Annotated in this window: 57 protein-coding genes and 6 tRNA genes (1 of these 63 running past the window's edge); 13 read left to right on the plus strand and 50 right to left on the minus strand. The window is 39.3% G+C overall.

The annotated features are described in order from the left end of the window. Positions 1-273 precede the first annotated feature (273 nt). Genes CVS81_RS07910 through mqnE form a run of 5 tightly spaced genes read right to left on the minus strand, consistent with a single transcriptional unit; the run spans position 274 to position 5,021 of the window. On the minus strand, positions 274-969 hold the full coding sequence (locus CVS81_RS07910) for a Tfp pilus assembly protein FimT/FimU (protein WP_107965625.1): 696 nt from the start codon (positions 967-969) through the stop codon (positions 274-276). A 3-nt stretch (positions 970-972) separates the two neighbouring features. Continuing rightward, complete coding sequence (locus CVS81_RS07915) at positions 973-2,190, minus strand: ArnT family glycosyltransferase (RefSeq protein ID WP_107965626.1); 1,218 nt, start codon at positions 2,188-2,190, stop codon at positions 973-975. A gap of 9 nt (positions 2,191-2,199) precedes the next feature. Further along, complete coding sequence (locus tag CVS81_RS07920) at positions 2,200-2,640, minus strand: phosphoribosyltransferase (RefSeq protein ID WP_021084219.1); 441 nt, start codon at positions 2,638-2,640, stop codon at positions 2,200-2,202. A gap of 12 nt (positions 2,641-2,652) precedes the next feature. Beyond that, a complete protein-coding gene (locus tag CVS81_RS07925) occupies positions 2,653-3,945 on the minus strand; it encodes an NCS2 family permease (protein WP_107965627.1) in 1,293 nt (430 codons plus the stop codon). An 11-nt stretch (positions 3,946-3,956) separates the two neighbouring features. Then, on the minus strand, positions 3,957-5,021 hold the full coding sequence (gene mqnE / locus CVS81_RS07930; RefSeq protein WP_107965628.1) for an aminofutalosine synthase MqnE: 1,065 nt from the start codon (positions 5,019-5,021) through the stop codon (positions 3,957-3,959). Between the two features lie 110 nt (positions 5,022-5,131). Between mqnE and CVS81_RS07935 the strand changes: the two genes are divergently transcribed. The 6 genes from CVS81_RS07935 to CVS81_RS07960 all read left to right on the plus strand — a co-directional run bounded on the left by CVS81_RS07935 (position 5,132) and on the right by CVS81_RS07960 (position 11,616). Beyond that, entirely contained in the window at positions 5,132-7,630 is a 2,499-nt protein-coding gene (locus CVS81_RS07935) for an HD domain-containing protein (protein ID WP_107965629.1), read from the plus strand. A 3-nt stretch (positions 7,631-7,633) separates the two neighbouring features. Further along, on the plus strand, positions 7,634-9,445 hold the full coding sequence (gene glmS, locus CVS81_RS07940; protein WP_107965630.1) for a glutamine--fructose-6-phosphate transaminase (isomerizing): 1,812 nt from the start codon (positions 7,634-7,636) through the stop codon (positions 9,443-9,445). 128 nt (positions 9,446-9,573) lie between these two features. Continuing rightward, a complete protein-coding gene (locus tag CVS81_RS07945) occupies positions 9,574-10,368 on the plus strand; it encodes a CsgG/HfaB family protein (RefSeq protein WP_107965631.1) in 795 nt (264 codons plus the stop codon). A gap of 1 nt (position 10,369) precedes the next feature. Then, positions 10,370-10,795 (plus strand): hypothetical protein, encoded by a 426-nt coding sequence (locus CVS81_RS07950; RefSeq protein WP_012001528.1) that lies wholly within the window; start codon positions 10,370-10,372, stop codon positions 10,793-10,795. Positions 10,796-10,826: 31 nt separating this feature from the next. Beyond that, positions 10,827-11,444 carry a DUF4172 domain-containing protein gene (locus CVS81_RS07955; RefSeq protein WP_107965632.1) on the plus strand — a complete coding sequence of 206 codons (618 nt, stop codon included), beginning with the start codon at positions 10,827-10,829 and terminating at the stop codon, positions 11,442-11,444. Positions 11,445-11,472: 28 nt separating this feature from the next. Continuing rightward, positions 11,473-11,616: a hypothetical protein gene (locus CVS81_RS07960; RefSeq protein WP_234399542.1), complete on the plus strand. Its 144-nt coding sequence runs from the start codon at positions 11,473-11,475 to the stop codon at positions 11,614-11,616. 96 nt (positions 11,617-11,712) lie between these two features. Here the strand turns inward: CVS81_RS07960 and CVS81_RS07965 are convergent, their stop codons facing one another. Continuing rightward, on the minus strand, positions 11,713-12,207 hold the full coding sequence (locus CVS81_RS07965; protein WP_002939504.1) for a hypothetical protein: 495 nt from the start codon (positions 12,205-12,207) through the stop codon (positions 11,713-11,715). Positions 12,208-12,218: 11 nt separating this feature from the next. Further along, positions 12,219-13,418 (minus strand): tetrahydrodipicolinate N-succinyltransferase N-terminal domain-containing protein, encoded by a 1,200-nt coding sequence (locus CVS81_RS07970; protein ID WP_107965634.1) that lies wholly within the window; start codon positions 13,416-13,418, stop codon positions 12,219-12,221. Positions 13,419-13,578: 160 nt separating this feature from the next. On the opposite strand from CVS81_RS07970, the gene CVS81_RS10060 reads away from it, so the two are divergent. Then, positions 13,579-13,779 carry a hypothetical protein gene (locus tag CVS81_RS10060; protein ID WP_234399543.1) on the plus strand — a complete coding sequence of 67 codons (201 nt, stop codon included), beginning with the start codon at positions 13,579-13,581 and terminating at the stop codon, positions 13,777-13,779. Continuing rightward, complete coding sequence (locus CVS81_RS07975) at positions 13,719-14,174, plus strand: DUF1440 domain-containing protein (protein ID WP_234399544.1); 456 nt, start codon at positions 13,719-13,721, stop codon at positions 14,172-14,174. Before CVS81_RS10060 ends, CVS81_RS07975 begins: the two co-directional genes overlap by 61 nt. Positions 14,175-14,346: 172 nt before the next feature. On the opposite strand, the gene CVS81_RS07980 is transcribed toward CVS81_RS07975, so the two are convergent. The 7 genes from CVS81_RS07980 to thiC all read right to left on the minus strand — a co-directional run bounded on the left by CVS81_RS07980 (position 14,347) and on the right by thiC (position 20,302). Next, positions 14,347-14,799: a hypothetical protein gene (locus CVS81_RS07980; protein WP_107965635.1), complete on the minus strand. Its 453-nt coding sequence runs from the start codon at positions 14,797-14,799 to the stop codon at positions 14,347-14,349. A 157-nt stretch (positions 14,800-14,956) separates the two neighbouring features. After that, positions 14,957-15,646 (minus strand): cytochrome-c oxidase, encoded by a 690-nt coding sequence (locus tag CVS81_RS07985; RefSeq protein WP_107965636.1) that lies wholly within the window; start codon positions 15,644-15,646, stop codon positions 14,957-14,959. A 77-nt stretch (positions 15,647-15,723) separates the two neighbouring features. Next, positions 15,724-16,131 carry a hypothetical protein gene (locus CVS81_RS07990; protein ID WP_087583712.1) on the minus strand — a complete coding sequence of 136 codons (408 nt, stop codon included), beginning with the start codon at positions 16,129-16,131 and terminating at the stop codon, positions 15,724-15,726. 25 nt (positions 16,132-16,156) lie between these two features. Beyond that, positions 16,157-17,494 carry a PFL family protein gene (locus tag CVS81_RS07995; RefSeq protein ID WP_107965637.1) on the minus strand — a complete coding sequence of 446 codons (1,338 nt, stop codon included), beginning with the start codon at positions 17,492-17,494 and terminating at the stop codon, positions 16,157-16,159. A 9-nt stretch (positions 17,495-17,503) separates the two neighbouring features. After that, positions 17,504-17,770 carry an ACT domain-containing protein gene (locus tag CVS81_RS08000; protein WP_002939508.1) on the minus strand — a complete coding sequence of 89 codons (267 nt, stop codon included), beginning with the start codon at positions 17,768-17,770 and terminating at the stop codon, positions 17,504-17,506. A 142-nt stretch (positions 17,771-17,912) separates the two neighbouring features. Next, positions 17,913-19,013 carry an Mrp/NBP35 family ATP-binding protein gene (locus CVS81_RS08005; protein ID WP_107965638.1) on the minus strand — a complete coding sequence of 367 codons (1,101 nt, stop codon included), beginning with the start codon at positions 19,011-19,013 and terminating at the stop codon, positions 17,913-17,915. After that, entirely contained in the window at positions 19,007-20,302 is a 1,296-nt protein-coding gene (gene thiC / locus CVS81_RS08010; RefSeq protein ID WP_107965639.1) for a phosphomethylpyrimidine synthase ThiC, read from the minus strand. The genes CVS81_RS08005 and thiC overlap by 7 nt, the downstream gene beginning before the upstream one ends. A 146-nt stretch (positions 20,303-20,448) precedes the next feature. On the opposite strand from thiC, the gene CVS81_RS08015 reads away from it, so the two are divergent. Genes CVS81_RS08015 through CVS81_RS08030 form a run of 4 tightly spaced genes read left to right on the plus strand, consistent with a single transcriptional unit; the run spans position 20,449 to position 24,089 of the window. Next, positions 20,449-21,567 carry a bifunctional 2-C-methyl-D-erythritol 4-phosphate cytidylyltransferase/2-C-methyl-D-erythritol 2,4-cyclodiphosphate synthase gene (locus tag CVS81_RS08015; RefSeq protein WP_107965640.1) on the plus strand — a complete coding sequence of 373 codons (1,119 nt, stop codon included), beginning with the start codon at positions 20,449-20,451 and terminating at the stop codon, positions 21,565-21,567. Then, the gene (locus CVS81_RS08020; protein WP_107965641.1) at positions 21,564-22,454 is read left to right on the plus strand and encodes a response regulator; all 891 of its coding nucleotides are present in this window, start codon (positions 21,564-21,566) and stop codon (positions 22,452-22,454) included. The genes CVS81_RS08015 and CVS81_RS08020 overlap by 4 nt, the downstream gene beginning before the upstream one ends. Then, on the plus strand, positions 22,432-23,613 hold the full coding sequence (locus CVS81_RS08025; RefSeq protein ID WP_107965642.1) for a sulfate adenylyltransferase: 1,182 nt from the start codon (positions 22,432-22,434) through the stop codon (positions 23,611-23,613). Before CVS81_RS08020 ends, CVS81_RS08025 begins: the two co-directional genes overlap by 23 nt. A gap of 8 nt (positions 23,614-23,621) precedes the next feature. Then, positions 23,622-24,089: a phosphatidylglycerophosphatase A gene (locus tag CVS81_RS08030; RefSeq protein ID WP_107965643.1), complete on the plus strand. Its 468-nt coding sequence runs from the start codon at positions 23,622-23,624 to the stop codon at positions 24,087-24,089. A 68-nt stretch (positions 24,090-24,157) separates the two neighbouring features. Here the strand turns inward: CVS81_RS08030 and CVS81_RS08035 are convergent, their stop codons facing one another. The 31 genes from CVS81_RS08035 to CVS81_RS08185 form a co-directional block, all read right to left on the minus strand. Further along, the gene (locus CVS81_RS08035; protein ID WP_107965644.1) at positions 24,158-24,712 is read right to left on the minus strand and encodes a hypothetical protein; all 555 of its coding nucleotides are present in this window, start codon (positions 24,710-24,712) and stop codon (positions 24,158-24,160) included. A gap of 81 nt (positions 24,713-24,793) precedes the next feature. Beyond that, entirely contained in the window at positions 24,794-25,228 is a 435-nt protein-coding gene (locus CVS81_RS08040) for a fatty-acid--CoA ligase (protein ID WP_107965645.1), read from the minus strand. Then, the gene (gene ccsA / locus CVS81_RS08045) at positions 25,229-28,324 is read right to left on the minus strand and encodes a cytochrome c biogenesis protein CcsA (protein ID WP_107965646.1); all 3,096 of its coding nucleotides are present in this window, start codon (positions 28,322-28,324) and stop codon (positions 25,229-25,231) included. Positions 28,325-28,369: 45 nt separating this feature from the next. Next, a complete protein-coding gene (locus CVS81_RS08050; protein ID WP_002941036.1) occupies positions 28,370-28,927 on the minus strand; it encodes a c-type cytochrome in 558 nt (185 codons plus the stop codon). Between the two features lie 92 nt (positions 28,928-29,019). After that, entirely contained in the window at positions 29,020-30,303 is a 1,284-nt protein-coding gene (locus CVS81_RS08055) for a major outer membrane protein (protein ID WP_107965647.1), read from the minus strand. 268 nt (positions 30,304-30,571) lie between these two features. Continuing rightward, entirely contained in the window at positions 30,572-31,009 is a 438-nt protein-coding gene (locus CVS81_RS08060; protein ID WP_107965648.1) for a hypothetical protein, read from the minus strand. Positions 31,010-31,132: 123 nt separating this feature from the next. After that, complete coding sequence (locus CVS81_RS08065; protein WP_107965649.1) at positions 31,133-31,720, minus strand: hydrogenase-4 component G; 588 nt, start codon at positions 31,718-31,720, stop codon at positions 31,133-31,135. A gap of 83 nt (positions 31,721-31,803) precedes the next feature. Further along, complete coding sequence (locus tag CVS81_RS08070; protein ID WP_002941158.1) at positions 31,804-32,238, minus strand: Dps family protein; 435 nt, start codon at positions 32,236-32,238, stop codon at positions 31,804-31,806. Between the two features lie 152 nt (positions 32,239-32,390). Beyond that, complete coding sequence (locus CVS81_RS08075) at positions 32,391-32,768, minus strand: rhodanese-like domain-containing protein (RefSeq protein WP_087582022.1); 378 nt, start codon at positions 32,766-32,768, stop codon at positions 32,391-32,393. Between the two features lie 230 nt (positions 32,769-32,998). Beyond that, a tRNA-Arg gene (locus CVS81_RS08080) sits at positions 32,999-33,075 on the minus strand. Between the two features lie 78 nt (positions 33,076-33,153). After that, the gene (fusA, locus tag CVS81_RS08085; RefSeq protein ID WP_021084241.1) at positions 33,154-35,232 is read right to left on the minus strand and encodes an elongation factor G; all 2,079 of its coding nucleotides are present in this window, start codon (positions 35,230-35,232) and stop codon (positions 33,154-33,156) included. Positions 35,233-35,244: 12 nt separating this feature from the next. Beyond that, a complete protein-coding gene (gene rpsG / locus CVS81_RS08090) occupies positions 35,245-35,715 on the minus strand; it encodes a 30S ribosomal protein S7 (RefSeq protein WP_002941142.1) in 471 nt (156 codons plus the stop codon). Positions 35,716-35,793: 78 nt separating this feature from the next. Further along, entirely contained in the window at positions 35,794-36,189 is a 396-nt protein-coding gene (rpsL, locus tag CVS81_RS08095; protein WP_002941121.1) for a 30S ribosomal protein S12, read from the minus strand. An 80-nt stretch (positions 36,190-36,269) separates the two neighbouring features. Then, positions 36,270-37,403, minus strand: coding sequence for a beta-aspartyl-peptidase (gene iadA, locus CVS81_RS08100; protein WP_107965650.1), 1,134 nt, complete (start codon positions 37,401-37,403; stop codon positions 36,270-36,272). After that, positions 37,400-38,812, minus strand: coding sequence for a Na+/H+ antiporter NhaC (gene nhaC / locus CVS81_RS08105; RefSeq protein WP_048809784.1), 1,413 nt, complete (start codon positions 38,810-38,812; stop codon positions 37,400-37,402). Before nhaC ends, iadA begins: the two co-directional genes overlap by 4 nt. Positions 38,813-38,947: 135 nt before the next feature. After that, positions 38,948-39,337 (minus strand): DoxX family protein, encoded by a 390-nt coding sequence (locus CVS81_RS08110; RefSeq protein WP_012001506.1) that lies wholly within the window; start codon positions 39,335-39,337, stop codon positions 38,948-38,950. A gap of 133 nt (positions 39,338-39,470) precedes the next feature. Further along, positions 39,471-43,985, minus strand: coding sequence for a DNA-directed RNA polymerase subunit beta' (gene rpoC / locus CVS81_RS08115; protein ID WP_103567745.1), 4,515 nt, complete (start codon positions 43,983-43,985; stop codon positions 39,471-39,473). After that, positions 43,972-48,117, minus strand: a complete 4,146-nt coding sequence (gene rpoB, locus CVS81_RS08120; protein ID WP_107965651.1) for a DNA-directed RNA polymerase subunit beta — start codon at positions 48,115-48,117, stop codon at positions 43,972-43,974. The genes rpoC and rpoB overlap by 14 nt, the downstream gene beginning before the upstream one ends. Positions 48,118-48,234: 117 nt before the next feature. Further along, positions 48,235-48,612, minus strand: a complete 378-nt coding sequence (gene rplL, locus CVS81_RS08125) for a 50S ribosomal protein L7/L12 (RefSeq protein ID WP_012001504.1) — start codon at positions 48,610-48,612, stop codon at positions 48,235-48,237. A gap of 29 nt (positions 48,613-48,641) precedes the next feature. Beyond that, positions 48,642-49,127: a 50S ribosomal protein L10 gene (gene rplJ, locus CVS81_RS08130; RefSeq protein WP_009294520.1), complete on the minus strand. Its 486-nt coding sequence runs from the start codon at positions 49,125-49,127 to the stop codon at positions 48,642-48,644. A gap of 103 nt (positions 49,128-49,230) precedes the next feature. Next, the gene (gene rplA / locus CVS81_RS08135) at positions 49,231-49,932 is read right to left on the minus strand and encodes a 50S ribosomal protein L1 (protein ID WP_002941167.1); all 702 of its coding nucleotides are present in this window, start codon (positions 49,930-49,932) and stop codon (positions 49,231-49,233) included. A gap of 59 nt (positions 49,933-49,991) precedes the next feature. Further along, entirely contained in the window at positions 49,992-50,417 is a 426-nt protein-coding gene (gene rplK / locus CVS81_RS08140; protein WP_021092996.1) for a 50S ribosomal protein L11, read from the minus strand. Between the two features lie 10 nt (positions 50,418-50,427). Further along, positions 50,428-50,961, minus strand: coding sequence for a transcription termination/antitermination protein NusG (gene nusG, locus CVS81_RS08145; protein WP_180385147.1), 534 nt, complete (start codon positions 50,959-50,961; stop codon positions 50,428-50,430). A gap of 11 nt (positions 50,962-50,972) precedes the next feature. Continuing rightward, positions 50,973-51,152 (minus strand): preprotein translocase subunit SecE, encoded by a 180-nt coding sequence (gene secE / locus CVS81_RS08150; protein ID WP_002941070.1) that lies wholly within the window; start codon positions 51,150-51,152, stop codon positions 50,973-50,975. 17 nt (positions 51,153-51,169) lie between these two features. Beyond that, positions 51,170-51,245 (minus strand) — tRNA-Trp (locus tag CVS81_RS08155). Positions 51,246-51,264: 19 nt separating this feature from the next. After that, entirely contained in the window at positions 51,265-51,423 is a 159-nt protein-coding gene (gene rpmG, locus CVS81_RS08160) for a 50S ribosomal protein L33 (protein WP_002941157.1), read from the minus strand. A 53-nt stretch (positions 51,424-51,476) separates the two neighbouring features. Continuing rightward, complete coding sequence (tuf, locus tag CVS81_RS08165; protein ID WP_002941132.1) at positions 51,477-52,676, minus strand: elongation factor Tu; 1,200 nt, start codon at positions 52,674-52,676, stop codon at positions 51,477-51,479. A gap of 72 nt (positions 52,677-52,748) precedes the next feature. Beyond that, positions 52,749-52,823: transfer RNA gene (locus tag CVS81_RS08170), tRNA-Thr, on the minus strand. A gap of 124 nt (positions 52,824-52,947) precedes the next feature. Continuing rightward, positions 52,948-53,024 (minus strand) — tRNA-Gly (locus CVS81_RS08175). A gap of 7 nt (positions 53,025-53,031) precedes the next feature. After that, positions 53,032-53,116: transfer RNA gene (locus CVS81_RS08180), tRNA-Tyr, on the minus strand. Between the two features lie 52 nt (positions 53,117-53,168). Then, positions 53,169-53,244, minus strand: a tRNA-Thr gene (locus tag CVS81_RS08185). A gap of 257 nt (positions 53,245-53,501) precedes the next feature. On the opposite strand from CVS81_RS08185, the gene CVS81_RS08190 reads away from it, so the two are divergent. Next, complete coding sequence (locus CVS81_RS08190) at positions 53,502-53,750, plus strand: hypothetical protein (protein ID WP_002941090.1); 249 nt, start codon at positions 53,502-53,504, stop codon at positions 53,748-53,750. Here CVS81_RS08190 and CVS81_RS08195 read toward each other — a convergent pair. The 5 genes from CVS81_RS08195 to CVS81_RS08215 all read right to left on the minus strand — a co-directional run. After that, entirely contained in the window at positions 53,747-54,241 is a 495-nt protein-coding gene (locus CVS81_RS08195) for a transglutaminase-like cysteine peptidase (RefSeq protein WP_223227820.1), read from the minus strand. The two genes, CVS81_RS08190 and CVS81_RS08195, sit on opposite strands and share 4 nt — an antisense overlap. 124 nt (positions 54,242-54,365) lie before the next feature. Continuing rightward, a complete protein-coding gene (locus tag CVS81_RS08200; protein WP_107965653.1) occupies positions 54,366-55,001 on the minus strand; it encodes a response regulator transcription factor in 636 nt (211 codons plus the stop codon). Positions 55,002-55,018: 17 nt separating this feature from the next. Then, positions 55,019-55,516 carry a DUF5416 family protein gene (locus CVS81_RS08205; protein WP_107965654.1) on the minus strand — a complete coding sequence of 166 codons (498 nt, stop codon included), beginning with the start codon at positions 55,514-55,516 and terminating at the stop codon, positions 55,019-55,021. Then, on the minus strand, positions 55,516-56,982 hold the full coding sequence (locus CVS81_RS08210) for an HlyD family type I secretion periplasmic adaptor subunit (protein ID WP_107965655.1): 1,467 nt from the start codon (positions 56,980-56,982) through the stop codon (positions 55,516-55,518). Before CVS81_RS08210 ends, CVS81_RS08205 begins: the two co-directional genes overlap by 1 nt. Positions 56,983-56,984: 2 nt before the next feature. Then, positions 56,985-57,671 carry the final stretch of a type I secretion system permease/ATPase gene (locus CVS81_RS08215; protein ID WP_021085509.1) on the minus strand. Its footprint extends 1,452 nt past the window's final position, so only the last 687 of its 2,139 coding nucleotides appear in the window; its start codon lies off the right edge, out of view; it ends in the stop codon at positions 56,985-56,987.

Raw genomic sequence — 57,671 nt, forward strand, 5'->3', positions numbered from 1 at the left:
AAAAAACTTTTAGTTTTTATATTAGTTTGTCTAATCTATTATTTAATCATAATAGACTGGCTCAATCGATCACTTGTTTAGATTTCAAAGATTGACTAATAGTTTAACAATTGTAAGTTAAAAGAACAACGATAAGAAAAAGGCTTTATTAACGTTGAAGTTAAAGGTGGTTTCTCGTTTCGTGAGCTGGAATTATATATGAGGGATGCTTAAATGCAGATTAAAAAATAGCAGCTTTTTGAAAAAAATCAAAAGCTCAAAATTTGATCAAATTTAACTATTTTCTTTTATATATGCAAAGCCACTTTCTTTTTCTATAGTAATGGTTGTTTGATTGCCGCGTTTATCAGTTATTGTTATACTGCAATCTTTTTTAAGAAGTCTATCATAAGGACGCTTTGCTCCACCAGAAGTAGTACTTGCTACTCTCATAGGGCGACCCATTTCATCAAAAATTATAGTTTGCATTCCATTGCAACCGTCTTTAAAATCAACTGATGTTATGCCAAACCTTTTTCCCAAATTTAATTCTTTATTCCACTTTTTGCAAGTAGCTTCTGTTACTATTCCGCTACTCCAGCCTCCACTAAGGAGTTTCCCGCTTTTATAGATATCGTTTGCAACTTCACTTTCTGAATTTATATTTCCATTTAAACTTTTGTCAAAAAAGACACTATATTTCCAAGTAACAACTCCCGGCTCATCTATAGAGCATTTTTGCAAACTAGTATTATTAAAAGCTACTCCCCATCTCATTCTAAACCATCTCACAGGATTATCACTGACAAAATTTACATACTTATCATCCTGCATAGCGAGGTGCTGAGTGTATCTTATATGAGTTAGGATCTGATTTGCAGCTTCTCTTGAGGCATTTCTGTTTAGTTTTGGGATCATAATGGCAGCTAAAATTCCAACAACAACAATAACAAAAACAAGCTCTATCATCGTAAAAGCTCTTTTTTTCATAGCTTATCGTTCCTTGATATTGAAATTTGCAACTACTTTTCCCATTTTTTCTATACTAAATTTTGACTTCTCATCTAAATCGGCACTTGCTAATAAATTTTTAGAGTAGCTTTTTGTTTTTATCCCATAAAATTTAAGCCTTAGTGCAAGCCTTGTATCTTCAGTCGTTATGTCCTGCACTCCAGCCTCTTTTAGCTTATCTGCCAGCTCTTTTGCTATATCAAATTTATAAGTGAGATGTTTTGTAGGATCGCTTAAAAAGAGGTAAAAAATTTGATTAAAGATGATCGCTGACCAGTTAAATATCAAAAAGAGCATCACTAAGCTAGTGCAAATTTTATGACCTTTTCTAAATTTTGGCAGCCTCACGCGATATGAGTTGAAAAAAACTCTCACCATAAGTGGCGTTGCGATCACACAAAATGGCAAGAACTGCTCAAGCTCTAGCCTTTGGCGCACAGAGACTATCATACAAAAGCAAAATGAGCAAATGGCAATAAACCACAAAAGATCCTTCTTCTCCTTAACCCAAATTCTATAAATCGTATATACAAAAAAGATAAAGACAAATGGCGAAAATACAGCGGCAAATATGCCAAAGGTATCGATAAAATGCCCGCTTGGTCTGCCATTTGTTTCAAAGCCAAAAAAGTAAAGTGTCAGCAAAAATAAAATGGCGCTTAGCCAAGCAAGTGGCGGCTTTCTTTTGTAAAGTGCAAATATAAAAAATCCTGCATAAAATATCAAAAAGTCACCATCTATAAAAAAGGCTAGGCAGAAAAAGATGCCAAATAAAATTTTCTTTTTAATATGAAAAAGATATATACACAAAAGCGCTAGAGTGATGCAAATTCCAGCGTTATTTATGATAAGGGCTGAAGCTAGCGTACCAGGAAGCAGCACAAAAAGTAGGACCGCTATGATCCTGTCAAACTCAAGTTTGATGTAAAATTTACTAACCTTATACATCAAAACCACGCTTGCGATGTGAAAAAAGATCATCACGCCTCGCACAGCAAGATCATTTTGACCAAAAAAATGGGTGCTTAGTTTTAAGATGTAGCTTAAAAGGCTGTGCTTTTGAAAAAAAATTTCAGCCTCATTGTAGCTTATGCTAAGAGAATTTGCCGCATAAAGTAGAAAAACAAAATCAATCAAACATATCAAAAATACGCTAAAAGCGATGTGTCTGCTAGCAAATTCTCTAACTCTTTCTAACAAATTTAGCCCTTAAATATGTATATCCCAGAAAAACTCAACCCAGTCATGAGCCTCTTTTACCTTAAATTCAGGCAAAAGCAGAGCCTTTTCTTTATAAAATACAGTAGCTATTTTTATATCTAAATTTGGATAGCGTTTAAGCAGCTCTCTTTTTATCTCGACCATGCTCTCGCCGCTATCGATGATATCATCAACAAGCAAAATTTTAGTGTATTTGCTAAGATCTGGCACGTTAAAAATTTGTATCGTATCAAGCTTGTTTGTATCCTCGTAGTGGATAGAATTTAAAGTAAATAAATTTCTATTTTCAAGCGCAACAGCTAGTGAGTGACCAAGCGTTAGACCGCCCCTTGCCACAGCTAGTATCACCTCTGGATCAAATTCATCTTTTATCTGTTTTGCCATCTTTTTGGCATCAATGGCAAATTCATCGTAACTATAAAATATCATCTTTAATCCTTATCAATGCACTAAAAATACGATAAAACTAATGAGCGCTAGCACGACTACACCTAAATTTATATCGCTAAATTCTCTCTTTATGAGCTTAACTATGACGTATGACATAAAGCCAAATGCAAGGCCGTTTGTGATCGAGTAAGTAAGCGGGATGAGCACAACTATGAAAAATGTCGCAACAGCTATGGCTGGATCTTTGAAATTTATGCTAGCGAGCTCGGCAAACATAAGCACGCCGACCATTACGAGGATCGGATAGATAGCATTGCCAGGGATAGCTTTAAAAAGTGGCAACATAAATAGTGTAAGTATAAACAAAAGTCCGCAAAATACAGCCGTTAGACCAGTCCTACCGCCCTCTTCTACGCCGCTTGCGCTCTCTACAAACGATGTGGTCGTACTTACACCTACAAGCGAGCCAGCTGCCGTAGCAATGGCGTCAGCTTCAAGAGTTTTTTCAAGTTTTACGACGCCATCTTTTTTGTTTTCGTCAAATATCCCAGCCCTTGTGCCAACGCCAGCTAGTGTGCCTATCGAGTCAAAAAGATCGGTCACAAAAAATGTGATAATAACCGGTAGCAAGGCTAGGCTAAAGGCACCTTTTATGTCAAGCTCTAAAAATATCGGTGAGATAGAGGCTGGAGTTGAGAAAATTTCTGTTGGATGAGGAGCGATGCCAAGCACCCAAGCTATCACTGAAGTGACAAGCACTGCCAGGATAAACGCGCCCTTTATCTTCCACGCCCAAAAGCAAATAACCAAAAATAATCCCAAAACGCCAAGAAGCACGTTTGGATCTCTGAAATTTCCTATGCCGACTAAAACTGCGTCGTTATTTACGATAAAGCCCATTTGCTGAAACGCGACAAAGCTGATAAATGTGCCTATGCCAGCGCTTATCGCTCTTCTTAGATCAAGTGGGATGGATCTTATTATCCACATTCTAAAATTCGTAAAAGATAAGACGACAAATATCACGCCACTTAGAAAAACAACGCCAAGAGCCGTTTGCCAAGGCACTTTCATACCGATGCAAAGACCAAATGTAAAATAAGCATTAAGCCCCATGCCAACGCTCATCGCAACTGGCGTGTTCGCCCAAAGACCATTTAATACAGTAGAAAATATGGTAATTAGTGCAGTTGCAGTGATTAATGCCTCATAAGGCATGCCAGTTTTGCTCATAATGATCGCATTTACCGGCACGATATACATCATCGCTAAAAATGTCGTAAGTCCCGCTCCAAATTCCTGCTTCACACTCGTTTTGTTTTGTGCTAAGTAAAAAAATTTCACCCCAAGCTCCTTTAGTAAATTTTAAGTTCGTTATATAAGCTATCACGCTCAACCGGCGTAAAACCAGATGTTTTTATGAGATCGCAAAATGTCTTTAGTGTGACGCCATTTGCGCTGTTTGCGCCGGCTGCACTTTGTATGCTCTCTTTTTCTATCGTGCCATCAAGATCATCAGCGCCAAATTCCTGAGCGATCATGGCTAAATTTAGCGTCGAAGTAGCCCAGTACGCCTTTATGTGCGGGACATTATCAAGCACCAAGCGAGATATCGCCATAGTCTTTAAAATTTCAGCTGATCCTAGAAATTTAACATCTTTTAAGTAGTTATTTTCTCTTTGATAGACAAGTGGGATAAATGCATTAAATCCGCCAGTTTCATCCTGCAAGTCCCTGATCCTTAGCATGTGATCGATCCTATTTTCGCGGCTTTCTATGTGTCCAAAAAGCATTGTTGCGTTACTTTGCTTGCCTTTATCGTGCCACATTTTGTGGATCTTTAGCCAGTTTTCGCTACTAACCTTGCCTTTGCAAATTTTAGCCCTGACCTCTTCGTCAAAAATTTCAGCCCCACCCCCTGGCATGCTATCGACGCCGTATTCGAGCATCTTGTCTATCACCTCATCGTAGCTTAAGCCGTAATGCCTTGATAAAAAATCAATCTCAGCCGCAGTCATCGCCTTTACGTGAAGCTCTGGATGAGCTGCCTTTATCTTTTTAAAAATTTCTAAATACCACTGCCAACCGCTAGTTGCGTTGTGGGCGGAGACTATGTGTATCTCTTTTACGCCGTGGCTCACGCTCTCATCAACGATCTTTAAAATTTCTTCGTGGCTCATTAGGTATGGATTTGGATTTTTTCTGTGGGCTGAAAATGCGCAAAATTTACAGATGTCAGCACAGATGTTTGTTGGATTGATATGGCGATTTACATTAAAAAAGACCTTGTTGCCATGCAGCTTTCTGCGCTTTTTGTCGGCAAATTTAGCCAAGGTAAAAAGATCAAGCTCATAAAGCGAAAAAGCCTCTTGTTTGCTTAATCTCTCGCCACTTTCTAGTTTTTGTAATAGATTCATTATTTATATCGTCCTAAAGCTGAACTTAAGGCTTTATTATAAGCAAATAAAGCTTTGTTTTTGCAAAAATTATGTAACATTTGCCAAGATATTTTTAACAATGGAAACACTAAATGCTAGCTGATAAAAGTGCCAAAAATAGCGATAATTATTCAAAGATCAAAGAGAAATTTCTTGATTTTAAGGCAAATTTGCCAAAACATTTTCAAAAAAACCAAGGCAGAAATTTCACAAATTTCTTAGCCAAAGAGTATGATGATTTTATAAAATCTTATTTAAATGAAACTATGCGAGAATTTTTTGATGAGTTTGTGCCACAAAATGACAGCTTTGCTTTTAGCGTTCTAGCCACTGGCAAATACGCTCAAACGCTGCTTAGCGCAAATAGCGAGCTTGAAATTTTACTAGTTTATAAAAATTTAAAGGGCTATAATATAAAAAATTTCTTAAAAGAATTTTCTGAAATTTTAGATAGCTCTGGCATGAAATTTGTGATAAAAATTGCCGAAGTGGATGAAATTTTTATAAATTTCAAAGATGACCTTAAATTTAAAAGCGAAACCTCGCAACTTCGCTACATCTGCGGCTCAAAAAGCCTCTACCGCCTAGTAAAAAGCGAGATCATAAAGATAAAAGAATTTGATAAAAAAGCCTTTTTAAACTACCATTTAAAGGCATTTTTGCCATTTTCTAGCATAAGCTACTTGGCACAAGAGCCAAATTTGAAAAGTGGCTTTGGCGGGATCGATGAAATTTACCGCTTAAACTGCATACTAAACTGCCTTGATAGCGACGTTTCAGTTAGATCACAAGCCCTTAAAGTAATGAATGAAAAAGAGATTGCTAGCTTTAACCTAAACGTGGATTTTTTACTAAGCTTGCTAAGTGCTTTAAATTTAACTCAAAACACCGATACTTTCAGTGCTTCAAGTGTCGAGATCACAACAAATTTCATGCAAACAAAGTCCAAAAAACTGCAAGACAACGAAAGCGTCATCAGCCAAAAGATGCTAAGCTCGATGAATAACGTAGCCATTTATTCAAGATTTATCGCAGCTTCGCTTTGTAGGCCATTTTTCAAAAGCGAACTAAGCTTCGTTCAAAGAAAATTTGCTAGGCTGAAAAATGGCTTTTATGAGATAAATGGCGTCATCTACGTGCCACTTCACAAAAAGCCAGCGCTCATCGAGGATCTCATAAATGAGCTTTTAGAGCTAAAAGATGTGGATTATAAATTTGATATAAGCGCGATCTTTTATATCAAGCGAGCCATCATCACAAAAGATGGCCTAGAGCGCGCTATAAGCGAGTTTAAGAAGATATTTTTAAGAGAAAATTCCTACGCTATCTTAAAATCCTTGCTCGATGCACAGATGATACAAATTTTGATAAAACCGATGGAGCACATCTCCCAGCTAGCAGAATATGACGGCTATCACGAATTTACGGTTGATGAGCATAGCATCTTAAGTGTCAAATTTCTTGAAAATATAAAAGATAAATTTATAAAAAATCTCTACACTGAGCTTTGCTTAGAGGGCAAAACGATGCTAAAGATCGTGACGCTCATGCATGACGTTGGCAAAGGACTTGGCGGAAAAGATCACGCAAATATCGGTGCAAACATCTTTAGAGCCTATGCCAACAAGCTAAATTTTAGCCAAAAAGCTATCAACATCGGCGTCATCTTGATAAAATACCACACCCTAATGAGCAACGTCTCAAACAGAGAGGACATCTACTCACAGCGCGTCATCTTCGCTTTCATATCAAAGCTTGGCGACAAGCAGGTTTTAAAGCTACTTTACATCCTTAGCTACTGCGTGATAAACGCGACAAACGAGAAGCTTTACAACGCCTACACAGCAAAGCTTTTAAGAGAGCTTTATGAAATTTCTCTTAGCGCATTTAGCGATGAAAATTTACTTGATGAAGCGACAAGGCGAGTAAAAAAAGAGCAGTCTATAAAACGAAATAGCGAGTTTTTAGCGCTTGAGCCAAAGCTGCAAGAGAAAATTTTTAAGATCACATCAAATTTGGTCTTTACAAAATATAGCGCGAGCGAGATCATAAATTTAAGCAAAGTGGCTGATAGCTTAAACGAAACCGAAATATTCATAAACAATAGTAAAAATTTAAGCATTCAAATTTATACAAACAAAAGCCTAAATTTAAGCGCCCTGCTCTATGAATTTGCCAAATTTGACCTTGCGTATATGGAGATATTTGAGCTATTTGAGAAGAAATTTTATATCAGGCTTGACTTTAACCAAAATGTAAAAAATCATGAGCTTGAAAACACTAAAATTTTAGCCCTAAAATCCCTAAATAGCGAGGTTTTAAGAGAGCCTTTGAAACCAAATATTAACAAAGATGAGATAAACTTCGAGCTAAATCACTCAAAAGATTACGCCAAACTTAGCATCAACGCAAAAGATCAGCGTGGGCTAATGGCTTATGTGATGAGTGTTTTTGACAGGCTTCATTTTCAAGTCACGAGTGCTAGAATTCAGACGGTTAAAAATAGAACGAGAAATCTCTTTTTGATCGAGAAAAACGAGCGACTTGAGAGTAAAGGCGAAGAGATATTAAATTTATTAATAAGCGAGTAAAACATGTGTGGAATCGTAGGATACATCGGAGATAAAGAGAAAAAAGAGGTCATTTTAAGCGGTCTAAAAGAGCTTGAGTATCGCGGATACGACAGCGCTGGCATGGCTGTGATGAGTGATGGCAAGATCGACTTTTTCAAAGCTGTTGGCAAGCTTGAAAATTTAGCCCTAAAGACAAAGGACTTTACATCAGAGGGTTTTGGCGTGGCGATAGGTCACACACGCTGGGCAACTCACGGCAAACCAACTGAGATAAACGCTCACCCGCACCTTGGCGAGCACTCATTTGTCGTTCACAACGGCATCATCGAAAACTACAAAGAGCTTAAAGATGAGCTTGAGGCAAAGGGTGTGAAATTTGTCAGCCAAACCGACACCGAAGTGATCGTGCACCTTTTTGAAGAAATTTTAAAAGAGAAAAAAGACCCATTTAAAGCTTATGAGGCGACTATCGCAAAGCTTAGAGGCGCTTATGCGACGCTGCTTATCACCAAAACTGCACCTGATAAGATATTTTTCGCAAAAGATGCCGCTCCTATGGCGATAGGCAAAAGCGACAAAAAAGAGCTATATTTTGCCTCATCAGATGCCCCACTTATCGGCAACGCAACCGAAGTGGCATATCTTGATGATAACAACTACGGCTATGTAAGCTTAGACGAGATAGCTGTTTTTAAACACGGCAAAAAAGCTAGCATAACATTTAATGCTTTGCCAAAAGATAAGAGCTATGCCCAAAAAGAGGGTTATACATTTTTTATGGAGAAAGAAATTTACGAGCAAGGTGCGGTCGTATCTGAAACCATCATGGGCAGAGTTAAAAACCACAAAGTCACCCTTGAAAATTTAGACGATGAATACCTAAAAGGCATCGATGATATCGTGCTTTGTGCGTGCGGTACGAGCTACCATGCAGCGCTTGTTGCAAGCTATCTTTTTGAAAGGCTTGCCAAAGTTAGAACAAAGGTCGAAGTGGCAAGCGAATTTAGATATAGAAAGCCTTATCTAAACAAAAACTCGCTCTTCATCGTTATCTCGCAAAGTGGCGAGACAGCTGACACTCTTGAGGCACTTAGGATAGCAAAAGAGGCTGGGCTAAGGACACTTGCGATTTGCAACGTCGATAACTCATCTATCGTTAGACTAGCTGATAATACGCTTCTAACTCGCGCTGGCATCGAAAAAGGTGTGGCAAGCACAAAGGCCTTTGCTACGCAAATCATCGTGCTTTGGATGCTTGTGCTTCAAATGGCATCTGCAAAAGGATCTATCAGCAAAAAAGAGCTTGATCACGAGATCAAAACGCTTCTTCACATTCCACAAATTTTAAATATAGATAACTCTTTGCAAGAGAAGCTTCACCGCCTAAGCAAGCACTATTTGCACGGTCATGGCTTCTTCTTTATCGGTAGAGATATCTTCTATCCGCTAGCACTTGAAGGTGCGTTAAAACTTAAAGAAATTTCATATCTTCACGCCGAGGGCTATCCATCAGGCGAAATGAAGCACGGACCTATCGCGCTTGCAGATGAGAAGCTATTTACGATCGCTTTAATGCCTCAAAACCTACTATATGAAAAGACAAAAAGCAACGTCGAAGAGCTTGCTGCAAGAGATGCATATATCCTAGCGATCAGCCCACTTGAGTTTGAACTAAGCGATGACTACGTAAAAACAAGCGTTCAAGATCACTATATGAGCGAATTTTTCGAGATGATGCTAGTGCTTCAGCTACTTGCACTTGAAATTTCCGTTAGACTTGGCAACAATGTCGATATGCCAAGAAACCTCGCAAAAAGCGTAACTGTCGAATAACTTATGTGGCTGGCATCTTGCTGGCCGCTTAAATTTTACTTTTATATTTTTCTTTTAAAATTTAAGTTTTCACAAAATATTATTTTCTTATAATATTTGCACTTCTAATTACATTAAAAAGGATCTTCATGAAAAAGAGATTTTTAGCATCTAAGGTCTTTAGCAGCGTTGCCGCTCTTTGTTTATTTGTTGGATGCGCTAGCAGCAATAGCGGTGTAACTGGTGCCGCAGCAGGAGATACAGCCAAAAATGCCAACACGAAAATCGAGCGTTGCAGCCAAACGCTAGGAACATTGTCTTTTTACGAGGATCAAAGTAGCTCATGGTACTCATATCTAACTAGAGATTATCAGCTTGGCTCAACAGTGCCGGTGCTAAGGATCTTAGCTCAGCAAACAGGCTGCTTCGTCATCGTCGAGCGTGGCAGAAGTATGGATAATATGATGCAAGAGCGCGCACTTGAAGCTAGTGGCGAGCTAAGAAAAGGCTCTAAATTTCACAAAGGTCAAGTCGTAGCGGCTGATTATACCATGCAGCCAGAGATCACATTTAGCAAAGAGGATACTGGCGGTATCAGCGGACTTGTAGGCGCTGTCTTTGGTAATGTTGCTGGCAAAGTAAGCGGAGGCTTTTCAAAGAGCGAAACACAAACATCTTTGCTTCTCATAGACAACCGCTCAGGCGTACAGATCGCTGGTGCAGTCGGCAGTGATAGCAACTTTGACTTCTTTGGCATGGGATCAAATTCATTTTCACGTGTGAGCGCTGGACTTGGTGGCTACACAAAGACACCAGAGGGCAGAATGATCGTAAATGCCTTTATGGACGCGATGAACCAACTTATAGTCGCGCTAAAAGACTATAAAGTCCAAAATGTAAAAGGTGGTCTTGGCAAAGGCGGAAATATAAAAATAGGAGACTAAGATGAAATTTATAGCCATTTTGTTTTGTACATTTACGATGCTGCTAGCTGCAAACTATACTAAAAAGATAGAGATCGGGCTTTGCAAACTTATAAACGAAAGAGAAATGGCTAAATTTTATGGCGACACGAGAAACTATGACGCCCTTAGTAAAAAGATAGACGGATATAAATTTCGTTTTGGCTTGAAAGATTTTGACGAGGATAGTTGCCGCATGAGTGGCTACTATCCTGTTGATCCAAACTATGCGCCATATCCACCTAACTACCGCCCATACTATCAAAATGAGTACGAAAGATTTGATAGATTTCAGCGTGGTTACCGTGGAGGCTACTACGATGGTGACGACTACGACGATGGTTTTGAGCGTGGATATAGACGTGGCTACAATGACGCTAGAAGAGAGTATAGAAGACCTTATAGATAGGCACAAAAGCCGTAATCTTTAAAGAAATTTGATGCAAAACTTGTGGATATGGCAACATCCTAACTACCCAAATTTTTATTTCGATAAAAGTGCAATAGACACCCTTGCAAATAAACTAGAGCAAGATCACGAAATTTTAAAAGAGATAACAAGCAATATTAGTAGAAACGATCTTTTAAAGGCGCAAATTAACGCCATAAAAGATGAGATATTTTACTCATCTCTCATAGAGGGCGAGAGACTAAAAAGATCAAGCCTTCGCTCATCGGTAAAAAAGAGACTAGATGAAAATTTTGACTGGCTAGCCGACACTCATGCGACTAGACACAGTGATAATCTAGTCTCGCTAATGCTTGAAGCAAATTTAAACAAAGCTCCTATGAACTTCGAGCGGCTACATGGCTGGCACAATGCCTTGTTTGAATATAGCCATAGCAAAATTTACAAGATAAAAAGAGCTAAATTTAGAGATGATGAGATGAGCGTCGTCTCAGGTCCTTCAAAACATGTACAAATCGACTACGAAGCCTTGCCAGCAGAGCGCGTAGAGGATGAGAAATTTTTTAAATTTTATCAACAAAAATCACGAAAACACCTATGTAAAAAGTGCCTTAGCACACCTTTAGTTTGCGATCATCCATCCTTATGACGATGGCAATGGCCGCATAGCAAGGGCTTTGGCGCACTACTGCTTGGCCGGTGAGGGCATTGAGCCATTTTCTACCTCCAGCGTTATTTATGCAAATAAAAAAGATTATTATGAAATTTTAGAGCAGACAACAAAGCTTGAAAATAATTTAAACTTTGACTTCACAGCGTGAATAAAGTGGCATCTAAAGGCGGTAAATAGCACCATAAAACAAGCTATAAGCTCATTAAAAAGATAAAATTTCTATCAAATTTAAGAGCGAGAGCCCTTAAATTTTATCTTTACTTAGAATTTTTGCGAGCTGCTCTTTGATCTCGTCATCAAATTCGCTAACACTTATCACGCCCCTGCTCTCGCACATCTTAGCGTCATTTACCTCGCAGTAGCCACTCAGCGCGTTTTTATATCCGCCCCTTATGCAAGCCTCTCTGTCCTCTAAAAATCCAGCGCCACCAAGGATGAGCACGCCAAGGTCAAAGCCGATCTTAAATTTCGCGCTCGCTGAGCTTTTTATCCAGCTTAAAAATATCTCATCATACCTTAGCCCAAGCGCTCCAACGCCATCTGGCACGACCAAGATATCCACGCCGTAAAGGCTCTCAGCGTAAATTTCAGGATGAAGCCTGACGCCAAATTCATCGACTATCTCAGGCTTTAGGGCGTAGGTTTTGATGTTAAAACCTTCAAATTTATGCAAAAAATCATAAATTTTGGCAAAGCTTAACAAATTTATCTTGTCAAACATCAAAATGCCAACTTTCATGCTAGCTCCTTTTAATGAAGTGCCTCATTTAGCTTGATCGCTCTTTTGCTCGCACTTGCAGTGATCTGACCTGTTTGGCTATTTTGTCTAAAATGAAGTCCGTTTAGCCCGCCAAGCTCAAGCGCTTTGTAAATTTCAGCTTCAAATTTAAAGCTAGGATTTAGCTTAGCTAGCTTTTCGCGCTCGCTTGCTGAGATATAGACCTTTGTGCCCTCAAGCACCGCTATGCCAGCATCCACGATGCAGTTATCGCCAAGTGGCACGCCTGTGACTGAGTTTGCGCCAAGCAAGCAGTGTTTGCCGATGCTTACAGGGTTGCCGTTCGTGCCGCTTAGCACGCCAAGTATGCTAGCTCCGCCGCCAACGTCACTGCCCTCACCCACGACAACAGAGCTGCTGACCCTGCCTTCAACCATCACGCCGCCAGTCGTGCCTGCGTTAAAGTTGATGTAAGCAGCGCCCGGCATGACGACCGTTCCAGGATGCACGGCAGCGCCCATGCGAACCTTGGCAGCGTCTAAAATTCTCGTGTTATCAGCTGGGATGATGTGACTTAGAAATCTTGGGAATTTATCCACGCTCACGATCGCTGGATACTCGCCAAACATCTTTAGAGAAATTTCATTTTCTCTTAGCCACTCAAGCTCGATCGGGATATTTTGGCTAGTCCAAGCGACATTTGGTAGCACTCCAAAGGCTCCATCAAGCACGATCGTCCTAGGTGCGACCTTGCCAAGCGAGATCAAGTAGAGCTTGAGATAGACGGCTTCTAAGCTAAGTGGCTTTGCGTCATCAAATAAAAATACAAGCTTAAATTTATTCTCATTTAGCTCAAGATCATCCTCAAATGCCATCTTCACAGCGTGTAAATTCTCCACGTTTTTATGCGATTTTATATCTTTTTCAAAGACACTAAAGAGCTTGCTGGCCTTTTTCGCTACCTTTGGCGTGAGATCAGTCACGAACTCGTGAGCACTAAAATCAACCTCAACATCACACTTTTGCAAGGCGTAGATAAAAGCAGCTGCGCTTAAAAAGCTCTCTTTATAATTTACAACGCCGTAGCTTGCTTGCAAAATTTTGTCGCTATTTTTTTGTCCGCGATCGACTCTTGCGATGCCAAAAGCAACTGGATCTTTGTAGCCATCTTTTTTTCTAAATTCTTCAAAAAATTCCTTAAATTCGTTTGCGTCTTTAAACTCTTTAGACATCTATTCTCCTTTAAATTTTTTCTTAGTCTAGCCAAAAATGGCTAAAAATTTTATGATTTTAAAGCATTTGAGCTTTGATAAATTTATAAATTATAATAATGATTAACCTTATCATAAAAAAAATAGAAATAAAATATCGCAAATTTTACAAGGAGACAAAATGTCAAATTTAGCTACCAAACCAAAATTTGCTCTAGCTGCGTTGATCGGCATCGTCGCTGGCGTAGTTTCAGCTTTTGTCAAATGGGGTGCAGAAGTGCCGCTTCCACCAAGAAGCCCTATGGATATGTTTAACGCTGCTTGGGACCAGAAAGTGCCATCAGAGCAGCTGATGCGATCGACTGCTCGAGAAATTTTCTAAATCCCCCTTATGTGTTTTTAAGAGATTATGTCGGTATCGCCGATCCAAATGCCGCTATCTACGAGTTTGCAGGACATGCCTTTAACTACGTGATGCTAACGCACATCATCTTCTCAGTCGTCTTTGCCGTTGGCTACTGCGTCGTGGCTGAGAAATTTCCAAAGATCACGATGTGGCAAGGCGTGATGGCTGGTATCTTAGCAACTATCGCAGTTCATGGCATCTCACTGCCGCTTCTTGGCCTCACTCCGCCACTTTGGACACTTCCTTGGTATGAGTATGTCTCTGAGTTTGTGGGCCACATGGTCTGGTTTTGGTCGATAGAGATCATCCGCCACGACCTAAGAGCTAGGATCACAAAAGAAAAAGATCCAAGCGACTGCTGCAACGTATAATTAACAAATTTGCTGTTTTGGGCGCAAAACCTAAGACAGCAAAATTTAATCATTTAAAAAACTATAGCGCCTCTTGGTCGCAGCCAATGCCTAAAAACAAAATTTTCATCATTTTTGCAAGGCTTGAAAATCTTAACTAGCTTTTAATGCATAAATTTAAAAACTTAATCATTTAGCACTCCTCGCTAAGCTCTAAATTTTCTAAACAAAGCGGCTTTTCACCATCAAAGATCACCCCAATACCATAAGGCTCGCAGATATCAAGTTCGCCCTCTGCAAATCTCATCAGCCACTGCTTATCACGCACATAAAAGGTGCATTGTGGCGAGCTAAATGGCAGGTCGCAAACTGACACGTCAAGCAATTTAAGCTCGTCCTTGCTCAAAAAGCACCCTCGCCTAAGCTCATCTTTTAAAAAGGCAAGCGCCTCTTTTACGTATCGGTCGATATCGCTGGCGATGCGTTCTGCTAGCAAAGTAGTCTCATCGTTCACGTCTGCCCTATCTGTGCTAACAAGGCAAAATAGCACCTGACCAAAAATTTCGCTTTTTAGCCCAGTCTCCGCATACCAGATAAAGCCATCATCTGTTGCAACTTTTTCAAGTTCGCCAAATTTCAAAGTCATTTTTTATTCTCATTTTTGTGGTTTTGCTACTTTTACGAAAAAGAGCGAAATTTAAGCAAATTTGTCGTGATTTAAAATAGAAATAGCTTGTAAATTTGTCCTTTTAGCATAAAGCAAAAGCTAAATTTACAAGCAAATTTTCAGTTTTTCTCGCTATTTAGAAGCAAAATTTCTCATCAGTGCCATTTTGCTTGCGCATAGCTTTGAAGTTAGCAAGATTGTCTTTGTCTAAAAAATAATCTTTCTCTTTTTTATTGCGCGCTTCTAGCTTTTCTATGCCTTTTGCAAGGGCTGCTTTTCTATCTTCGTGAGGTGAGCTAAATTCTGGCGAAAACATCGCTTCATAGGCATTTTTCTTAGTCCATTCAAGCGCTTTATCAGCGATCTCTTGTTGCTTTTTGATATCGCAAAATGCATAAGGATTGACCACGTCACCAACAAGCTTCATAAACGCCCCTATCGCAGCCACCACGTCAGTAAATTTCTCGCCCTCCATGTCTATAACACCTCTTAGCAAGATCGCGCGGTTTTTTGCCGCATAAAACCAAAATACCGCATCATCGCGAAGTCCAAGATCATAAGCACGAGCTGAGAGGACAAAAAGAGTTATCGGAGAGACCATTTGTGGGGCGTCTTGCACGATCTTTTCAGCCTTTTTAAAGTCCTCTTCTTTGCCACTTTTTAAAAGCTCATCTATCTTGTCATAGACCTTCACAAACTCGGCATTGCCAGCATTTGCTGAGTAGTAAGGCGTGACGTAGATGTCGATACTTCTTACTTTACCGTCGTTTGCAAAGCTACATACCGCTCCAAAAAGTAGCGCCGTAAGCAGTGATAAAATTTTCATTTTAGCTCCTTGTTAAATTTTTCTTTTTTTACTATCAAATTTATTAAAAACTCGTATTTTTACATATCCTTATGAATTTAATACGCCTTTATTAGTCGTAAATTTTTTAAATTTATACCGCCTAAAAATACTCCTCTTTCAGGCTCAACCCACTCTACGACTATATTGTCTAGATCATCATTTGGCTCGCAATACATTTTTGAGCAATCATATTTTGATACAAATTTATCACCAATGTTAAAATCCATCTGCGTAGAATTACTTGGTATGTGCAAAGTATATATTATTCGGTATTTTTCGCCATCTTTCGTCTTTGCTGATGTCATCTTAATAAGAATGTCTTCATCATTATTAAAATTTGATCTATAGATACCATCTTTACCAAGACCTGCTGCTTCAAATTTCATCTCTTTGCTATAAAATGGATATAGTGCCGAGCAACCAGATAAAAGCAAAATCATAAAAAATAGTCCAACTGCTTTCATTTTATAACCATCCTTTTAGAAACTTTTAGTTTTTAAAACTATGAATAGGAGCTGGAATTTGTCCGCCACGAGCGATAAAGTCGGCACTTGAGGTCTTATTTATCTTCATCACAGGTGCTCTTCCTAAAAGACCGCCAAACTCGATCATATCGCCCTCTTTGCCTAAAGGTATGATACGAACGGCCGTTGTTTTTTGATTTATAACGCCGATAGCCGCCTCATCAGCGATCATCGCAGCTATACTCTCGCTTGGCGTATCCGCAGGTATGGCGATCATATCAAGTCCAACCGAGCATATCGCCGTCATCGCTTCAAGCTTTTCTAAATTTAGCGATCCTGCGCGCACCGCAGCTATCATGCCCTCGTCCTCTGAGACTGGGATAAACGCGCCGCTTAAGCCGCCCACTTGATTGCACGCCATGACGCCACCTTTTTTGACTGCGTCGTTTAGCAGAGCAAGTGCCGCAGTCGTGCCGTGCGTACCAACAGCTTCAAGCCCCATTTCCTCAAGCACACGAGCCACCGAGTCGCCCACAGCTGGCGTTGGAGCAAGAGAGAGATCGACGATACCAAATTTAACCCCAAGGCGCTCGCTCGCCATTTGACCGACTAACTGACCGATACGTGTGATCTTAAACGCCGTCTTTTTCACAGTCTCAGCCACCACGTCAAAGCTCTCGCCACGCACCTTTTCAAGCGCTCTTTTTACCACTCCTGGGCCTGAAACGCCGACATTTATCACCACGTCAGCCTCGCCCACGCCGTGAAATGCACCAGCCATGAAAGGATTGTCCTCGACTGCATTTGCAAAGACAACAAGCTTCGCACAGCCCATCTCTGAAGCTGCTGCCGTCTCTTTTATGATGCGCCCCATATCACGCACTGCGCTCATATTTATGCCACTTTTTGTTGAGCCGACATTGACACTTGAGCACACTTTTGCAGTTTGTGCGAGCGCTTGCGGGATAGAATTTATCAAAATTTCATCGCCCTTTTGATAGCCCTTTTGCACTAGAGCCGAAAAACCACCTATAAAATCAATACCAACCTCAATAGCCGCCCTATCAAGCGTCTTTGCGATCATTACGTAGTCACTCGCGTTTGTTGCGGCGCCGATTATCGAGATAGGCGTCACGCTCACTCTTTTATTGACGATTGGTATGCCTAGCTCGGCAGAAATTTCGTTGCCCACTCTAACTAGGTCTTTGGCTTTAGTGGTGATTTTTGCGTAAATTTTGTCGCAGGCTTTACCTATGTCAGGGTCGATGCAATCAAGCAAACTAATGCCCATCGTGATCGTTCTGATGTCAAAATTTTGCTCCTCGATCATCGAGATCGTTTCAGTTACGTTTTTGATATCCATCTTTTGTCCTTAAATTTTGTGCATAGCATCAAAGATGGCTGAGCTTTGGATATTTATCTTTACTTTTAGGCTCTCTCCAAGCTTATCTAGCTCCGCTCTTAAGGCTGTAAAGTCCTTATTTTCATCGCTTGAAACTACCGCCATCATCGTGAAAAAGTCGCTTAAAATAGTCTGGCTTATATCATCTATATTTAGCCCTAGCTCGCTAAGCTTTGCTGAGACGCCAGCAACGATGCCAACTCTATCTTTTCCGACTACGGTTACGATTGCTTTCATCTTTTCTCCTGTTAAATTTTCTTTTTAATGATTGCATTTTGGCTCCAAAATTTAAACCCTGCAACAAGCAAAGCTAAATTTTGGTAGCCAAATTTAAACTGGCAAATTTTAAAATTTGCTCTAAATTTTATCTTTTGTAAATTTACTTCGAGCAAGCACTCTTGCCGTCATTTACTGGCTGGATCGCTGAGTTATCAGCCCCGCCGCCGTTATTTATATTTTCTATTATCTCCCAAAGCCTTGCAGCTGCGCTCTCGTAGCGTTTTGCAGTGACTGAGTTTGGCTCATAAAAGCTAACTGGTTTGCCATTATCGCCGCCCACGCGAACAGCTGGCTCGATAGGAATTTCAGCTAAAATTTGAGTGTTGTAAGCCTTTGCCACCTCTTCAGTCGTGCCTTTGCCAAAGATGTCATACTCTTTGCCATTATCTGGGCAGATGAAGCCGCTCATGTTTTCGATGACACCAGCGATTGGGATGTGGAGCTTCTCAAACATATCAAGCGCACGCTTGCTATCATCAAGTGCTACAACTTGTGGCGTTGTGACGCAGACACCTGCCGTTACTGGCACGCTTTGAGCTAGAGTTAGCTGCGCGTCGCCCGTTCCTGGAGGCATATCGAGAAACAAGACATCAAGCTCGCTCCAAAGCACGTCTCTTAGCAGCTGCTCGATCGCTTTCATGATCATCGAGCCACGCCAGATAAGGCTCATGCCCTCCTCCATCAAAACGCCCATACTCATCATCTCCACGCCGTGGCTAAGTATCGGTTTTAGCTTGTTGCCAACGACTTGTGGCTGAGTATTTACTTCGCCAAGCATTCTTGGGATGTTTGGCCCGTAGATGTCAGCGTCTAAGATACCCACTTTTTTGCCTAGTTTTGCCATTGAAATGGCTAAATTTAGCGTCGTGGTTGATTTACCAACGCCACCTTTGCCAGAGCTTACCATTACGAAATTTTTAACTTGTGGCGCGATATTTTTGCCACTTTGAGTGTTACTTTTCTCCTCAGGTATCTTTGGCTGGATTAAATTTAGCACGTACTCATTTGAGCCCATAACACGTTTGATGTCTGTTTTTAGCTCATTTGCCACATCAGGATTTGAGCTAACGATCTCGACTTCGATTAAGATTTTCTCGCCAATCTCCACGTTTTTTACAAAGCCAAAGCTAACTATATCCTTCTCAAATCCCGGATATATGACACCTTTTAGTCTGTTTAAGACCTCTTCTTTATTTAACATTTTTCTCCTTTTTCTAGATCTTTTGAAATTTTATATGCACAAAATTTTGGTCCGCACATCGAACAAAAATGAGCGCTCTTAAACGCATCTTCTGGCAAGCTCTCATCGTGAAGCTCTCTAGCCTTTTTTGGATCAAAGCTAAGCTCAAACTGCTTGTTCCAGTCAAACGCATATCTAGCGTCACTCATCGCATGGTCTTTTTCGATAGCTCCAGCCTTGCCAAGTGCGACGTCTGCGGCGTGAGCTGCTATCTTGTGAGCTACGATGCCCTCTCTTACGTCATTTTCGTTTGGCAAGCCAAGGTGCTCTTTTTGCGTCACGTAGCAAAGCATGCTAGCGCCGTGATATGCTGCCATCGTACCACCTATCGCTGAAGTGATATGATCATACCCTGCGCCGATATCACTAACAAGTGGCCCAAGCACGTAAAATGGGGCATCATGGCAGAGCTCTTGTTCGATTTTCATATTATACTCAATTTGACTTAATGGCACATGACCAGGGCCTTCTATCATCACTTGCACATCTTTTTGCCACGCACGAAGCGTAAGCTCTCCAAGCACTTTTAGCTCGCTAAGCTGCGCCTCGTCTGTTGCGTCATAAAGGCAACCTGGGCGAAGTCCGTCGCCAAGCGAGAGCGAAACGTCATATTTAGCGCAAATTTCTAAAATTTGATCAAAAATTTCATAAAATGGATTTTGCCTATTTAGCTTTGACATGTAGCTAGCGCTCAGGCTGCCGCCGCGGCTAACTATGCCCATTTTTCGCTTTTTGACAAGCGGCAAAAACTCACGCAAAAAGCCAGCGTGTATCGTAAAGTAACTAACTCCTTGCCTTGCTTGCTTCTCTAGCACGCTTAAAATTAGCTCATTTGTGATATTTGTAACCTCTTTTGCCTCTTTTAAAATTTCATACATCGGCACTGTGCCAACTGGCACGCTTGAGTGCTCAATGATAGCGCTTCTAATGGCGTCTAAATCGCCGTCCGTGCTTAGGTCCATAACCGTATCAGCGCCAAATTCTAGGCAAATTTCAAGCTTTCTAAGCTCCGCGCAAATGTCGCTACTTAGGCTTGAGTTGCCGATATTTGCATTGACCTTTGTCTTTAGCTTTCTGCCTATACCCATTGGCTTTAAATTTATGTGATTTACATTTGCTGGGATGATGATCCTGCCGTTTGCCACCTCATCCATAAGCAAATTTTCGCCTATCCCCTCGACCTTTGCCACGTAGCTCATCTGCTTTGTGAGCTCGCCTCGCCTAGCATAGTACATCTGCGTCTTTGTCATTACTAGCCTTTTTTTAAAATTTAAAGGCTCATTTTAGTCCTTTTTTGTTTTGATCTAACTAAATGCTAGACTTAAATTTATTTCTATAAAAAGAAATATTTAGCTTTTAGGTGTATAATTCCGTAACAATCTTCAAAGGAGCTACCTTGCTTGATATCTCACTTATAATGCTTGGAGCCGGAAATTCTAGCCGTTTTGAGCTACCTGTAAAGAAGCAATGGCTTCGTATAGGCAGCGACCCACTTTGGCTATTTGCCACTAAAAATTTGAGTAACTTTTACACATTTAAAGAGATCATCATCGTTAGTAAAGAGTGCAAATATATGTCTAAATTTGCTCCAAATTATAAATTTGTTGATGGCGGCGAGACAAGGCAAGATAGCCTAAAAAACGCACTTGAGCTAGTAAATAGCGAATTTGTCCTAGTTAGCGACATCGCGCGCCCTTGCATATCAAGCGAGCTCTTTCACAAGATCATCGAGGCGGCCGCTCAGGCTGACTGCGTGGTGCCTGCGCTAAAGATCGCTGACACTGCCTATCTTGGCGAAAACGCAATAGACAGAGAAAAGGTAAAACTTATCCAAACACCGCAGCTCTCGCGCACAGCACTTCTTAAAAAGGCTCTTAGTAGCGGCGAAATTTACACAGATGATAGCTCGGCTATGAGAGCCATTGGCGCAAGCGTTTGGCACATATTGGGCGATGAGATGGCTAGAAAGATCACTTTTAAAGAGGATCTTGCCAAAATTTCAGCCCTAAAAGCACCAGAAAATGAGGTTTTTGTAGGTAACGGCTTTGACGTGCATGAGTTTGAAAAGGGGCGCCAGCTTGTGCTTTGTGGCGAAAAGATCGACTACGAGTTTGGGCTAAAGGCGCACAGCGACGGCGATGTGGCACTTCATGCGCTAACAGACGCCATTTTAGGAGCTGCTGGGCTTGGCGACATAGGCGAACTCTTTCCTGATACGGATGCTAAATTTAAAGATATTAGCTCTATTTATTTGCTGCAAGAAGCTTATAAAAGGGTGCAAAGCGTGGGCTTTGTGCTAACAAACGCTGATATCACGATAATGGCGCAAAAGCCAAAACTTTCAAAGCTAAAATCAAAAATGGAGGCAAACATCGCGCAGGCTCTAAATTTAAGCCAGAGCCGCATAAATGTAAAGGCGACGACGACTGAGGGGCTTGGCTTTGTGGGCAGATGCGAGGGGATCGCTGTCATGGCAAGCGCTAGCCTTAAATTTTACAACTGGACACAAATATGAAAATTTTAATAGTAGAAAACGAAATTTACCTAGCTGGCTCGATGGCTAGCAAACTAGCTGACTTTGGCTACGACTGCGAGATCGCAAAGAGCGTCAAAGAGGCTTTGAAATTTGAAAATTTTGACGTAGTGTTACTTTCTACCACACTCCCAGGGCAGGACTTCTACCCAGTCATAGAGAAATTTAAAAGCTCTATCATCATCTTACTCATCGCCTACATCAACAGCGACACCGTGCTAAAGCCGATACAAGCGGGTGCGGTGGATTACATCCAAAAGCCATTTATGATAGAAGAGCTTGTTAGAAAGATAAGACATTTTGAAGAGTTTAGAGGCTTTAAAAACGAGATAAAAAACTACGAAAACTATATAAATTTCGCTCTAAAAGACTACGAGATACCTTGTTTTGAAGCCAAAAAGATCAAATTTCCACTTCTTTTAAAATCAAGCAAAAATGGCTACAGCGATAAATTTATCTTTAACTACGCAAAGGCTGGGAATTTGCCATTTTTGTTTTTAGGCAAAGCCTGTTTTAGCGAACTTGAAAAAGCACTTGCTCAAAGTGGCGACGAGCTAATATACATCACAAATCTTGAAGAGCTAAAAGAGGATGAAAAAGAGAAAATTTTAGAGCTTTGCAAAAAGAAAAAAGTGGCTATCCAAACTAGCGATTTTGCGCAAAGTGCGCCATTTGAGGTGCTTGAACTCTCCATCCGAGATAAAAACTTTGATATCGGCGAGATCGTCACGATCGATGAATATATAAAATATATCATCGTTAATTATCAAGATAAATTCCCCGACACCGAGCTAAGCAAAAAGCTTGGAATTTCTAGAAAATCACTTTGGGAAAAGAGAAAGAAATATGACGTCAGCAAGAAAAAATAGTGAAATTTCTATAAACACCGAAGTTTATGGCGCCTTAGAGCTTATCAAAAACAAAATTCTCTCAAATTTTAGCGCCCTGATGGACGACGAGCAGATCAAAGAGGTGGCAAAAAAGGGCTACTTTAACGGCGAGCCGATGCCCTACTCTTTTGGCTTTGCTCCATTTGGCGAGATCAATCAAAATATCGCTAGCAAGCTGCATGCTAGCCAAAGAGTAAATTTAAATATGGACGGTAAGATCGTTGGGCACATCGACGTGGCAAAGGTCTTTAAATTTGACGAGAGCATGCGAGCTAAAAATATATTTTTAGCAAATGAGTCAAACAGCGAAATGTCGCTAAATTTAGGCAAATACGGCATAAGTGGCGAGTTTGAGCTATATGATGAGAGCCTACAAATAAGCAAAGATGCGCTAAATGAGCTGATAAAAGAGAGTGGCGCCAAGAAGATAACGGCTGTTTTTTTAACGGCTGATCCATTTAACCGCGCGCATGAACGCCTAGTTAGGATGACTATCGATAAGGCCGATCTCGTGGTCGTTTTTCTAATAAGAACGCGCGAAGAGAGGCACATCGACTACGAGATCAGAAAGCAGGTGCTTGACTTTTTTAACCAAAACTACCTGCCGACAAAAAAGGTCTTTGTCTTTGCGCTGAAAAACACGACCCTTTTTAGCTCGCACGCCAACCCAACGCTTGAGTGCATCGCGGCTTCAAGACTTGGCGCAAACAAGCTAGTCATCGGGCAAAATCACTCTGGCATTGGCATGTTTTTTGACCACAACGAAGTTCATACGATACTTGACATCTACAAAAACGATCTAAATTTAGATGTGATCGTCCTGCCAGAGCTAGTTTATTGCAACAAGTGCAAGACGCTAGTTAGCACCAAAAGCTGCCCACACGGACAGCACCACCAGATCAAATACCACCCAGACGTGATCAAAGAGCTACTATTTAACGGCATCATGCCACCAGCCATACTCGTTAGGCCTGAAATTTCAGCGCTCATTTTAAGCAAGCTCTATGTAAATCGCTTCAAAGATATACAAAAGCTCTGCGACGATCTCTTTGTAAATTCTGGACTGCTTGAAAACAAAACCGACCGCGACTTTTACGAGGAGCTCATGAAGCTCTACCAGACATCATCACTCACTTAAGGAAATTTATGCAAAAGCTATTTTTGACATTTTTTGGATTTGGACTTTTACCAAAGGCGCCTGGCACTTGGGGCTCGGTGGCTGGGGCTGTGGTGGCTTATTTTGTGCTATATTTTTTCTCAGCGACCACGCTTTTGCTAGCTAGCATTTTGTTATTTTTGGTGAGCATCAGTGTCATTGATGATTTTGAAAAAAAGGTAAATTCGCACGATGAGAGCTTTATCGTGATCGACGAAGTTGCTGGCGTTTGGTTTGCTATCGCCATTAGCGGAGCGACGATCTCACAGCTAGTTCTCTCACTCGTGCTTTTTAGAGTGCTTGATATCAAAAAGCCTTCGATCATTGGCAGGATCGACCGCAACGTAAAGGGCGGACTTGGCGTCATGGGTGATGATATGGTTGCTGGATTTTTCGCTGGCATTATTAGCGCGATGATATATGGCGTGGCTATGAAATTTGGCGTAGTTTTGCCATAAATTTGAGCTAGCTATCTTGCTGGCTCTTTTTAAATTTAACTCTCCCTGCTTTTATTTTAGACCTCTTTTTAGATGAGAGCTTTATTGTTAGAATTTATCTCATCCTTGCCTGTAAATTTCTCTTTGTCATAATTTTTTCTAAAGACGATCATATTATAAAGTGAAAATCTAAGCTCTTCAAAAAGGCTTAAATTTTTTGCATTTTCAGGGGTTATCTCATTGCCATTTTTGTCACGTCCTTTGCCACCCAAAAATAGCAAATAAACAAGCGTGGTCATGAAGTTAAATCTTAAAAGTATGGCTAAAAAGCAGTTTAAAAAGCCGTGATTGTATTTAATGCAAACGTAAAAGCCAAAAACGGCGTAAATAGCTATTATAAAAAGCATAGTGTAAAAAATATAAGTTAGCCCATCATCGTTTGAAACGTCAAAATACTCACATACTGCACAAAAGATAGCTACAAAAATGGGAAATATCACGAGCGGAAAAATGAGATGCAGTCCAACTAGATCAAATTTACTCATATAGACTTTTATATTTCGCCTACCAGCAAAGATCATCAACAAAATAGCTAGCATTATCGGCGCAAAGACTAGACTAGCATAGAGATCATTGATGTCCAAATTCCACTCCTATTTTTGCTTTGTAAATTTGATTTTTGCAAACGATGTTTTGTGCTCTTAAATTTAAAAACAGAGCTAAATTTACCTACGATTTTTGCGGTTTTCTATGCCTATCCTCTCGCTATCTTCGATCTCTGCAACATAGCTTGGATTTTTCTTTTTAGCCTCTTTGTCTAAAAAGCTAATAAGCTTTGCATCGGCATTTTGGTGAGAGCAGATGAGGATTATAAAATTTATGTAGTTGCTAGCTTCTTTTGGAGCGACCTGATTTTTTTTCGCTGGTATTATAAATTTCTCTCCAAAAATTTGTATAAGCTCAAAAATCTCGTTTTTGCTTAGAGTTTTATCGCTAGCAAGTTCTTCAAGCTTTTCGATCGTGATCTCTTCTTCGCTCTCAGCTTCTAGCCCTCTTGCCAAGACTTGATGATCTTTGTTTTTTAGCAAAAGATAGATTAGCGCGCAAATGGCAACTATAAGCAAAAAGACAAAAAAGACTATCAAGCCTTTAAGAAGCATCTATAGCCTTGTACAAAGAGAGCGTTTCGTAAATGCAAGAACGCTCATCGCTATCATCACTACGATGCTTATCCAGACAAAATCAGGCACTGGAAGCGGATCTCCAGCTGCGTATGAGTGCATGCCAGCTAGATAGAAATTTACCCCAAAATAGGTCATTATGATCGACCAATAGGCAAAAAATGAGGCAACAGCAAATGCGTATTGATTATTAAGCTTTGGTATAAATCTCATGTGAAGCACTGCCGCATAGACAAGGATCGAAACTAGCGCCCAAGTCTCCTTGCTATCCCAACCCCAGTATCTACCCCAGCTCTCATTTGCCCAGACGCCACCTAAAAAGTTTCCAAGCGTAAGTAAGCTAAGACCAAGGATCATCGCCATCTCATTTATACGTGTCGCTTCAGTGATATTGCGTGCGATCTCTGAATTTGGCTTTTTCTTGTTTTGCAAGATGATAAGCAGTAAAGTAAATCCACCAAGCAACGCACAAAGGCCTAAAAATCCATAACTTGCAGTTATGATAGAGACGTGGATAGTTAGCCAGTAGCTCTGAAGCACAGGCACAAGCGTCGTGATCTGCGGATCCATCCAGCTAAGGTGCGCAACAAATAGTGTAACACCAGCTAATATAGATGTAAGCGCAAGTGCGATCGGACTGCGTTTTGCAAAGATGATGCCAGATAGACCAAGCGCCCAAGCGATATAGACCATCGACTCGTAGGCGTTACTCCAAGGGGCGTGCTCAGCGATGTACCAGCGAAGTCCAAGGCCAGCTGTGTGCGCAAGAAAGGCTAGTAAATTTATAATATATACAGCTTTAACTATGCCATTTATCTGCACTTTTGGTGCTAGCATCTTGACAAAAACAAATAGTAAAAGTGCAAGTCCAGCCAAAAGATATATCGGTGTCAAGCGGTCAAATACTTGAAATTTATTAAACAAAATTTCTATATCTATCTTTTTCTCACTTGGCATGACTGCAGCGCCGTATTTGTGCTGATAGGCTGAAATTTTCTCAAGCGCTGCATCCGCCTTACTCCAGTCATTATCCTTTGAGGCTGCATCAACAGCTGAGAAATACTCTCTCATCATGCCAACGACTAGCTCAGCCTCTTTTGGTGAGAAGTACATCATCGCGCTAGCTGGCGAATACCAAGAATTTGACGGATCGTCTTGTTTTGGGAAAATTTTGAAAATTTCACCGATAAATATCATATAAAATACATTTAGTCTCTCATCGATCTTTATCACATCTTTGTCAAATGTATTGCGTGAGCCTGGGTGCTTGCGGTTTGCTATCTCAGCAAATTTTGTTAGTTTATACTCGCTTCCACCATCTTTTGTCGCTTTAAAAAATTCATCAAAGCTTGCGTATCTTGCATTTTCATCGACGCCTAGCTCTTTTTTTAGCTCCTTGCTCTGACCAAGCGCGATGACCTTCTCATTTCGCCAAAAATCAGGTGTTACCATTATAGAAAGCATTGCTTGGTTTGAATTTAAACTACCTATGCTCTCGCCTCTGTGGATTTTGTTTAAAACCTCTTTACTAAGCGTATCAAATGGCTTCATTCTGCCGTCTGGACTTTGTACGATGAGTCTAGCAAGCTTGTCAGCATGCTCTTTACTAATACGTGGCAAGAAGTCCTCAGCCTTTAGCGAGCTAAAATTTAAGCCCAAAAGTAAGGCCGCTATGAGTGCAGCAACCTTTTTACCGCCTTTTGTTGATTCATTATCTATTAGTTTTGCAAGCTTTCTAAAGCGGCTGTTAGGGTTTATGACATTTAACAAGAAGCCAAGACCTAGCAAAAAGTAGCCGATATATGTCGGGATCTTGCCTGGGTCTTTATTGACAGAGAGGATCGTGCCTTTCTCGTCAGTATCGTATGAGCTTTGGAAAAATCTATATCCATCATAATCAAGCACGTGGTTCATATAAATTCTATAGTCAAACCCAGGATCATTCGTGCCGTCTTTTACTACAACCTCACTTGAGTAGCTCATAGGAGAATTTGAGCCAGGATATCTTTTTAGCTCAAAGTCTTTTAAGTATAGGCTAAATGGGAGTTTTATCTGCTGAGCTCCCCATGAGGCGTTAAATTTCTGCCCAGCCACGGCGATACGTGAAGGCTCCATTAGGTTGTAAAATACATGCATCTCTTTACTCTCACCTTTGTAGTTTAGCTCAGCTATCAACGCATTAAACTCGCTATCCTTCGAGCTAACTAGCTTTCTTGAAGCGTGCGCTGAGACTAGCCTTGGGGCAAAATTTATATTTGAGATAGTATATAAGCTGCCTGTGCCAAATTCATTCACGCTGCCAGCTTTTAGCTCAGTTTTTGAACTATCCGCCATAGTAAATTTTGAAAGATCAGCATTTGAAGTAACTGTGAAATTTCCATCATTTAGTCTAAAAAGAACGTATTTTTTCTTTTCATCTGGTTTAGCATTAAAGATAAAGCTGATATCTCCAACCCTTGCCTCTTCTTCTTCAAGTAAAAATATCTCTTCGCTTTCACTCTCGTTTGAGACTACAAATTCAACAACAGGCTTTCCGCTATCATCGTTTACAAATTTATAACTTGCATTTGGCACAAATTCTTTAAATTTTAAACTAGCCTCACCGTCTGCTGTTTTTAGCTTTAGATCAAAGCCCTTCTTCACATCAGCAAGTCCCAAAGGCATAGCCGAGCTGGTCTCCTCGCCTTTGTCGTTAAGCGCAGTTAAATTTATATACGAAACCTTCGTACTAACGACGTTTGAAGCGGTATTTTCACGTATATGCATATCAGCTTCAAAGCCAAGGTATCTTGTGATGCCAGCGCCGATTAAGATGACGATAAAACCTAAGTGAAAGATGAGTGATGGGAGTTTTTTAGGATCTATTAGGTTGTATCTAAAGATATTGAAAGCTAAATTTATACCAAGAAGTAGTTGGATGAGCGCAAACCAGCCAGCGCCATAAACATAGTACCAAGCTGCTTCAGTGCTGGTTTTGCTCTCTATTATTGTGGCGGCTCCGCTAGCTACAGCAAAGATTATCATCAAAACGATAGCTGAGCCCATACTTAAAAATAATGTTTTTGGATTTAACATCTGCTTCCTTTTATTTATATTGTGGCAAAGCTACCGAAGTGAAATTTATCTTAAATAACTGCCCTGCTTTGTTTCGGTTGAAACTGGTTTATTTTCGTTTGTATCTTGATCTGCAAGTGCATCTTTACCTTTTAGATAAGCAAGTATTGCACCTAGATCATTGTTTGAGACGATCTTAGCTTGGTTTTGCATTACGTTTTTACCGCTACCACCAAAGCTTGAGTCGCTTCTATAAGAGATGATACTATCTTCTATATCTTTAGCATCCATGTTTTTAAGTGGTGTTGAGCCAAATGGTCTTTTGTCTGCGCTTTCGCCATGGCAGCTAGCGCATTGTTTCTCATAGAGCTCTTTTCCTAAAGAAACGCTATATCTACCTTTTCTATCAACGCCAAATTTTAAAATTCTATTGTCTTTATAGCGTCTTGGATCTTCATCGACATAGACATTTACTTTTTCATTTCTGTCATTAGCCTGCTTTTTTGCCATTTCGGCAAGCTCTTTACCAAACTCTCCACGAGCTTCTATATAATAAACCTGAGAAGCTGCAAAGGCATTTGCCACCAAAAAACACGCCAAAAAAGAAATTTTGATATTTTTCATAAGTTTCCTTGAAATTTGCTCTAAATTTAAAAATCCCGGATCAGATTGCTCCGACCCGGGATTATATCATAAGTTGATTAACGAGCTATGAATTAGAATGAGTATTTAGCTTCAAATCTAAATTGATCTTCTTTATTTTTGCCCTCATCAGCAAATTTAGAAGTTTTGAATGCATAGTATGAGCTAAATGTTAACTTTTTGCTATATGCGTATGCAAATCTTGGAGTGATCTCTTCAACTTTTTCTTTGCCATCTTTACCAGCAGCTGCAGCATGTTTAATATGACCTTTTATATAGTCTGCACCAACTGTAAATTTATCAAATGTATATCCAGCTGTTGCATATATTAAGTTAGCTTTACCATCAGCCCAAGTGTGATCAAGTGTAAGTTCACCAACATTTATTAAACTACCTTGATCTTCAAAGCTGAATGATGTTACACCTTTATCTTGAACTTTCCAACCCATATAACCTAATCTTGCATCAAGACCAAATAGTGAAGCTGTAAGTTCGCCAGCATAGAAGTTACCATCGTTGTAGTTTGCAACACCATTAGATGCATCTATACTTTTAGATAGGTGTGATTTTGCGCTTACATCTGCTGTACTATTTACATAGTTGATTCTACCGCCTAAGCTAATATCATCATTTATAGCAAAGTTTGCAGTTACATCAGCAGCAAGAAGGTCAGCTAGGTTTGTTAAGCTTGCATACCATAGTTGGAAGTCTATTGGGCTATATGAACCAGCAATGCCTACCGCATATAGGTTACCAACGTCATATTTATTTATTCCATTATCTTTACCAATAGCATCATATAAGTCGCCATTGCTCTCTATTTTATTGCCCTCAAGAGCATCAAAAGCTAAACCAGTTAAAGTAAGACCTTCAATATCTTGATTTACTACTTTTACGCCAGTACCGATAGCATCATCAGTAAAGTATGAACCTATCTCTTGTTTACCAGCTGTTATAGTAGTACCACCGATCTTATAACCAAGATAGAATTGGTGAACGCCAAATCCTGTAGTTGTATCTGTCTTATCTGTACCTTTACCTGCAGAGCCTTGATCATCTTGAGTATTATCTCCAGAGTTATCAGTAGCATTGTATCTTAGACCAATGACACCAAAGAAGTTATCATCAATAGCAGCTTTAAAATTTGTCACCATTTTAAAGTTATGACCAGCTTTTGAGCCAGACTCTGCTTTTGTATTAGAATACTCACCAGTTCTTTTATCGTTTGTATATCTATATCTTGCAAATCCTGAAAGATCTACATTTTTTATAGCTTCTTCAAGTGGAGTAGCACTTGCTACACTTGAGAATGCGCCTAAAGCAACCAAAGCGGCTAAACTAATTTTTGTTAGTTTCATTTTTTCTCCTTTTAAGGTTTTTGTGTCGACGATTATAATCAATAAATTTTAAGATGAAGCTTAAAAAATCATAAAATTTTGCATTTTTGTTACCGATCGTTTACCGATTTTGACCAAAAAGAGGTACATTTTGATAATTTAATCTTTAAAAATGAAACTTTTTAAAAGGGGATAAAAAGAAAAAGGGGCCGTTGCTTCGCCCCTTAAAAGGAGTTCTAGTTTTGATTGCTGATGAAATTATATATGCTAGCAGTAAATCAACGGTAATCTAAAAAGAAATTTTCTCCTCTTTTGGCACTTCAATATTTGTTTTTATATTTTTTCTTTTAACGACCACTTCATTTTGTGGTTTTCTTATGCCATTAAATGCACCTCTGGAGCCGCCCTCTTTTATAAGAAGCATGTCTATGAGCTTATCTGCGTAAAAAGTCGCATAGACAAGATCACCCTTATCGTAATAATATCTGTTTGCACAAAAATTTGCTTTGTTTAGTTTGTGATTTTTCACATCGCTGGCTACTATCTCGTAGCAGTATTTCGAATCTTTATAGCTGACATCTTTTATGAAGCCTTTAATGGAGCTTTTTGCAGGTGTAGTTTTGGCAGCTTGTCTTGGTTGCTTACGGACTGGTGGGTTGTCATCAAAAAATGAACATCCCAAAAACATAGTGGCTACTGCTAGAGGAAGTAAAATTTTAGCTTTCATCTTTTCTCCTTAATATAAAGAGAAAAGTATAGCTTTTAAGATTAAATAAAATTTGCGAGTTTTAAAATTTGAGTTTTGTGCTTACATTAATATATAAATTTCTTGGGAGAGACCCCAAGGAATTTAAGCTGATACGTTTAAGACGTTACCGCCAAACTCGGCGATCTTTTTATCGAGCGTCTCAAGGGTCTTTTCAATAGTCTTTTGTGAAATTTCAGGAAGCTCTCCGCCCCAAATTTTCTTTGCATCCTCAAAACCCTTTGCCACGCCCTCTCTACCAGCTTTTAGCTTCTCTACATCATCACCTGCGCCATTTAGTACAAAGCCGGCTATCCTATCAGCTGTATTTGCGATGCCAAAAAAACCATTTTCACTAACTAGCTCACTCGCCTCATCGCTACTTAGCTCTCCTAGAGCTTTGCCGTTGTAGCCGATGCCTGCTAGATCAAGTCCAGCTAAAATGTCTGATAAATTTTCAGGTACGTTAAAGCTTAGACCGCCTTGCGCTAGTAAATTTGAGCTAGTGCTTTGAGTAATCTCTTTTTGATACTGCAAAAAGTAGCTATTTGATATCTCTTTCGCACTTAAATTTGAAACCTCGGGCTGCTTTTTAGAAACCTCTTTTTCATCTTTATGAAGCGAAATTTCTGATTTTACATTTTCTTTTACGCTTGAAGTGCTGTATGAGCTTACGATTTGACTGATTTGCATATTTGGCTCCTATAAGTTTATAAAAACTATATCGCCAAAAGGTGGAATTTATTTAGGGTAAAGCGGGAGAGCTCCCGCTGTGATTATTTGCCAAGTGTTGCGTTTAGCATCCAGATTGCTTTTTCAAATTTAGCTATTTGATCTTGTGCGTACATCTGAGTTGTTGTGTCACCCTCTGCAAGCTCATCAAGCTTTTTAAACTCGCCCAAAAGGTGCTTGTAATCAGCCAAAACAATATCCAAAACTTCAGTCGGAGTGTAGCTCTCTTTTGGCTCGTGTTTTATGTGAGCGACTTTTGCTAGCTCCTCAGCCTTGACGATAGGTCTGCCGCCAAGCATAAGAGCTCTCTCAGCTGCGTCATCAAAAATCTCACTCATATCCTCATAAGCTTTTTCGGTATACTCGTGGACGCTAAAAAATTGAATACCTTTTACATTCCAGTGAAGATCATGAAATTTGATATAAAGTGCATTTGCATCAGCCTGAATTGTGTTTAACTGTAAAATAACTTTTGACATTTTGTCTCCTTCTTTATTGTTTAAATGTGATGAAATTATATTGACTTAGAGTTAATCACTGGTTAATCAAATAATAAATTTTATTATTTAGTATAAATTTTGGCTACAAAATAAATTTATCTTGTAACCAAATGTAGAATTTAGAGATTTGTCTATTTTTTATAAGGTGTAGTTTTGTAGCCTTGCTCGATCAAACTACTCATGCCACCATCTAAATTTATAATCTTAAGATCTGTGCTATCTATCGCTGCAGCTGCTGCTGTGCTTCTTCTACCACTTCTACAAACAAGAGCGATAGGCTTTTTGATATCAACCGCTTTTGAAAGCTCATCTAAAAATGCACTCTTATTACTTGGATCAAAAGTGATGGTCTTAGCACCAGCTATGATGCCAGTCTCTTGCCATTCGGATGGAGTTCTAATATCAACGATCTGATCATATTTTTTGATCTCATCTGGACTTATATTAACAGTTTTAACGTCAGCTGACAACATGCAACAAACAGCTCCTAAAAGTAAAATTTTTTTCATCTGCTCTCCTTAAATAAATTTTTGAAATGTTAGCATGAATTATTAAATATATAAAATTTTTGTTGATAAATTTTATTGATAATAAAATCATGTGAATAATACGATTAAGAATAAAAATAAATTTATTTAAATTTCAAAGCTAGCTACTTATAAAAGAAGACGAATTCTAAATCTAAATGATTTAAAATACTTTACAAAAGATTGTTATTGCATGGTATTAAAAGCAGGAGTGGTGTCCCCAGCGAGGTTCGAACTCACGACCTCAGAATTAGGAATTCTGCGCTCTATCCAGCTGAGCTATGAGGACAAATTTACAAGATATTTTAAATTTTTATCCAAGTAGTTAAATTTTAAAGGGCAGATCGCTCTGCCCTATTTTGGCTAATTAGCCATTTCTCTTTTTAATGATCTCTTCACTTACGTTTTTAGGAACTTCTTCGTAGTGATCAAATTCCATAGAGTAAGTCGCACGACCTTGAGTCATTGAGCGAAGATCTGTTGAGTAGCCAAACATTTGAGCAAGTGGACAATAAGCAGCAATGATTTTTACACCATTTCTATCATCCATTGAATTTACTTGGCCACGGCGCTTATTGAGGTCACCTATAACATCACCCATATACTCTTCTGGAGTCTCGACTTCAACTTTCATCATAGGCTCAAGGATAACCGCACCTGCTTTTCTAGCTCCCTCTTTAAAGCCCATTGAAGCAGCAAGTTTAAATGCCATTTCAGATGAGTCAACTTCGTGGTAGCTACCATCGAAAAGTGTAACTTTAACATCTTCAACTGGATATCCAGCAAGAACACCGCTTTGAAGCGCTTCTTTACAACCTTTTTCAACAGCTGGGATATACTCTTTTGGAACAACACCACCTTTGATGTCGTTAACAAATTCAAATCCGCTAGCAGCTGGAAGTGGCTCGATACGTAAGAATACGTGACCATATTGACCACGACCACCTGATTGTTTAGCATATTTATACTCTTGTTCAACTGCCTTACGGATAGTCTCGCGGTATGCAACTTGTGGCTGACCAACTTCAGCATCAACTTTAAATTCACGAAGCATACGATCAACAATGATCTCTAGGTGAAGCTCACCCATACCACTAATGATAGTTTGTCCGCTCTCTTCATCAGTGCTAACTCTAAAGCTTGGATCTTCTTGAGCTAGTTTTTGAAGAGCGATCGCCATTTTCTCTTGATCTGCTTTTGTTTTTGGCTCAACTGCAACGCTAATAACTGGCTCTGGGAAGTCCATTCTCTCAAGGATAACTTTATCTTTTTCGCTTGCAAGAGTATCGCCAGTTAGGGTACTTTTTAGGCCAACAACAGCGCCGATTTCACCAGCAAAAAGCTCTGTAATCTCTTCACGTTTATTTGAGTGCATTTTTAGCAAGCGACCAATTCTCTCTTTGCAGTCTTGAACTGTGTTGTAAGCATAGCTACCACTTTCAAGGCTTCCTCTATAAACACGGATAAATGTTAGCTGTCCAACAAATGGGTCAGTCATAATCTTAAACGCAAGAGCAGCAAATTCGCCATCATCTGTACTTTCAACAGTCACTTCAGTGCCATCTTCATAAACACCATTTATCGCTGCGATCTCATCTGGAGCTGGTAGATAATCAACTACTGCGTCAAGCAGAGGTTGGATACCTTTGTTTTTAAACGCAGTTCCGCAAAGCATAGGTGTGATAGTCATTCTTAAGCAGCCTGCTTTTATACCTTTTTTGATCTCTTCTTCAGTTAATTCTTCGCCTGCAAAGAATTTCTCCATCAAGCTATCGTCTGTTTCAGAAACAGCTTCGATTAGTTTTGCGCGATATTCTTCAGCCTTATCTTTAACTTCAGCTGGAATTTCTTCTTCTACATAGTCAGTTGGCTTTTTCTCGTCATTCCAAACGTATGCTTTCATTCTTACAAGATCAACCACACCTTTAAAGTTGTCCTCTGCACCGATAGGAATTTGGATAGGTACTGGATTTGCTTTTAATCTTTCTCTGATCTGCTCTTCAACTCTAAAGAAATTTGCACCAATTCTGTCCATTTTATTAACAAAAACAATTCTTGGTACGTGATATTTATTTGCTTGTCTCCAAACAGTTTCAGACTGTGGCTGAACACCGCCAACAGAACAAAATACCGCAACAGCACCATCAAGAACACGCATAGAACGCTCAACTTCAATAGTAAAGTCAACGTGTCCCGGAGTGTCGATTAGGTTTACTTGGTAGCCCTTCCAAAACGCTGTAGTTGCAGCTGATGTAATAGTAATACCACGCTCTTTTTCTTGCTCCATCCAGTCCATAGTAGCAGCGCCATCATGAACCTCACCTATCTTATGGCTCATACCAGTGAAGAACAAAATTCTCTCACTAGTAGTTGTCTTTCCAGCATCAATGTGAGCCGCAATACCGATATTTCTTACCTTATGTAAAGGCGTTTTTCTCTCTGCCATACTAATTCTTTCTTACCAGCGGTAGTGAGCAAATGCTTTATTAGCCTCTGCCATCTTGTAAGTATCTTCCTTCTTCTTGAAAGATGCACCTTTTGAATTTGCCGCATCTAAAAGCTCATTTGCTAATTTATCAACCATTGTTCTTTCGCTTCTTTTTCTAGCAAAAGTTATAAGCCAGCGGATAGCAAGAGCTTGTTGGCGAGCTGGGCGAACCTCAACTGGCACTTGATAAGTAGCACCACCAACACGGCGTGATTTAACTTCTAAAATAGGTTTTACATTTTCAATAGCGTCGTTAAAAACGTCGATGCCTTTAACCTCAGCATTTTTCTTTTCGATAGCTTTAATAGCACCATACATTATCTCTGTAGCGACGCTTTTTTTGCCATCATACATAAGAGAATTAATAAATTTAGTGATTATTTTATTTCCGTAAATCGGATCAGGTAAAACTTCCCTTACAGGAGCTTTTCTTCTTCTCATTTTGATTTTTCCTTCAAATTTTTATGAAATTTTACTCAAACGTTTGCAAATTTAAGCAACGTCTGCGAACCTAATTTTTTACTTTTTTGGAGCAGCAGCGCCAGCTTTAGGGCGTTTTGCACCATATTTAGAACGAGAAACTGTTCTTTTTGCAACACCAGCAGTATCAAGTGCACCACGAACGATGTGATATTTAACACCTGGTAAGTCTTTAACCCTACCGCCGCGAACTAAAACGATACTGTGTTCTTGTAGGTTGTGACCTTCACCGCCGATATAGCTGATGACTTCAAAACCGCTTGTAAGCCTAACTTTGGCAACTTTCCTCAAAGCTGAGTTTGGTTTTTTAGGAGTTGTAGTATAAACCCTAGTGCAAACTCCTCTTCTTTGAGGGCACTCTTTTAACGCTGGAGATTTTGACTTAACAGTCACTTTCTTGCGTTCATTTCTGACCAATTGATTTATGGTTGGCACAATAATTCCTTTCAACTAAATTTATTAAAAAGACCTAATTTTATTTAAAAAAAGCTTAAATAACGGTTAATAAGTTAGACTTATTCATACGTTCCTTTTTTTATAAAACCACTGTCATCTTTTAAAATTTCGCCCTTTGCAACGACAAATTTAATCTCAAATTTATCATCGATTAGCAAAATATCTGCATCGAAATTTTCTTTTATCTCGCCTTTTTTATTTTGCAAGGCTACACTTCTTGCAACATTTGTCGTAAAATATGGCAACGCCTCTTCGATACTAAAGCCATCTTTTACAAAATTTATAAACTCTTCATATAAGCTATTAACGCTAGCGATGCCTATTTTTAGTAAATTTCCGTCGCTATCATAGCTAGAGTAGCTACCAAAGCCGTCTGAGCTAATTGTTATCTTGTTTGTCGGTAAATTTTCTTTTTTGACGCTCTTTACAGCCTCAAGTGGCGTAAGTCCTGGCATGCAGGTAAAGTCGATATAGCCGCCATCTTTTATAAATTTAAAGCTTTGTTTAAAAAGCTCCTCGTTTCTATTTACGTGCGTTGGCTGAAATAGCGTGATTGGCATGTCATACTCATTTAGCACTTCATAGATCAAATTTAAGCCCTTTTTACCATCACCCATGTGAAGCGTGGTATGGCCTGACTTCGAGCTGATCATACCAGCCACCCTGCCAGCTGAGACTATGTGAGCGAGCTCATCTTTGCTCACGCTTGATGAGCGGTGGTCGCTTATGGCTAGTTTTGTGCCAATTATCGGATCAACAAAGACAATATCTTTTTCGATCTCGCCAGTTATGGTTGGCGTTTTAGAGCTGTATGCGCCGGTGTGAGCGTAGCATGTGATACCCTCGTCGTTTAGTGCGTGTGCTTTTGCGACTAAATTTTCAACGCTTCTTGTCGTGCTGTCAGTTCCAAGTAGGCCAACAGCCGTCGTTATGCCAGCTTCTATTAAATTTGATAGCATAATCTCAGGTACCCTAGTCTTAAAGCCACCCTCGCCGCCACCTCCAGTGATATGCACATGCTTATCGATGAGACCTGGTATGGCTACTAAATTTGAAGCGTCGATCATCTTTACATTTGGTAAATTTGGCTCTAAATTTTCAGCTATGCAGACGATCTTGCCATTACATATAAATATATCTTTTTGACCAAGAAATTTTGGCGAGTAAATTTTGACGTTTTTTATAAGTATCATTTGGCGTCCTTGTTTATCTTAGCTATGCCAATGCCAGTGAGTGCTAAAATGATAGCAAAGACAACGCCCATGTAGTTTAGTATCGCCCATGGCAAATACTCTACCGTTGGCACTCCAAGTGTGGCTGTCATATATGCGCCTGCTGCTGACCAAGGGATGAGCGGGACGATCACGGTGCCAGAGTCTTCAAGCGTTCTTGAGAGGTTTTTGGCTGCTAAATTTTTCTCTTTATAAAAGTCTTTAAACATCTCGCCAGGGATGAGGATAGAAAGATATGAGCTACCTGTGACAAATGCGACGGTTAGGCATGAGCCGATAGTCGAGATGATGACGCCTGCTGTTGATTTGACCCTTGCCATGATGGTGTGAAGTACCTTTGTAAGCATGCCAGTTTTTGAGATGATACCAGCAAAGCCCATAGCGCAGATGACTAGGATGGTTGTTGAGTTTACCGAGCTCACGCCGCCTCTATTTAGAAGCTTGGTGATATCTTTTGAAAACTCCATATTAATGCCGCTCATCGTGACGTTAAAGCCAGTCATCACTGAGATAAAGCCATTTTTAAAGCTAAAATCTTGAACGATAACGCCAAGAAGCACTGAAAATAGAGAAGCGATGATCATGACAGGTATAGTTGGCCACTTTAGCACCGAGCCAGCCAAGACAAAAAGCACAGGCAAAAGCAAGATGATATTCCAGTGAAAAATTTTATCAAGCTGACCTTGAAGTGCTAAAACCGACTCTGAAACATTTGCACCACTGCTTGCCGCCTCGCTACCAAAGAATAGATAAGCCGCTATCGCAACAATAGTTGCTGGGATAGTCGTATAAAACATATGTCTGATGTGCTCATAAAGCTCTGAGCCAGCTGCTATCGGAGCTAGGTTTGTCGTGTCTGAGAGTGGAGAGAGCTTATCGCCAAAGTATGCTCCTGCGACTACCGCACCAGCAGTTGCCGCTAAATTTACATCAAGACCTTGAGCTATGCCCATGATGGCAACACCGACTGTGCCAGCAGAACCCCAAGATGTGCCAGTTACGGTTGAGATGATAGCTGCGATGACAAAAGCTGTTAGGACTAGATACTGCGGGCTTATAAGATCCACGCCGTAGTAGATGATCATGGGGATAGTGCCTGAAAATACCCACGAGCCAATAAGCAGACCGACTGCCCAAAGTATCATAAGTGCTGGCAATGAGCTTGAAATTTTCTCTATCACCCCTTCTTGAAGCTCGCTCCAACTATATCCTAGTCTCCAAGCGATGCCACCAGCCACGAGGGCTGCTATCAAAATGATCGGCTCAACCTTTAGTTTCATATAACCAACGCCAAGCGCAAGGCCTACGATCATAACCAAGATAGGCGTAAGGGCTAGCAGAAACGAAGGCTCTTTTTTTGTAGAGTTCATCATGTGTCCTTTAAATTTGAGATATTTTTGAATTTAAAGGCTAGAAACTTAAATTGTTATAAAAAAATAAAATAAAATTAAAATTTAAATAAAATGTGTGAAAATTTAGCACATCTAATATGTGCTAAATTTAGATTAGTCTTGCTTAATAGCGTATTTGCCGCTGCCAGTAGAGATGATGCAAAGTGACATAGCGATATAAAGATATATAAGCTCTGCTTTAAAGCCATTTACATTAGTTAGCTCAAGTAAATTTGATAAGCCAAAATACGAATACAAAATGACAAGACTTGAGCCAAAAACTAGGAGCGCGCCAAGCCTTGAGTAAAAACCAACGGCGATCATTATAGGGGCTAAAACCTCACTAAAATAGGCAAAATACGCCAGAAAACTAGGTAGTCCAGCATCAACTAAAATGCTCTTTACGCCGCCAACTCCGTGTAAAATTTTGCCAAAGCCGTGCATAAAAAGACAAATTCCAAGACCTAAGCGCAGAAATAAAAGTCCAAGATCGACATTTTTCATAATATCTCCGTTACATATTTTTAGTTAGGGATTTTATTTAATATTGATTAACGGCTTGTAAATTTTGAAATTTTGTAAATTTAAGTAGGGAAATTTATAGGAGGATTAAGCCCCAGATGCAGGGCTTAATATATTAGTTTTCTTTGATCTTTATCTTTTTATCTTTATAAAAACCAGTGCCAACTGGGATCATACGTCCAAGGATGACGTTCTCTTTTAGATCTTCAAGATAGTCAAATTTAGCAGCGATTGACGCTTCTGTTAAGACCTTAGTTGTCTCTTGGAATGACGCAGCAGAGATCACACTATCACTTCCGATAGCCGCTCTTGTAACACCAAGAAGGATCGGCTCAGCGATAGCTGGCTCGCCACCCATTTTCATGATGCGCTCGTTCTCTTCTTTAAATTTGTTTCTTGAAACCATGTCGCCAACGATGAAATTTGTATTTCCACTATCGACGATTTTGACTTGGCGAAGCATTTGAGAGACGATGATCTCGATATGCTTATCAGCGATCGCAACACCTTGGCGGCGATAAACTTGCTGAATTTCACTGATCAAATAGTAGTGAAGCGCCTTTTCGCCAAGAATTCTTAAGATATCGTGGCTTGAGATAAGTCCGTCTGTTAGCTTCTCGCCAGCATGGACAAATTCGCCGTCTCTTACTTGGATCTGGCGGCTCTTTTCTATCAAATACTCAGCTGTCGTGCCATCTTCTGCTTGGATGATGATGCGCTCTTTTGAGCGAAGTGGCTTGTCAAATCTAACAACACCGTCGATCTCTGCAACGATAGCTGTATTTTTAGGACGTCTTGCTTCAAATAGCTCACTAACTCTTGGAAGACCACCGGTGATATCTTTTGACTTAGCAACAGCTTTTGGAGTCTTAGCCAAAATGTCAGCTTGAGCCACTTCATCGCCACTTGAAACAAAGATCGCAGTTTTTGGATCAAGTGGATACTTGATCAAATGTCCGCTCTTTGTAGTGATAATGATCGCTGGTTTTACGCCACTTGGCAAATATTCGTTTATAACAAGACGTCTTTGACCAGTTGCCTCGTCAGCTTGCTCAGTCGCACTATATCCTGGCTCGACATCTTCAAAGCTAACCACACCAGCTTCTTCTGCGATAGTTGGAGTTGAGTATGGATCCCACTCAGCGATTATTAGCTTGTCATCTTTTTCAGGTAGTGAGACCACTGTCGCTCTTTCTACCGCATCATTATCTGATACTTGGATGATAGAATTTCTTGGGATGTAGTGGCGAACTGCCTCACGTCCATCTTTATCAGAAACGACAACAAAGAAGCCTTTTTCAGTTACTTTGTGACCCTTTTTGATATCTTTTAGTCTATCAAGGAAGTCACCTTTTAGTATGAAAAATTTAACCACACCATTTGCATCTGCTGTGATCTTTCTAGTTACTGGATCGCCATCTGAAATTTTAAGCTCACTTGCGTATGGGATACGATTTGGAACGTTCCAGCCCTCTTTTATTATCTCAACGATACTCTCATTCTCTTTTACCTTATCGCCATTTGCATAAGGGATATACATCTTGCCTTCGATCTTTCCGCTAACACCAGCTAGTTCGTTTGGCTTAGCAAGATCGTTTCTTCTGATGGTATATTTGATCTCTTCTTTTTTGCCCTTGATTACGATATTTACATCTTCGTGAGCATATTCGATCTCGATTTTACCATCGATTGTTGATTTTATCTTTGGCTCAACAAGTAGCACAGCTGCACTTCTTCTGTTTGCAACGATTTTCTTGCCGTTGTTCTCGTATGTGCTAAGGTTGTAATACCTAATAAAGCCCTCTTTTTGAGCGATGACTTGGCGGTCTTGTTGCTCAGTAGAAGCCGTACCACCAATATGGAATGTTCTTAGTGTTAGCTGGGTACCTGGCTCACCGATTGATTGAGCTGAGATGATACCGACAGCTTCACCTGGTTTTACAAGTTTGCCCTCGCCCAAATTTAAGCCGTAGCATTTTGCGCAAACGCCTTTTGGCGCCTTGCACGTGATAGGAGTTCTAATGCTTACTGATTTTATGCCAGCTTCTGTTATAGCCTTAGCTTTCTCCTCATCAAGCAATGTGCCTTCGCTAAATAAAATTTCATTTGTTATAGGATCGATCACATCATCTGCTAAAACACGGCCCAAGACTCTCTCTTCAAGGCTCTCTATTAGCTCGCCGCTCTCTGTGATATCTGTGATCTCAACGCCCTCGTGCGTACCGCAGTCGTGCATTGTGACTTTAACGTTTTGAGCAACGTCGATTAGCTTTCTTGTTAAGTAACCAGCGTTGGCAGTTTTTAGCGCGGTATCTGCAAGACCCTTTCTAGCTCCGTGGGTTGAGTTGAAGTACTCCATTATGTTTAGACCTTCACGGAAGTTTGAAATGATCGGTGTTTCGATAATCGAGCCATCCGGTTTTGCCATAAGACCACGCATACCAGCTAGCTGACGAATTTGCGCAGCACTACCTCTCGCACCTGAGTCAGCCATCATATAAATTGAGTTAAATCCGCCCTTATCACTTTGGATAAGCTTCATCATCTCGCTTGCAACGCTGTTATTTGTATCTGTCCAGATATCGATGATCTTGTTGTATCTCTCACTATCCGTTAAAAGACCAGCGCCGTATTGCTTTTGAATTTCACGAACTTTTTTCTTAGCTTCGTCGATATATTTTTGCTTGCTATCTGGCACGATGATGTCTGCGATAGAGATAGAAATTCCCGCTTTTGTAGCATATCTAAAGCCTAAATTTTTAAGCTTATCAAGGAAGTCAGCCGTTACTTCAAGGCCGCCATTTCTATAAACATAATCAACCAAATTTGCAATATCTTTTTTCTTCATGATCTTATTCCACATATTTTCAGGGACAAAATCAGGAAGTATAGCTCTTAATATCAAGCGACCAGCCGTTGTGAAGATGATCTTATTATCAACCATTGTTTTGATTTTAGCGTGAAGACCAAGAGTGTTAGCCTCTTCAGCGATCATTACTTCATCAACACTTGAGAAAATTTTATTTGCACCTTTTTCATCGTTTCTCTCTAGGCTTAGGTAATAAATTCCTAAAACCATATCTTGTGAAGGAACTGTGATAGCCTTACCACTTGCAGGAAGCAAGATGTTCATTGAGCTAAGCATCAAAATTTTGCACTCAGCGATAGCTTCCTGCGATAGTGGCACGTGAACAGCCATTTGGTCACCGTCGAAGTCAGCGTTGAACGCCGCACAAACTAGTGGGTGAAGCTGGATCGCCTTGCCCTCAACAAGCACTGGGTGAAACGCCTGGATAGAAAGCTTGTGAAGTGTCGGAGCACGGTTTAGCATAACTGGATAGTCTTTAACGACCTCTTCTAAGCACTCCCAAACCTCATTTGTCTTATCTTCTATCATCTTTTTAGCTTGCTTAACGGTTGTCGCATAGCCTTTTTCTTCAAGGCGAGCAAGCAAATGTGGTTTAAATAGCTCTAAAGCCATCTTCTTTGGAAGACCACACTGATCCATCTTTAGCTTTGGACCAACGACAATAACAGAACGTCCAGAGAAATCAACACGCTTACCTAGCAAATTCTGACGGAAGCGGCCTTGCTTACCTTTTATAATCTCACTTAGTGATTTTAGTGGGCGTTTATTTGCACCTTTTACTGCATTTGCTCTACGGCCATTATCAAATAGCGCATCAACAGCCTCTTGAAGCATTCTCTTTTCGTTTCTGATAATAATTTCAGGTGCGTCAAGCTCAAGTAGGCGTTTTAGACGGCTATTTCTATTTATTACACGGCGATATAGATCATTGACGTCTGAAACAGCAAATTTACCGCCATCAAGATTAACAAGTGGTCTAAGATCAGGCGGAAGAACTGGTAAATTTGTTATCATCATCCACTCTGGGCGGTTGCCTGAATTTAAAAAGCTCTCGATAACCTTTAGACGTTTTACGATAGTCTTTTTCTTGGCCTCAGAATTTGTAGCCTCCATCTCTTCTTGTAGCTGATTTAAAATTTGAGTTAGATCAAGCTCAGCTAGCATGTCATAGATGACCTCGCCACCCATTCTAGCACTAAAGCCACTCTCTTCATATCTTGAAGCTAGGCTTTGATATTGCTCTTCGTTTAAAACGTCATATTTTTCAACTTTTTTAGAATTTTCATTGTCATAATAAGCCTCGCCAGCGTTATCAACAATGTATGCCTCATAGTAAAGTACGCGCTCGAGGTCTTTCATCTTGATACCAAGAAGCGCACCTATACGGCTTGGCAAGAAATTTACATACCAGATATGAGCTACTGGAGTTACAAGCTCTATGTGACCCATGCGAGAGCGACGAACTTTAGATGTTGTTACTTCAACGCCGCACTTTTCGCACTTGATACCCTTATAACGCATCTTTTTATATTTACCACAAAGACACTCATAATCACGGATCGGTCCGAAAATTTTGGCACAAAACAAGCCGTCACGCTCAGGTTTTAGCGTGCGGTAGTTGATAGTTTCTGGTTTTTTAACCTCGCCATAACTCCAAGATTTTATCTTCTCAGGACTTGCTAAACGAAGTTGGAAAGCTTCAAAATCACGAGGTCTATGCTCTTCTTTTATCTCAACTGGTTTTAAATTAGTTAGTTTCATTTGTCTCATCCTCATCATATACTTCCACATCAAGAGCTAGTGATTTTAGCTCGTTTGTTAGAACAAAGAACGTCTCAGGGATACCAGTCTCAGGAACGTTTTCACCTCTTGTTAAAGCTTTATAAGCAGAAAGTCTTCCCTCAACATCATCTGATTTTACAGTTAGCATCTCTCTTAGTGTATGAGCAGCACCATAAGCCTCAAGTGCCCAAACCTCCATCTCACCAAACCTTTGACCACCAAATAGCGCCTTACCGCCAACAGGTTGTTGTGTAACAAGGCTGTATGGTCCAGTACTTCTTGCGTGAACTTTTTCATCAACCAAGTGGTGAAGTTTTAGCATATACATACAACCAACATTAACGCGTTCTCTTATCTTTGAGCCTGTGCGTCCGTCATATAGCTCAGTTTTACCATCGCTATCTATCTTTGCCATCTCAAATAGTTTTGCAAATTCGTCAGCTTTAACGCCTTCAAAAATTGGAGTTGCAAATCTTACGCCATTGCTCCAATCTTTTGCATACTCAAGAAGCTTCTCATCGCTCATCTTGCCAAGAGCTTTTTTAGCATCCATTAGCTTAGCAACGCTTGCGATCTCTATCATCTTAGCCCTTAGCTCTTTTATCCATTCGCCTTTTTTGGTCTCAAAAATTTCATTGATCTGCTCGCCTAAGCGATAACCAACAAGACCAAGGTGGCTCTCCAAAATTTGACCGATGTTCATACGGCTTGGAACGCCTAGTGGGTTTAGAACGATGTCTACGATCTGACCGCTTGGAAGATACGGCATATCGACTTCTCTAACTATATTTGAAACGATACCTTTGTTACCGTGACGTCCAGCCATCTTATCGCCAACTTTTAGTTTGCGTTTTGTAGCTATATAAACTTTTACAAGTTTTACAACGCCGCTTGGCAAAATGTCATCTTTTTCTAAAATTTCTATCTTAGCGTCGTGCTCTTCTTTGAGCTTTTTCTTCTCATTTTGGAAGTAATTTTTTAGCTCATCATATTTCTTTTGGATATCTTTTGAAAAGCTCTTTACGATAGCATTTAGGGTAAATCTGTTGATATTCTCAAAGTCAGCTTTGTTGATCTTTGAGCCTTTTTTATACTCTTTTTTATTTACCTCTTGATCGCTCGCTAATGGGTTTTTAGAAAGAAGCGCTGTAACTTTTAGCATCTCTTCGCGGTCTAGCATAAGCAGTCTATCGTGGTGCTCTTTTTCTAAAAGTGTCTTCTCTTCTTCGTAAGCCTTGTTTGTTCTGATGTCTTTTTCATAGCCTTTTTTAGTGAAAATTTTAACATCAACAACCACGCCTTCCATTGAAGCTGAAGCATAGAGCGATTTATTTACAACGTGACCAGCTTTTTCACCAAAGATAGCACGAAGTAGTCTCTCTTCTGGAGTTGGCTTAACTTCGCCTTTTGGAGATACTTTACCAACAAGAATCATGCCAGGCTTGATCTCTGTACCAATTTTAACGATGCCACTTTCATCAAGGTGCATAAGCTCCTCTTCTTTGACGTTTGGTATATCTTTTGTTATCTCTTCAACACCATCTTTTAGCTCACGAGCCTCGATCTCTTTTTCATAGATATGAACGCTTGTAAAGGCATCTTCACGTATCATTTTTTCACTAATAACGATCGCGTCCTCGTAGTTGTAGCCATTCCAAGGCATAAATGCGATTAGTGCGTTTTTACCGATAGCTAGCTCACCTTTTTCCATACTTGGACCATCGGCTATGATTTGATTAGCCTCGATCTCGTCGCCTTTTTTAACGATCGGATGTTGTGAAAATGTCGTATTTTGGTTTGTTCTTAAATTTTTCTCTAAAGAGTAGTGATCGATATATGGACCAGCTTCATCTTCACCAAGGATAAAGATGTTTTTATTATCAACCTTTTCAACCACGCCGCCTCGTTTTGCTTTTACGCTCTCCCAAGCATCTCTTGCGATAACGCTCTCCATACCTGTTCCAACGATAGGAGCAGTTGAACGAAGTAGTGGCACTGCTTGACGCTGCATGTTTGAGCCCATAAGTGCACGGTTAGCGTCGTCGTGCTCTAGGAAAGGGATAAGCGAAGCTGCAACACCAGCTATCATACCAGAGCAAAGGTCGATCAAGGTAACATCTTCTCTACGAGCAAGCATCATCTCGCCCTCTTTTCTAACCTCGATCAAGTCTTCAACAATATGTCCGTTTTCATCAAGTTTAGTTGATGCTGGAGCTATAACATTGCCCTCTTCTTGTGTCGCTGTTAGATAGACTATCTCATCAGTCACTTTGCCATCGACGACTTTTTTATAAGGCGCCTCAACAAAGCCAAGGTCATTTACTTTTGCATAAGTTGAAAGAGTATTGATAAGACCGATATTTTGACCTTCTGGAGTCTCAACCGGACAAATTCTGCCGTAGTGAGTTGGGTGAACGTCACGCACCTCAAAGCCAGCACGCTCTTTTACCAAGCCACCCTCGCCAAGCGCAGATAGACGGCGCTTGTGAGTAACCTCACTAAGTGGGTTTGTCTGATCCATAAACTGGCTTAACTGACCACCTGTGAAAAATTCCATAATTGTTGCTGTGATCATTTTTGGATTAATGAGATCATAAGGCATGATTTCATCAGTGTTATTGCTTAGGCTTGTAAATTTATCACGGATAGCCTTTTGCATCTTAACAAAACCAAGGTGAAGCTCACTAGCAAGTAGCTCGCCGATAGATCTTATACGGCGGTTGCCAAGGTGGTCGCGGTCGTCAATGTGACCTTGTCCGTTTTTAACTTTTATAAGATATTTTGCAGTTTTGATGATATCTTCACTAGTTAGCAAAGTAACATACTCTGGCACATCAAGCGAGAGCTTGTGGTTCATCTTCATACGACCAACTTTTGTTAGGTCATATCTTTCAGGGTTAAACAATATATCATTTACAAAGCTTTTTGCAGCCTCTTTAACTACTGGCTCGCCAGGTCTCATAACCTTGTAAATTCTAATCGCAGCAAGGTCATTTTCATCATCTACGCCCTCAGTTTGTTTTAAAACCTTAAGCATATCATTGTCAGCGATAAATGAATTTATTATAGCGTCGTCAACACCAGCTGCAGAGTTGTTTATAATATCGATGCTTTCATGCTCAGCTAAAATTTTTGCAAGTTTATTCTCATCAAGAGCAGATAGTGTGTCATATAAAATTTCGCCGCTTTCTGTGTTTATCACAGGGTTTGCCAAATATCTACCTATAAGTGCTTCGATCGGATACTCGACAAATTTAACGCCATCTTCGATTAATTTATCAGCTTTTTTCTTTGTTAGGCGCTTGCCAGCTTGGTGAAGAACCTCTCCATCTTCATTTTTTATATCATACTCAACTCTTCCTAGATAATCCTCTGGATTGAAAAGAGTTAAAAATTTATTATTTTTAATAACTAAATTTTGTATTGGATAAAATAGCTTAATAATGTCTTGTTTTTTATATCCTAATGCCCTAAACAAGATGGTTACAGGCACTTTTCTGCGCTTATTTATCCTAACATATAAAATATCTTTTGTATCATATTCAAAGTGCAACCAAGATCCGCGATCTGGGATTATTTGAGCTGTATAGATAAGTTTATTTGCAACAGTTGCACTCTCTTCTTGTTTAAAGATAACGCCAGGGCTTCTATGAAGTTGGTTTACAACAACACGCTCAACGCCATTTATAATAAATGAAATTCTATCTGTCATCAATGGAATTTCACGTATGAAAATTTCTTGTTCTTTTATATCTTTAACGCCAACTTTATCACCAGTCTTATCATCTTTTTCATGGACGATAAGGCGTATTTTCATTTTTAAATTTACAGAGTATGTAAGACCTCTTTCTATACACTCTCTGATTGTATATTTTGGTTTTCCAATCTCTGAGCTAACATATTCTAAAGTCAAACGATTTTGCGGATCATGTATAGGGAAAATCGACTTAAAAACTTTTTCGATACCGCTTTCTGTCTGATTGTTATTTAGATTTAAAAAATTATCAAAGCTCTTTTTTTGTAGTTGTAGTAGGTTCGGAACGTCTATCTCTTTAACGACATTAGAGAAGTCAACTCTAAGACGATTTCCTGAGTATAAGCTATTTAACATTGCATCTACCTCGTGGTAATTTTGAAAGAAAAGTATAGCCTTTTACAAGGCATCTAAAATTTAAAAAAGAGAGAGCCTCTGCCCTCTCTTGAAATATTAAGCCTAAATAATAAAAAATTATTTAAGTTCAACCTTAGCACCAGCCTCTTCAAGCTCTTTTTTAGCTGCTTCAGCTTCGTCTTTGCTAACGCCTTCTTTAAGAACAGATGGAGTTCCTTCAACTGCGTCTTTAGCCTCTTTAAGACCAAGACCAGTAAGTGCTCTAACAACCTTAATAACGTTGATTTTCTTATCGCCTGAGTCAACAAGAACGATGTTAAATTCTGTTTTCTCTTCAGCAGCAGCTGCACCACCAGCAGCAACTGCACCACCAGCTACCATTACAGGAGCTGCGCTAACACCAAATTTCTCTTCAAACTCTTTTACAAGTTCACTAAGTTCAAGTACAGAAAGATTAGATATGAACTCTAATACGTCTTCTTTTGTAATTGCCATTTTTAATCCTTATTATTTTTTTAATTTAATTAAGCTGATTGTTCTTTTTTCTCTTTAAGCGCATTCAAACCAATTGTGAAATTTTGAATTGGCGCATTCCAAACTTGCAAAAGCATCGCAATAAGCTCATCACGGCTAGGCATTTTAGATAGAGCTTTGACTTTATCAACGCTTGCAACTTCGCCATCAATATAAGCTGTTTTAATTTTGAAAAGATCAGAATTTGACTCTTCAAATTTTGCGGCTACTTTAGTTACTGCTAATTGATCTTCACTCCAAAGATAGATATTTGTATCTTTGAGTTCCATTCCGACTTTATCAGAATTTTTAAGAGCAATATTTGCAAGAGTATTTTTAATAACTTGAACTTTTACATTTTGTTCTTTTGCAGAATTTCTTAAAACTTCAAGTTTTTTAACTGAAAGGCCACGGTAGTCACAAACTACAATAGCTTCAGCAGTTTTAAATTCACTCTCTAATTTTGCAACAACTTCAGTTTTTTCGTTACGTGTCACTTTTTCTCCTTTCCGACCGGTAATTTCAAGCAGAGCGGGTCGAATCAATTAAGCCCAATGGCCTCGGCTATCTCCAATCTAAGATATAAATTTCTCTAAATTCTTATTTTAAGTCCATAACTTCTTGAGTATCAAGAGTTACAGAAGGGCTCATTGTTAAAGACAATGAAGCATTTTTTACATATCTACCTTTTGCAGTCGCAGGTTTATGTTTATTAATAGCTTTAATAAATGTTGAAATATTTTCATTTAATTGCTCTTTAGTAAAATTGACCTTGCCAAGACCTGCATGTATATTTCCTTGCTTATCAACACGGAAATTTACTTGTCCACTTTTTGCATTATTAACAGCTTGCGCAACATCCATTGTAACTGTTCCAGTTTTTGGATTTGGCATTAAACCTTTAGGTCCTAAAATTCTACCAACTTTACCTACAAGACCCATTAAATTTGGAGTAGCTATAAGAACATCGAAGTTCATTATACCCTTTTGGATATCCTCAACTAGATCATCAGCACCAACTATGTCAGCACCAGCAGCTTTTGCCTCATCAGCTTTAGCATCTTTTGCTATAACAGCAACTCTTACAACTTTACCTGTACCAGCTGGTAAAACAACAGAACCACGAACCATTTGATCTGCATGTCTTGGATCAACATTTAATTTTAACGCAATCTCAACTGTCTCATTAAATTTAGCAGAAGCTAGAGTTTTAACTGTATCGATAGCCTCACTAAGGTTATAAATTTTATCTTGCTCTACTTTTTTGAGCAATTCTTGAAATCTCTTACTAGTTTTTCCCATAAATTTCTCCGCATATAAATTGCTTCCGTCTTTTGAAAATCAACCTGACGGTAAAGGTTTTAGTCTATTACTTCGACACCCATTGAACGAGCTGAACCAGCGATGATCTTAGCTGCTTGCTCTTTATCATTTGTATTTAAATCAACAAGTTTTTTCTCAACAATTTCTAAAACTTGAGCTTTTGTTAATTTACCTACTTTATTTTTTAAAGGATTGTCTGTTCCCTTTGTTATACCTGCAGCCTTTTTAATAAGGTCTGTAGCAGGTGGTTGTTTTGTGATAAATGTAAAACTTTTATCAGCATAAACAGTTATAACGACCGGGATATTAAATCCAACCATATCTTTTGTTTTTTCATTAAAGGCTTTACAAAATTCCATAATATTAACGCCCTTTTGTCCTAATGCTGGACCAACTGGCGGGCTAGGATTTGCTTTTGTTGCGGCAATTTGTAATTTTATTTCACCTATAACTTTTTTAGCCATTTCTTGCTCCTTAAATTATCTTCTCAACTTGTGAATACAAAATATCAACAGGGGTACTTCTACCAAAAATAGAAACATTGAGTCTAAGCTTGCCATGTATCATATCGTATTCTTCAACGATACCTGTAAAGTTAGCAAAAGGACCTTCTGTTATGCGAACGCTTTCACCATCCTCAAAAAATATTTTAGGTTTTGGTGCCGCTCTTTTTTGAACTTTCTCCAAGATAGTATTTATATCTTTTTCAGTCAATGGTGTAGGTTTTTTAGCCTCACCGATAAAACGTCCAACCTTTGGTAAAGACTGAATCTTATGCCAAAGAGCTGTATCAAGATCTAAACATGCAAAAGCATATCCAGGATAAAGAGTTCTTTCATTAATTTTTTGCTTACCGTTTTTTATCTCTATTACGTCTTCTGTAGGAACGATAACTTCTTTTAGTTGATCTTCGATACCGTGATCTCTAACTAAATTTTCAATTCCTCTTTTTACTGCCATTTCGCTACCAGCGTAAGTTTGTATAGCATACCATTTATGTGACATTATTTTTCCTTATCCTATATAACTTTAGAAAGAACAAAGGACATAATAACATCAACAAGAGCTAAAAAAAGTGAAACAACAGCGACCACGATAAAAACTGCAATAAAAGCATTTCTAATTTGTTCTTTAGTAGGAAAGATAACTTTCATTATTTCCAATTTAGATAGCTTTATATAATTTATAAATTTTTCCATAATCTTAACCTTAATTGTGGCAGGGCAAGAGGGATTCGAACCCCCAACCATTGGATTTGGAATCCAGCGCTCTACCGTTGGAGCTATTGCCCTAATAGCTACTTATTCTTAATTAGCTTTTTAACTTAACTTCTTTATGAACAGTATGTTTTTTTAATCTTGGGCAATATTTTTTGAGCTCAACCTTATCTGTAGTGGTTTTGCTGTTTTTTGTAGTAGTGTAATTGATATCACCACACTCAGAGCATTTTAAACCGATTTTAATTCTCATATATATTCCTTATAGAAAGCCAAAGGGTTTCCCCTTTGGCATAATTTTATAAATTAACCAAGTATTTTTGAAACAACACCTGAACCAACAGTTCTACCACCTTCACGGATAGCAAAACGAGTACCTTCTTCAAGTGCAACTGGAGCGATAAGCTCAACAGAAATTCTTACGTTATCACCTGGCATAACCATCTCTGTTCCCTCTGGTAATGTAATAGAACCAGTAACGTCAGTTGTTCTTACGTAAAATTGTGGTCTATAGTTGTTAAAGAAAGGAGTATGGCGACCGCCCTCTTCTTTAGTTAGGATATAAACCTCACCCTCAAATTTTGTATGAGGTGTGATTGATTTTGGCTTGCAAAGAACCATACCACGTTCAACGTCTTCTTTTTTAGTACCACGAAGAAGAACACCAACGTTATCGCCAGCTTCACCTTGATCCATCTCTTTTCTAAACATCTCAACACCAGTAACTGTTGTTGTTTGTGTAGGTTTGATACCAACGATTTCTATTGTGTCACCAACCTTAACAACACCTTTCTCAATTCTACCTGTTACAACTGTACCACGACCTGAAATTGAGAAAACATCTTCGATTGGCATAAGAAGATCTTTGTCTGTAGCACGAACTGGAGTTGGGATATAGCTATCAACCGCATCCATTAGTTCCATAATTTTTGCTGACCATTCGCCATCTTGTCCAGCTTTTGCCTCTTCAAGAGCTTTAAGTGCTGAACCAGAAACTATTGGAGTATCATCACCTGGGAAGTTGTACTCGTTAAGTAGTTCGCGAATTTCCATTTCAACTAGTTCAAGTAACTCAGCGTCATCAACCATATCTGCTTTGTTCATGAAAACAACGATATAAGGAACACCAACTTGGCGAGATAGCAAGATGTGCTCTCTTGTTTGTGGCATTGGGCCGTCTGCTGCAGAAACAACTAGAATAGCGCCGTCCATTTGAGCAGCACCTGTAATCATGTTTTTTACATAGTCGGCGTGACCTGGGCAGTCGACGTGAGCATAGTGACGTTTTTCTGTCTCATACTCAATGTGTGAAGTAGCAATTGTAATACCACGCTCTTTCTCTTCTGGAGCATTATCAATATTATCATAATCTTTTAGCTCAGCAAGACCTTTGCGTGAAAGAACAGCAGATATTGCAGCTGTTAAAGTAGTTTTACCATGGTCAACGTGACCGATAGTGCCTATGTTTACGTGTGGCTTGTTGCGTGAAAATTTTTCTTTAGCCATCTTTTCCTCCGTTATGATATGTGTCTTTATCTAATTCAAATTCGTATAGTAATATAAAATCATATAAACCAGTGGAGCTCATAGCGGGACTTGAACCCGCGACCTCTTCCTTACCAAGGAAGTGCTCTACCTCTGAGCCATATGAGCGAAAAACGCTTGGCTGAGATGATTTTAATCAACATACAAACAACTAAAAATTCATGAAAATAAAGATGGAATAACTGTGTTTAGTAAAATCTAGATACAGCTCCCAGTTTACTTTCCCAAATTTTGGAGCGGGAAACGGGGCTCGAACCCGCGACCCTCAGCTTGGAAGGCTGATGCTCTAGCCAACTGAGCTACTCCCGCATAACAATGGTGGTGAGACGTGGATTCGAACCACGGAAGACATAGTCAGCAGATTTACAGTCTGCCCTCGTTGGCCGCTTGAGTATCTCACCTTAAACATTAATAAGTTATTTTGGTATTTTCTGGTCAAACACTGTTACAAAATGGAGCTGGTGAACGGACTTGAACCGCCGACCCACTGCTTACAAGGCAGTAGCTCTACCAACTGAGCTACACCAGCACCTGTTTTGTGAAGTGGCAATTATAGCCCAAAATAAAATAAAAGTCAAGGAGATTTTGAAAAATATTTTATCTATTTTTTTTGCAATAAAAAATCTATAGAATTTATAAAAAATTTCAAAAACACCTGCTAGATTGAGCCATTTTCAACAAAAATAAAAAATAAATTTTACATATATAAAATTTCATATTTTCATAGTTTTATTTTTTTTAAAAGCTAAAATTTCTATAATTACGAAAAATTACAAAGGATTTAATATGCAATTTTTACCTTGGGCGGTAATTTTACTGCTAATTTATGTGATCTACTTCTTAATGATCCGCTATGAAAAAAAGATAGCGACGCTAAGTAAGATGATCGAGCAAAACAGTGATGGCATCAAAGAAAATAGAGACCTTATAGGTCAAAACAGATCACTAATCGAGAAAAATAAACACAACATTGAGAAAAATACCAAAGATATTACAACAAATGTTGAAAAAATAGACATTGACTTGGAAGATTAATTCTTCCAAAATTTCTCTTCTTTTTCCTTTTTTATCAAATTTTCGTAAGTTTGCATTCTTATATTCACTGGCTCTAAATTTATGCCATCTTTTTTTATCTTAAAATATTTCCCATCCATCAAGCAATACTCTGGCACCAAGTCGTAGCGCTTCGAAAGCGGCAAAACTCTAAAGCTTAGATTATCCAGTATCAAAGGCTCTTTGTGTAAATTTTCCCAAACCGCTAGCACCATATGATATTTTTTTGTATTTTTTTCTTGAACCACTAGAAGGCATTTTTGATTATCCACGCCAAGATCTTTTAGGCTATCACGCTTTGATATCGCGTACTCTTCGCAGTCTCCGCCACCTCGCCTTAAAAATTCGCCCCTAGTGCTCCACACATCTACATTTGTATTGTAAAAATCATCATATCTTGGCATCAAAGAATTTAAGTATGAATTTATGAGCTCTAGCTTTCTGATAAAGCTTTCGTGTTCTATTTTTTTCATAAAATTTGCATAGTGATTTAGTATATTTTTGCAAATTTGATTTTTACATTGAGATATATTTTTTGGAGAAATTTCAAAATTATTTGCAAAAAGAGAATAGACAAAAAAGAAAAGAAGCAAAATTTTACGCATGCAGCTGCTTCATCAAAAGTACAAGACCTATTCTATCTTTCACATTTAGTTTGCTATAAATCGACGTGGTGTGTGCCTTTACTGTCCTTAAAGTAATGCCTGTTTGCTCTGAAATTTCATTGTTTGTTAGACCTTGATATATTAAGTTTGCGATCTCTTTTTCGCGAGAACTAAGCTCGCTTAGATCAGACTTTTTCTCTAAAGTCTCACTTTCATTATTTATATAAGAGCCAGTTAGCTCTCCGATCATCGCTTGGATAAATTCTGGATAAAGCCAAACTTTGCCATTTAAAATCGTCTCAAAGGCATCTTCAAAGTGAGTTTTTCTCATGTGTGAGTTTGCATATCCTTTGACGCCAAGAGCTAGCAGATGTTTGCCTTCACTAAATTTTGGTTCGTTTGCAAGGATTAGACATTTTATATTTGGAAAAGTTTCATGAATGGTTTTAATATTTTCATCAAGGCTATCTTTAAAAGCATTTGTATCGATACCGACGATATCAACCTCGTCGTTTAAATTTGCAAAAAAATCCTTTTTATTGTGAGTAAATTTCACATCATCATCTGAAAAATACCCTCGCCAAAGATTATTAAGCGAACCATTTTGAGTAAAAAAAACCACATTCATAACCATATTTCCTTATATCACATATAGGTTTGCTCGTAAATTTTTGACTCATTTACGAAAACGATCAAGTAGCGCTCCCTGCCACTATTTGCCTCAAATTTATAACTAAAAGTGGATAAAAATTTCTCAACCACTTCTTTTCTCTCTTTTAAAAAGATACTCATCTCAAAACAACCATTTGATATAGCGTATCTATATGGCACGCTAAGAGATAGTAAATTTAGATCAAAGTCCAAGCTATCGCTGTTTTCATCGTAGCCGTTAATTGATATTTTAATGCTGCTTACTAGCTCATCTTCTATCTTTAGTCCAGCTAAGCTGATATGCTCTTCTCTTTTTAAATTTATCATCTCATCAAAGCTTTTTTCACAGTCTTTAAAGAGAAATTTAACAACCTCTCTTCCGATTAGATCGCATATTTTGCCATCATTTAAAATGACAAATTCCTCAGCCAGCTTTGCTCTTGAAATTTGATATTCGCTAAAATTTCGCTCAAAGCTAGCTGATTTTTGCATTATCGCTCCGTTAAAGCGTTTTGTTTTGCTTTTAAGATAGGTTTTAGCAGATAGTCAAGTATCGTCTTTTTACCAGTGATGATATCAGCTGAAACTATCATACCAACCTTTATCCTAAGTGGCTTCTCTTCGCTACCAAGATAGTTTTTCTCAGTTTCTATCCTAACTAGATAGTAGCTCTCGCCTGTTTTTTCATTTGTCTCAGTATCGGCACTGATCTGCGTTACTTTGCCTTTTAAGCCGCCATAAATACTAAAATCATACGCCGTAAATTTAACCATCGTATCAAGTCCAGGTCTTAAGAACGCAACGTCAGCTGGCTTAACCTTTACCTCGGCGATGAGCTTATCTTCTAGTGGGACGATCTCAGCTATGTTTTCACCAGGCTTGATGACGCCAGAGACTGTATGCACCATCATCTTACTAACGATACCATTTACCGGAGATCTTACATAGGTTCTTTCAACCCTGTCGCTTAGGCTGATTTGCGACTCGTTTATCCTTGCGATCTCAGCAGAGACTTCATTCAGCTCTTTTTTTGCATTGTTTTTAAATGCCAGCTTTGCCTCTTCTATCTTATTTTTTGCCTCTTTTATGGTTGATTCGACCCTTGGTACAGCAAGCACAGATGCGTCAAGCTCGCCCTTTAGGTCATTTACGCGTCTTTGAAGCTGGATATACTCGACCTCACTAACAAGACCTTTTTTAAAGATAGGCTCCATGATCGCTTTTTCTTTTAAAACAAGGTTGTAGCTATTTTGAGTTTGAGAAATTTTATTTCTAAGTTCATTTAGCTCACTTTGGCGTTGATGGATCTGCTCTGTTAGAATTCCTATTTGCTCATTTAAGTGATCGATGTTTGAGTTATGCAAGCTTATCTCATATCTTACGGCCTTGCTATTGTTCGCATCTCTTGTTTCGTTGTAGTCAAATTCTTTATCATTTGCTTCAGCATCAAGCCTCATAAATTTGGCCTGAAGCTCATCAAGTCTTAGCTTTGACTCGCCGTAGCTACTTGTAAAGTTTTTATTATCAAGCCTGATTAAAATTTGATCTTTTTTAACCTCATCGCCCTCTTTTACAAAAATTTGATCCACGATACCACCCTCAAGGTTTTGTATCGCTTGGTTTTTACCTGATGGGATGATCTTGCCGCTGCCTCTTGTTATCTCATCTATCTGTGCCCACGAAGCCCAGATAAGAAGCCAAAATACAGTTATACTAACTGCATAAAGTATCTTTTTTGAGGTTGATGGAGCTTTTGCCAAAACTGCTTCTGAGAGGCTTGACATAAATTTCAAGTCATAAGCATCGTAGTTTTTAGTCTGGATATTTGACTTGATGCCATCTACGCTATTTAAAATTTGATCTCCAGCGCTCTCTTGATCTTTTATGTCGCTTTTTTGAACTGGCTTTTCGTCTGGCTTTAAATTTTCATTTTGTTGATTTTTTATATCTTCTTGCATAATCACTTCCCACTAAGTCTAGCTAAAACTTCGTCTCTTGGACCATCTAGTAAAATTTTGCCGTTATCCATCACTATGAGCCTATCAACAAGATCGAGCATCGATGTTCTGTGAGTTACTAAAATCATAGTTTTATTTACGGTATTTACCTTTAAATTTGCTTTTAGCTTGCTCTCAACTGTATTGTCTAGTGAATTTGTAGGCTCGTCAAGCAAGATGATAGGGCTATCAAGCAAAAATGCTCTAGCCACAGCTATACTTTGACGCTGACCGCCGCTGATACCATCACCTCTTTCAAATACTGGCATATCAAAACCAAGCGGGTGAGCATTGACATATTCATCTACGCCACTTACCTTAGCAGCTTTAATGATCTGCATATCATCGACATAAGGAGCTTTTTGAACGATATTTTCTCTAACCGTTCCTTTAAATAGCACAACATCTTGTGGCACGTAGCCGATATTTCTTCTAAGGTCAGCTGGGTCAATCTGGTTGATATCTATACCATCAATTAGCACTGAGCCTTCAGTCGGTGCATAAAGGCCTAGGATTATCTTTTGTAAGGTTGTTTTACCAGAGCCATTTCTACCGATGATGCCTACTTTCTCACCCGGTTGAATGACAAAATTTATCCTATCAAGCGAGCCTTTTGTAGTATCTGGGTATGTAAAGCTAACGTTTTTAAA

Origin of the sequence: Campylobacter concisus, assembly GCF_003049065.1 — a bacterium.
GTDB classification, from domain to species: domain Bacteria; phylum Campylobacterota; class Campylobacteria; order Campylobacterales; family Campylobacteraceae; genus Campylobacter_A; species Campylobacter_A concisus_BE.

Excerpts from the sequence above, each read along its gene's own strand:
- CVS81_RS07910 (WP_107965625.1), bottom strand. The coding sequence starts at position 969 with ATGAAAAAAAGAGCTTTTACGATGATAGAGCTTGTTTTTGTTATTGTT.
- CVS81_RS07920 (WP_021084219.1), bottom strand. The coding sequence starts at position 2,640 with ATGATATTTTATAGTTACGATGAATTTGCCATTGATGCCAAAAAGATG.
- CVS81_RS07935 (WP_107965629.1), top strand. The coding sequence starts at position 5,132 with ATGCTAGCTGATAAAAGTGCCAAAAATAGCGATAATTATTCAAAGATC.
- glmS (WP_107965630.1), top strand. The coding sequence starts at position 7,634 with ATGTGTGGAATCGTAGGATACATCGGAGATAAAGAGAAAAAAGAGGTC.
- CVS81_RS07945 (WP_107965631.1), top strand. The coding sequence starts at position 9,574 with ATGAAAAAGAGATTTTTAGCATCTAAGGTCTTTAGCAGCGTTGCCGCT.
- CVS81_RS07950 (WP_012001528.1), top strand. The coding sequence starts at position 10,370 with ATGAAATTTATAGCCATTTTGTTTTGTACATTTACGATGCTGCTAGCT.
- CVS81_RS07955 (WP_107965632.1), top strand. The coding sequence starts at position 10,827 with ATGCAAAACTTGTGGATATGGCAACATCCTAACTACCCAAATTTTTAT.
- CVS81_RS07965 (WP_002939504.1), bottom strand. The coding sequence starts at position 12,207 with ATGAAAGTTGGCATTTTGATGTTTGACAAGATAAATTTGTTAAGCTTT.
- CVS81_RS07970 (WP_107965634.1), bottom strand. The coding sequence starts at position 13,418 with ATGTCTAAAGAGTTTAAAGACGCAAACGAATTTAAGGAATTTTTTGAA.
- CVS81_RS10060 (WP_234399543.1), top strand. The coding sequence starts at position 13,579 with ATGTCAAATTTAGCTACCAAACCAAAATTTGCTCTAGCTGCGTTGATC.
- CVS81_RS07980 (WP_107965635.1), bottom strand. The coding sequence starts at position 14,799 with ATGACTTTGAAATTTGGCGAACTTGAAAAAGTTGCAACAGATGATGGC.
- CVS81_RS07985 (WP_107965636.1), bottom strand. The coding sequence starts at position 15,646 with ATGAAAATTTTATCACTGCTTACGGCGCTACTTTTTGGAGCGGTATGT.
- CVS81_RS07990 (WP_087583712.1), bottom strand. The coding sequence starts at position 16,131 with ATGAAAGCAGTTGGACTATTTTTTATGATTTTGCTTTTATCTGGTTGC.
- CVS81_RS07995 (WP_107965637.1), bottom strand. The coding sequence starts at position 17,494 with ATGGATATCAAAAACGTAACTGAAACGATCTCGATGATCGAGGAGCAA.
- CVS81_RS08000 (WP_002939508.1), bottom strand. The coding sequence starts at position 17,770 with ATGAAAGCAATCGTAACCGTAGTCGGAAAAGATAGAGTTGGCATCGTT.
- CVS81_RS08005 (WP_107965638.1), bottom strand. The coding sequence starts at position 19,013 with ATGTTAAATAAAGAAGAGGTCTTAAACAGACTAAAAGGTGTCATATAT.
- thiC (WP_107965639.1), bottom strand. The coding sequence starts at position 20,302 with ATGACAAAGACGCAGATGTACTATGCTAGGCGAGGCGAGCTCACAAAG.
- CVS81_RS08020 (WP_107965641.1), top strand. The coding sequence starts at position 21,564 with ATGAAAATTTTAATAGTAGAAAACGAAATTTACCTAGCTGGCTCGATG.
- CVS81_RS08025 (WP_107965642.1), top strand. The coding sequence starts at position 22,432 with ATGACGTCAGCAAGAAAAAATAGTGAAATTTCTATAAACACCGAAGTT.
- CVS81_RS08030 (WP_107965643.1), top strand. The coding sequence starts at position 23,622 with ATGCAAAAGCTATTTTTGACATTTTTTGGATTTGGACTTTTACCAAAG.
- CVS81_RS08040 (WP_107965645.1), bottom strand. The coding sequence starts at position 25,228 with ATGCTTCTTAAAGGCTTGATAGTCTTTTTTGTCTTTTTGCTTATAGTT.
- ccsA (WP_107965646.1), bottom strand. The coding sequence starts at position 28,324 with ATGTTAAATCCAAAAACATTATTTTTAAGTATGGGCTCAGCTATCGTT.
- CVS81_RS08050 (WP_002941036.1), bottom strand. The coding sequence starts at position 28,927 with ATGAAAAATATCAAAATTTCTTTTTTGGCGTGTTTTTTGGTGGCAAAT.
- CVS81_RS08055 (WP_107965647.1), bottom strand. The coding sequence starts at position 30,303 with ATGAAACTAACAAAAATTAGTTTAGCCGCTTTGGTTGCTTTAGGCGCA.
- CVS81_RS08060 (WP_107965648.1), bottom strand. The coding sequence starts at position 31,009 with ATGAAAGCTAAAATTTTACTTCCTCTAGCAGTAGCCACTATGTTTTTG.
- CVS81_RS08065 (WP_107965649.1), bottom strand. The coding sequence starts at position 31,720 with ATGCAAATCAGTCAAATCGTAAGCTCATACAGCACTTCAAGCGTAAAA.
- CVS81_RS08070 (WP_002941158.1), bottom strand. The coding sequence starts at position 32,238 with ATGTCAAAAGTTATTTTACAGTTAAACACAATTCAGGCTGATGCAAAT.
- CVS81_RS08075 (WP_087582022.1), bottom strand. The coding sequence starts at position 32,768 with ATGAAAAAAATTTTACTTTTAGGAGCTGTTTGTTGCATGTTGTCAGCT.
- fusA (WP_021084241.1), bottom strand. The coding sequence starts at position 35,232 with ATGGCAGAGAGAAAAACGCCTTTACATAAGGTAAGAAATATCGGTATT.
- rpsG (WP_002941142.1), bottom strand. The coding sequence starts at position 35,715 with ATGAGAAGAAGAAAAGCTCCTGTAAGGGAAGTTTTACCTGATCCGATT.
- iadA (WP_107965650.1), bottom strand. The coding sequence starts at position 37,403 with ATGATACTTATAAAAAACGTCAAAATTTACTCGCCAAAATTTCTTGGT.
- nhaC (WP_048809784.1), bottom strand. The coding sequence starts at position 38,812 with ATGAACTCTACAAAAAAAGAGCCTTCGTTTCTGCTAGCCCTTACGCCT.
- CVS81_RS08110 (WP_012001506.1), bottom strand. The coding sequence starts at position 39,337 with ATGAAAAATGTCGATCTTGGACTTTTATTTCTGCGCTTAGGTCTTGGA.
- rpoC (WP_103567745.1), bottom strand. The coding sequence starts at position 43,985 with ATGAAACTAACTAATTTAAAACCAGTTGAGATAAAAGAAGAGCATAGA.
- rpoB (WP_107965651.1), bottom strand. The coding sequence starts at position 48,117 with ATGTTAAATAGCTTATACTCAGGAAATCGTCTTAGAGTTGACTTCTCT.
- rplL (WP_012001504.1), bottom strand. The coding sequence starts at position 48,612 with ATGGCAATTACAAAAGAAGACGTATTAGAGTTCATATCTAATCTTTCT.
- rplA (WP_002941167.1), bottom strand. The coding sequence starts at position 49,932 with ATGGGAAAAACTAGTAAGAGATTTCAAGAATTGCTCAAAAAAGTAGAG.
- rplK (WP_021092996.1), bottom strand. The coding sequence starts at position 50,417 with ATGGCTAAAAAAGTTATAGGTGAAATAAAATTACAAATTGCCGCAACA.
- secE (WP_002941070.1), bottom strand. The coding sequence starts at position 51,152 with ATGGAAAAATTTATAAATTATATAAAGCTATCTAAATTGGAAATAATG.
- rpmG (WP_002941157.1), bottom strand. The coding sequence starts at position 51,423 with ATGAGAATTAAAATCGGTTTAAAATGCTCTGAGTGTGGTGATATCAAT.
- tuf (WP_002941132.1), bottom strand. The coding sequence starts at position 52,676 with ATGGCTAAAGAAAAATTTTCACGCAACAAGCCACACGTAAACATAGGC.
- CVS81_RS08190 (WP_002941090.1), top strand. The coding sequence starts at position 53,502 with ATGCAATTTTTACCTTGGGCGGTAATTTTACTGCTAATTTATGTGATC.
- CVS81_RS08195 (WP_223227820.1), bottom strand. The coding sequence starts at position 54,241 with ATGAAAAAAATAGAACACGAAAGCTTTATCAGAAAGCTAGAGCTCATA.
- CVS81_RS08200 (WP_107965653.1), bottom strand. The coding sequence starts at position 55,001 with ATGAATGTGGTTTTTTTTACTCAAAATGGTTCGCTTAATAATCTTTGG.
- CVS81_RS08205 (WP_107965654.1), bottom strand. The coding sequence starts at position 55,516 with ATGCAAAAATCAGCTAGCTTTGAGCGAAATTTTAGCGAATATCAAATT.
- CVS81_RS08210 (WP_107965655.1), bottom strand. The coding sequence starts at position 56,982 with ATGCAAGAAGATATAAAAAATCAACAAAATGAAAATTTAAAGCCAGAC.